This window comes from Kitasatospora sp. NPDC058170, assembly GCF_042883905.1.
Lineage (GTDB): Bacteria > Actinomycetota > Actinomycetes > Streptomycetales > Streptomycetaceae > Kitasatospora.
In genome coordinates, this window is sequence record NZ_JBHVUV010000013.1 from 114,728 (window position 1) to 171,186 (window position 56,459).

The window sequence follows — 56,459 nt, forward strand, 5'->3', positions numbered from 1 at the left end:
GGCGGGCGCCCCCCCGGGCCGCCCCGCCGCCGGCACGCCCCCACCAGGTCCGCGGGGGTATGCCGCCCCGCCCCCCTCCCCGCTCCTCACGTCAACCCGCTCTACCGCCCCGCGACCGCGTGGACGAAGCGCGCGCCGTCGATGGTGCCGAGGCCGCTGGCGAGGTCGTAGCCCTTGCCGGCCTGGTAGCCGGTGACGGTGTCCCAGGAGTTGTCGCCGGTGGTCACGTCGACCAGGCCGCTCCACTGCGAGGGCAGCAGGTTCAGGCCGTAGAGGCGCCAGTTGAGCTGGCCCAGGCGGTGGCCGGCGAGCTGGTCGGCGAGCGCGACGACGCCGGAGAAGATCGGGGTCGCCTCACTGGTGCCGCCGGTGAGGTGCCACCCGGCGGAGGCCGGGTCGTACGACTCGTACGTCCAGGCGCCGCCGTCGACCGCCGCGCTCATGCTGATGTCCGGCGTGCCGCGGTGGTTGCCCGTGGCGGAGGCGACGCCCGCCTGGTACCAGGGGCGCTCGAAGACGCCGGAGACCCCGCCGCCGCCCGCGCCGTACTTGTCGTGCCAGACCTTGTCGGGCGCGGTCCGCCTGCCCGCGTCGTCCAGGCTGAGCTGGGTGCCGCCGATGGAGGTGACCAGCGGGTCGGAGGAGGGCCAGGAGTTGACCTTGTACGGGTAGAGGTCCTCGCCGTTGGCCTGGGAGTCGGTGGCACCCGCGTCGCCGGAGGCGGCCAGCACGGTGACGTCGTGGGCGGCGGCCTCCTTGAAGGCGTAGCGCAGGTCGGTGAGCGACTTGAAGTCGCCCTTGTCGAACCCGGGGAAGGTGTTCTCGGTGGCCCCGAAGCTCTGCGAGATGACGTCGGCGCGCCCGGCCTTGATCAGGGCCTGCTCGGCGTCCATCATCTCGGGCAGGCCGGTGGTGCCCTCGGTCTCGGCGACGCCCGTCTCGACCAGGATGATGTGGGCGTCGGGGGCGATGGCGTGGGCGTACTCGACGTCGAGGGTGGTCTCGCCGGCCCAGCCCGTGTGGTCGGGGTTGGCGGGGTCGAAGACGGGGACGTTGCCCCACTTGACCACCTCGACCTGGGTGTCCGGGATGCCCCACTGCTTGTCGAAGGTCTCCAGGTCGTGCTGGATGGTCGGCGAGCCGAAGGAGTCGACGATGACGATCGTGCGGCCCTTGCCGGTGATGCCCTCCTTGTAGAGCGGGTCCAGGTTGTAGGCGGTCCGGTACTGGAGCGGCGAGTAGCAGTGGATGCCGATCTCGCTGACGCACTGCGAGGTGGGCAGTGGGGCGGTCCGCCCGACGGCGCTGACGTGGCCGCTGGACGCGGGGCGGACGTGGACGGCGGCCGCCGGCTGCGCGGTGGCGGAGGCGGTGCCGACGACGGGCACGGCGACGGTGCCGGCCGTCAGGGCGGTGGCCCCGACGGCGAGCAGGGCCAGGGCGCGGGAGGGCGCGGAGCTGCCCATGGGACTCCTTGGGACGCAGGGCCCGACCTGGTCAGGTCGGGTGGTCCGGCCATCCCATCGAGTGCCGCATGATCATGCCATAGTCATTTGGTACCGTCGGCATGGTCATGCCTGGCCACGGGAAAAGGTAAAGGCCGGCCCAGGTGAAAGTAACCCTCCACCTGGGCCGATATTCTGACGAATCGTCAGCCTGGTTTCAGCGTGCCCCACCGTTGACGTACAGGGTCTGCCCGCTGACGTACGAGGCGTCCTCGCTGGCCAGGAAGACCACGACGGAGGCGATCTCCTCCGGCTGCCCCACCCGCCGCAGCGGCGTCCGGGCGGCGACCTCCGTCTGGTGGTCCTCCGCCGTGGCGCCGACCCGCTCGGCCGTGGCGGCCGTCATGGGGGTGGCGATGTACCCGGGGGCGACGGCGTTGACGTTGATGTTGAACGGGCCCAGCTCGATCGCCAGAGTGGCGGTCAGCCCCTGGATGCCGGCCTTCGCGGCGGCGTAGTTGGCCTGGCCCCGGTTCCCGAGGGCCGAGCGCGAGCTGAGCGAGACGATCTTGCCGTACTTCTGCGCCACCATGTACTTCTGTGCGACGTGGCTGCAGTTGTAGGCGCTGGTCAGGTTGACCGTCAGCACCGTGTCCCAGTCGGACTTCGGCATCTTGAAGAAGAGGTTGTCCCGGGTGATCCCGGCGTTGTTCACCAGGATGTGCACCCCGCCGAAGTCCCCTGCGACCTCGGCGAATACCGCCTCCACGGCGTCGTAGTCGGCCACGTCGCAGCCGTACGCGCGGGCGGTCCCGCCCTTGGCGGTGATCTCCTCGACCGTCCCGGCGGCCCGCTCGGCGGTCAGGTCGACCACCGCGACGGCCGCGCCCTCCTGTGCCAGCAGCCGCGCGGTGGCCGCGCCGATGCCCTGCGCCGCACCGGTGACGACGGCGACCTTGCCTGAAAAACGAGTCACAGCAGCTCCTTGGAGGGGGTCAGACGTTCTCGACGAGGACGGCGGTGCCCTGCCCGACGCCCACGCACATGGTGGCCAGCCCGCGCCGGCCGCCGGTACGGCGCATCCGGTGCAGCAGGGTGGTGAGGATCCGGGCGCCGGAGCCGCCCAGCGGGTGGCCCAGGGCGATCGCCCCGCCGGTCGGGTTGACCAGGGCGGGGTCGATCCCCAGCTGGTCGACGCTGGCGAGGGCCTGGGCGGCGAAGGCCTCGTTGAGCTCGGCCTCGTCCAGGTCGGCGAGCGACCAGCCGGCCCGCCCGAGCGCCTTGCGGGTGGCCGGGACGGGGCCGATGCCCATCACGTCCGGGTGCACCCCGGCCGAGGCGCCCGCGACGTACCGGCCGAGCGGCTGGAGCCCGAGGTCGCCCAGCGCCTCCTCGCTGACCAGCACCAGACCGGCCGCGCCGTCGTTCATCGGTGAGGCGTTGCCCGCCGTCACCGTGCCGCCGGCCCGGAACGCCGGCTTCAGCCGGGCCAGCTTCTCCAGGCTGGAGTCCTCGCGGATGCCCTCGTCCTGGCGGACCGTCACGCCGTCGGGCCGCTCGACCGGGATCAGCTCGGCGTCGAAGAGCCCGTCCTTGCGGGCGGCCGCGGCCAGCTGGTGGCTGCGCAGGGCGAAGGCGTCCTGGCGCTCGCGGCCGATGCCGTACCGGGTGGCGACCTCCTCGGCGGTCTCGCCCATGGCGAGGACACCGTGCAGTTCCTCCATCCGGGGGTTGGTGAGCCGCCAGCCGAGCCGGGTGTCGTACGTCTCGATGCGGTGCGGCAGCGCCTCGTCGGGGCGGGGCAGGATGAAGGGCGCGCGGGTCATCGACTCGCAGCCGCCGGCCAGGACGACGTCGGCCTCGCCGGAGCCGATCGCCCGGGCGGCCATGGTGACGGCCTCCAGGCCGGAGGCGCAGAGGCGGTTGACGGTGGCGCCGGGCACGGTGTCGGGCAGGCCGGCGAGCAGCACGGCCATCCGGGCGGCGTTGCGGTTGTCCTCACCTGCCTGGTTGGCGGCGCCCCAGTAGACGTCGTCGATCCGGGCGGGGTCGAGGGCGGGCAGGTCGGCGACCAGGGCGCGCAGCACGGTGGCCGAGAGGTCGTCGGGGCGGACCGTGGCGAGCGCTCCGCGCAGCCGGCCGATGGGTGTGCGGCGGGCTGCGGCGAAGTAGACAGGACGCACGTCGTCGGGCTCCTTATCAACGGGGTTCGAGGCTCAGCGGGGTTCGAGGCTCATTGGGATTAGAGGCTCAGCGGGGTTCGGGACGCGAGGGGTTCCGGGACTCACTCGACGGGTCCGGGATGTGACAGGGCCGAGGCCCGGCAGGGGCTGGGGCGGCGTGTTTGCAAAGTCCCGCCGGGTCCGCCTGGCCCGCCTGGCCCGCCGGGTCCGTCTGGCCCGCCGGGTCTGCCTGGCCCGACGCGACTTTGCAAAGTCGGTGTGACTTTGCAAACACCCCCTAGAAGGCGTTGACGCCGGTGAGCGAACGCCCGATGAGTAGTTTGTGGATCTGGCTGGTGCCCTCGTAGAGGGTCATCACCCGCGCGTCGCGCAGGTACTTGCCGACCGGGTACTCGTCGATGAAGCCGTAGCCGCCGAACACCTGGAGCGCGTTGTTGGCGGCCCGCACGGCGGCCTCGCTCGCGAAGAGCTTGGCGACGGAGGACTCGGTGGCGAACGGCAGTCCGCGCTCGATGTGGTCGGCGACCCGCCAGGTGAGCAGCCGGGCGGCCTCGACGTCGACCGCGATGTCGGAGAGCAGCTCCTGCACCAGCTGGTGCGAGGCGATCGGCCGGCCGAACTGCTCGCGCTCGCCCGCGTAGCGGACGGCGGCCTCCAGGCAGGCCCGGGCGATCCCGACGCAGCCGGCGGCGACCGACATCCGGCCCTTGGCGAGGGCGGCCATCGCGACGCCGAAGCCCTTGCCCTCCGGGCCGAGCCGGGCGGAGTCGGGCACCCGGACGCCGTCGAAGGCGAGTTCGGCGGTGGCCTGGCCGCGCAGGCCGAGCTTGCCGTGGATCTCCGTCCGGGTGAAGCCGGGCAGGTCGGTGGGGACGAGGAAGGCGGTGATGCCCCGGTGGCCGTCCTCCCCGGTCCGGGCGAAGACCAGGGCGACGTCGGCCCACGTCCCGTTGGTGATGAACATCTTGGCGCCGCTGATCAGCCAGTCCCCGCCGTCCCGGACCGCCCGGGTGGTGAGGTTGGCGGCGTCGGAGCCGGTGCCGGGCTCGGTGAGCGCGAAGCAGCCGAGCGCCTCGCCGGAGGTGAGCCGGGGCAGCCAGTGCTGCTTCTGCTCCTCGCTGCCGTAGGCGTTGACGGACTTGGCGACCAGGCCGAGCGAGACCGAGACGATGCCGCGCACGGCGGAGTCGCCCCGGCCCAGCTCCTCCAGGACCAGGCAGTACCCGAGGTGGTCGCCGCCGCTGCCGCCGTACTCCTCGGGGATGGTCAGGCCGAGGAAGCCCAGCTTGCCGAGCTTGCCGATGATCGCGCGGTCGACGGACTCGGCGCGGTCCCAGGCGGCGGCGTGGGGCACGATCTCGCGGTCGGTGAACCCCGCCGCGAGCTCGCGGACGGCGACCTGTTCTTCGGAGAGCTCCAGATCCATGGCGGCCTCGATTAAACTAGCGCTGCAAGTTTTACCGGGACTGTAGCGCCGACCGGGCCGCACTGGGAAGAGGCGCCTGCCAGAATCGGTCCACACCCCACTCGACCGGAGGAACCGCGACGATGGCCCGCCCGCGCACCCCCCTGCTCAGCCGCGAGCGCATCGTCACGGCCGCTCTGCGGCTCATCGACGCCGAGGGCCTGGACGCCCTCTCCACCCGCCGGCTCGCCACCGGGCTCTCGGTCAGCGGGCCGTCCCTCTACAACCACTTCGCCACCAAGGACGAGCTGCTGGACGCGGTGGTGGACAGCGTGATGGGCGAGGTTGACCTGTCGATGTTCGCGGACGCCGCCGCGCCGTGGCCGCAGGCCCTGCGGGACTGGGCCCGCTCCTACCGCGCCGCGCTGGCCGCCCACCCCAACATCGTCCCGGTGCTCGCCCAGGGCCCCGGGCGGCGGCCGAACGCGCTGCGCCTGGCCGACGCCGTCTTCGGCTGCCTCGTCGAGGCCGGCTGGCCGCGCGGACAGGCCACCCGGATCGGCGCGCTGATGCGGTACTTCGTCACCGGCTCGGCGCTCGCCTCCTTCGCCGCGGGCTTCCCCGAGGACGCCGGGCTCTACGACGCCGCCGACTACCCGCACCTCGGCGAGGCGCACCGGCTCGCCGAGCACCGCGGCGCGATCGACGAGGGCGCCTTCGAGACCGGCCTCGAAGCGCTCCTCGACGGCCTCGCCCTACGCTACGAACGCACCGTCCCCGGGGCTCACCAGGGCGAGCGGGCCGTGAAGGCCGGCCGCAGCGAGGGGTCCACCGGGTCGTAGTACCGGTGGTAGACGGGGGTGAGCCCGCCGGAGACCGGGGGCACGATCCAGCTCCAGTCGGCGGGGGTGTCCCGGCCGAGCCGCTTCTCCTGGGCGACGTGCCGCAGGAACCGCTCGGACTCGGTGTGGTGGTCGGCCATCGTCACCCCGGCCTCCTGGAAGGAGTGCAGCACCGCCACGTTGAGCTCCACCAGCGCCCGGTCCCGCCAGAGCGTGCGGTCGCTGGAGGTGTCCAGGCCGAGCCGCTCGGCGACCTCCGCCAGCATGTCGTAGCGGTCGGCGTCGGCGAGGTTGCGGGCGCCGATCTCGGTGCCCATGTACCAGCCGTTGAAGGGCGCGGTGGGGTAGCGCACCCCGCCGATCTCCAGCGTCATGTCGCTGATCGCCGGCACCGCGTACCAGCGCAGCCCGAGCCGGGCGAACCAGGCGTGGTCGGGGTGGGTCAGCTCGACCTCCAGCGTGGTGTCGTCCGGCAGTTCGTACCACTGCGGGCGGGCGCCCGGACGCTCCTGGACCAGCAGCGGCAGCACCTCGAACCGCTCCTCGCCGCACTTCCACCCGAGGTCCCGGGCGCGGGCCGTCAGGACGGCCCCGGCCGGGTCCCCGACGAAGCCGCCCCCGACGGGGTGGCCGGCGTAGCGGACGAGCTGCTGGTTGAGGATGCGGGCGGCCGGGCGGCCCGGCCGGTCGGGGGCGAACACCGACACCACCGGGCGGATCCGGCCGCCGTTGCCGGCCAGCCGCAGGTGCTCGAAGCACTCGGCGGCGATGTCGTCGGCGGCGCTCAGGTGCCGCAGGTCGCGCACCACCAGGCTGCGCCAGTACAGCCGGCCGATGCAGCGGGCCGCGTTGCGCCAGGCGAGCTTGGCGCCGTACCCGAGCTCGGCGGTGGTGTGCGCGTAGGTGCCGGTGCGGTCGATCTCGTCGAGCACCGCGCGCACCCGCTCGACCGGGTCCCCGGCGGCGGGCTGCTCGCGGTGGAACTGCCGGATGAAGCCGGCCGCCTCGTCGGGGTCGGTGAAGTGCTCGGCCCGGGGCGGCGGTTCGGGCAGCCGCGAGGCCTCGGGAACGGTGTGCGCGTGGGCGTAGGGGCAGCCGCCGGCCGGAGCCGCCGCTGGTCTGCGCGGGCCGCGGGTACGAAGCCGATTGAAGATCAAGGACACATCCCTCCTGGCGAACAGGAGTACCGGATGTACGCGCCCCGGCGCAGGGAGTGAACGAATCGGCCCCCGTGCCGCGTTCGTCACGCTAGGCTGCGGGGGCCGATCGGGCGGTCCGACTGTCGGATCAGCCCATGTCCTCCAGGCGGACGCCCTTGGTCTCCTTCATGAAGCGGGCCACGAAGACGATCGACAGGGCGGCGAAGGCGGCGTAGACCAGGTAGGTCGCCGACAGGTTCCAGCGCGACAGCGACGGGAACGAGACGGTGATCGCCCAGTTGGCGAGCCACTGCGCGGAGGCGGCGACGGACAGCGCGGCGGCCCGGATCCGGTTGGGGAACATCTCGCCGAGCATCACCCAGACCACCACGCCCCAGGACATCGCGAAGAACAGCACGAAGGCGTTGGCGGCGATCAGCGCGACGGTGCCCTGCAGGTCGGGCAGCACGACGTTGTCGCCGCTGCCGGTGGCCGAGGAGAACGCCCAGCCGCAGGCGCCGAGCGCGACGGCCATGCCGGCCGAGCCGATCAGGGCGAGCGGCTTGCGGCCGATCCGGTCGACCAGCAGGATCGCGACCACGGTGCCGAGGATGTTGATGACCGAGCCGATGAAGCTGATCAGCAGCGAGTCGCCCTGGTCGATGCCGACCGACTGCCAGAGGATCGACGAGTAGTAGAAGATCACGTTGATGCCGACCAGCTGCTGGAAGACCGACAGGCCGATACCGACCCAGACGATCGGCAGCAGGCCGAACCGGCCGCCCAGCAGGTCGCGGAAGCGCGGGCGGTGGTCGGAGTCGATCAGACCCTGGATCTCGGCGATCCGGGCGTCGGTGTCGGCGCCCGTGCCCTCGACCTCGGCGAGCACGGTGCGGGCCTCGTCCAGGCGGCCTGCCGCGATCAGGTAGCGCGGGGACTCGGGGATCATCGAGGACAGCACGAAGTAGACGGCGGCCGGCACGACGCAGATGCCGAGCATCCACTGCCAGGCCTCCAGGCCGAGCAGCCGGCCGCGGGTGTCGCCGCCGGCGGCGTCCGCCAGCACCCAGTTGACCAGTTGGGATATCGCGATGCCGAGCACGATCGCGGCCTGCTGGAAGGAGGCAAGTCGGCCGCGGTACCTGGTCGGGGCGACCTCGGCGATGTAGGTCGGGGCGATCACCGAGGCGATGCCGATGGCCGCTCCGCCGAGGACCCGCCAGAGGGCGAGGTCCCAGGCGGAGAACGGCAGCATCGAGCCGACGGCGCTCACCGCGAAGAGCAGCGCCCCCGCCTTCATCACCTTGATGCGGCCGTACCGGTCGGCGAACCGTCCGGCCAGCGCGGCGCCGACCGCCGAGCCCAGCAGGGCGGAGGACACGATCAGCCCGGTCACGCCGTCCCCGACGCCGAACCGCTCCTGGATGCCGGAGACCGCGCCGTTGATCACGGAGCTGTCGTAGCCGAACAGGAAGCCGCCGAGGGCCGCGGCGGCGGTGATGAAGACGACGAAGCCGAGGCGGTCGGAGGGCCGGGCCTCCGCCGCCGAGAGCTCCGAGAGCTGCTGGGTGACGCTCACGAGATTGACTCCTGGTACTCAACGCTGAGCTTGGTAGCCGCGATCGTAACCCGTCAATGTTCAAGTGTTGTACATGGGATGCCCGGCAAATCCCTTTGCCTATTAGTAAAGTGAACTATCAAATGGGCTGGGCCAGTGACAGTCCGAACCGTCCCTCGTCGTCCGTCCACCAGTGGGCGAGCCGCAGGCCGGCCGCGGCCAGCTCCTCGGCGACCCGCTCCCGGCGGAACTTCGCGGAGACCTCGGTGCGCAGCTCCTCGTCCTTCTCGAAGTGGACCGGCAGGTCCAGGGCCGGGATCTTGACGGTCTGGGTGCGCAGCGAGCGCAGCCGCATCTCGATCCACTCCTGCTCGGCGTCCCAGTGCGCGACGTGCGCGAACGCGTCCGGGTCGAAGTCGGCGGCCAGCTCCCGGTTGAGCACGTTGAGCACGTTGCGGTTGAACTCGGCCGTCACCCCGGAGGCGTCGTCGTAGGCCGCGACCAGGACGTCCGGGTCCTTCACCAGGTCGGTGCCGAGCAGCAGGGAGTCGCCCGGGTCGAGCGTGCCGCGCAGGCCGCGCAGGAAGGCCGCCCGCTCGGCGGGCAGCAGGTTGCCGAGGGTGCCGCCGAGGAAGGCGACCAGCCGCGGGCCGCCGCCCGGGGGCAGCGCGAGCCGGGCGGTGAAGTCGGCCAGCACGGCGTGCACGGCCAGCCCCGGGTAGTCGGCGGCCAGCGCCTCGCCGGCGGCGGCCAGCGCGCTCTCGCTGACGTCCACCGGGACGTAGCTGTCCAGCGTCCCGAGGCCGCGCAGCGCGCTCAGCAGCAGCCTGGTCTTCTCGGAGGAGCCCGAGCCCAGCTCCACCAGGGTGCGGGCCCGGGTGGCGGCGGCGATCTCGTCGGCCCGGGCGGTCAGGATGGCCCGCTCGGCGCGGGTCGGGTAGTACTCGGGCAGCCGGGTGATCTCCTCGAACAGCTCGCTGCCCCGCGCGTCGTAGAACCACTTCGGCGGCAGCCACTTGGGTTCGGAGGTCAGACCGTGCTGCACGTCGTGCCGAAGGGCGGTGCTGAAGTGGTCGTCGGGCAGCAGTCGGACGAGATCAAAGGTGCTCATGACAGGTGAGTCCTCTATTCACAAGGTGAAGGATGGTGGACGTGCGGACGGGGTCGCTCAGAGCGCCCGGACGGTGATCCCGTCCGGTCCGGCCAGCAGCAGCGAGCGGTCCGGGACGGCCGTCCAGGCCGGGTCGTCGTCGTACGGCTCGGAGGCGACCAGGACCCCGCCGCCGCCCGGCAGGGTCCGGTGGTGGAGGGTGTCGCCCCAGGCCGTGGCGGCGAGCGCGCGGCCGTCGGTGAGCAGCAGGTTGAGCCGGCCGGTGGTGTGCGCGGCCGTGTCCGCGACGGTGGCGGCCAGCGCCTCGCCGAGGTCGGCACCGGCCCGCAGCCGGTGCAGGGCCAGGCCCCAGAGCAGCGCCGAGTCGGTCCGGGCCTCCAGGGCGAGCAGTTCGGCGGGCGGCAGCAGCGCGGCGAGCGCGTCCAGTCCGGCCGGCCAGCCGTCGACCGCGCCGTTGTGGCTGAACAGCCAGCGCCCGGCGGCGAACGGCGCGGCCGCCGTCTCGCCGGCCGCGCAGCCCTCGGTGGCCGAGCGGACGGCCGCCAGCAGCGCCCGGGTGCGGATCACCCGGGCGAGGTCGGCGAAGGAGGCGTCCGCCCAGATCGGCCCGGCCCGCCGGTAGCGGGCGGGCACCTCGTCCCCGTCGGCGTACCAGCCGAGGCCGAAGCCGTCCGCGTTCACCGTGCCGTAGCGCTGGGTGCGCGGCGCCCAGGATTGCCGGTAGAGCCCGAACGGCGGCTCCACCAGCAGCTCCCGGGGCGTCAGCGGTCCGCCCAGGTAGGCGAGGTGGCGGCACATCAGCGGGGCTCCGGGTCGGCGGCGGTGCGGAACCCGGCGAAGATCTGCCGCCGGACCGGGTAGTCCCAGTTGCGGAAGGTGCCCCGGCAGGCGACCGGCGCCACCGCGAAGCAGCCGCCGCGCAGCACCTTGTACTCCGGCCCGAAGAACACCTCCGAGTACTCCCGGTACGGCCAGGCCCGGAAGCCCGGGTACGGGCGGAAGTCGCTGGCCGTCCACTCCCAGACGTCGCCCATCAACTGCCGCACGCCGTAGGCGGACTCGCCCGCCGGGTAGCTGCCGGCCGGGGCCGGGCGCAGGTGCCGCTGGCCCAGGTTGGCGTGTTCGGCCGCGGGTGGCTGGTCACCCCACGGGTAGCGGCGGGAGCGGTCGGCGGCAGGGTCGTGCCGGGCGGCCTTCTCCCACTCCGCCTCGGTCGGCAGCCGCCGCCCGGCCCACCGGGCGTAGGCGTCCGCCTCGTACCAGCTGACGTGCAGCACCGGCTCGTCCTCGGGTACCGGCTCCAGCAGGCCGAACCGGCGGCGCAGCCAGCCGCCGCCCTCGCGCTGCCAGAACAGCGGGGCGCTCAGCCCGGCCTGCCGGCGGTGCTGCCAGCCCTCGGGGGCCCACCAGCGCGGGTCGTCGTAGCCGCCGTCGGCGATGAACCGCTGGTAGGCGCCGTTGGTCACGGGCGTGGTGTCCAGCCGGAAGGCGGGCAGCTCCACCCGGTGCGCGGGCCGCTCGTTGTCCAGCGCCCAGGGCTCGGTGTCGGTGCCCATGGTGAACGGCCCGGCGGGGACGAGCACCTCGGCGGGCAGCGCGGCCGCGTCCGCCGGGGCGGGCGGCGGCGGGGGAGCGGCCAGTGCGGGCTCCCCCCGGCGCAGCTGGTGGGTGATCAGCATGGTCTCGTCGTGCTGCTGCTCGTGCTGGGCGATCATGCCGAAGGCGAACCCGGCGTCCAGCAGCGGCGCGCCCTCCAGCGGACTGGCGGCGAGCAGGTCGAGGACCCGGCCGCGGACGTCGTGGGCGTAGGCGCGGGCCTCGCCGGGCGGCAGCAGCGGCAGGCTGGGCCGCTCGGCGCGCGGGTGCTCGAAGGCGTCGTACAGCGGGTCGATCTCCGGGTGCATCGGGTCGCGGCCGCCGATGTTGCGTAGCAGCCAGAGCTCCTCCTGGTTGCCGATGTGCGCGAGGTCCCAGACCAGCGGCGACATCAGCGGGGAGTGCTGGGCGGTGAGGTCCGGGTCCTCGACGCAGTCGGTCAGCGCGGCGGTGCGGGCGCGGGCGGTGAGCAGCTCGGTGGCGATCGTCTCGCGCAGGGCCTCCCGCGAGAGGTTCTCCCACGGCACGGCGGCGGGCGGCGGGGTCTGCGGGAGCGCTGCGGCCGGGCTCGGGGCGCCGGCGGGGGCGCCGGTCGGGCGGGCGTCGTCGATCATGGTGCGGCCTCCTCCGGAGGAGTGCGTCGGGTGCCGGAGCGCAGGGCGTCCAGCTGGTCGTCGGCCGGGCAGCGGCCGCGCGCGGGGTAGCGCTCGGCGAACTCGCCGACGGCGGTGCGCAGGCCGTCGGCGCCGGGCAGACGGCCCAGCGCGGCGTCGGCGGCGGCGAAGCAGGCGAGGGCGGCGCGGCGCAGCGCGGGGTCGGCCACGGCCAGGGTGGCGGCCCGGCGCCAGACGTCGCTGCGCGGCGGGCGCGGCCCCTCGGGGCGCTCCAGCGGCTCCAGGGCGGCCAGCGCGGCGTCGGCCGCGACCGGGTCGTCCAGCAGCACGGTGGCCAGGGCGGCGGGGACGATCCAGCCGTCACCGGGCTGGGCGTCGATCATCCGCAGCTCCAGGTGGCCGCGCGGGCGCACCGGCGGGAACAGCGTGGTGCGGTGGTAGTCCAGGTCGGCCAGGGTGGGCGGGCGCTCGCCCGCGCCGCGCAGCCAGTCGCGGAAGGTCAGTCCGGCCGGCGCCGTCCAGGGCAGTCCCTCGGGGCGGCGGATGCAGAGCACCTCGGCGTCCAGCACGTACCGGGCCCAGGCCTCGCGCGGGTCGCCGTGGTCCGGGTCCGGGGCGAGGGTGCGGCTCGGGTCCATCCGGGACCAGACGGTCTGCCGGGTGGACCGGTGGCCGGTCGGCCGGCCGTCCAGCAGCGGGGAGTTGGCGAAGGCGGCGACCAGGACCGGCCCGAGCTGGTGGACCAGCCGCCAGCGGCGGTCCATCGCGTGCGGGCCGCCCGCGGCGCCCGCGTCCAGGCAGACCTGGACGGAGGCGGTGCCGGTCATCATGATCCGGCCCCAGGGCCCGGCCGAGTTGAAGAATCGTTCCATCGCCAGGTAGCGCGGGTGGTCCAGGACCATCTGACGGGGGCGGGCCAGCGGATCGGTGCCGGTGCCGGTGAGTCGCAGGCCCTGCGCCGCGAAGGCGGCCCGCAGGGCGGCGAGATCGCGCCGGGTGTCGTCGACGCAGGCGGTGAGGCTGGTGGCGGGCGGGGAGCTGAGCTCGACCTGGCCGCCGGGCTCCAGGGTCAGCAGCGACCCGGAGGGGAGCGATGCGCCGTCCGGGCCACCGAGTGGCAGCGAGTCCATCGCGGCGTGGAGCCGCTCCGGTAGGACGGGGCTGGTGGGACATCGGTCGTCGTGGACGAACCACTCGACCTCGACCCCGACCAGCCGGGGCGGTCCGATCTTGAAGCAGACGCCGGCCACATGGCTGCGGGCGGCGGACTCGGTCAGCGGCGTCACCCCGCCCGGGGGCGGTGCGGCGCTCGGTCGGTCGGTCGGGCTGGTCGGGCGAACGGGTATCACCGGACTCACCATCCTCGGGATCACGATTGCGGCCCGGTCTACCCTGCCCAGTCTGCTACGGACCATGCCGGGCCGCCCCGCAAACATCCTGTGAACGGGTATCGCCGCAGGTCAGATGTGGTGCGATCGGGTGAAAGGCTGGGCTGGGGCCGTCGGACCGGCGGGTCGGGCGGTGGACGGCGGGCCCGGTCGGAGCCGCCGCAGCCGCTCGGCCACCGTCTCCAGGACCGGGCCCGGCAGGGCGTAGTTCAGCCGCAGCGAGCCCTCCCCGCCGGGGCCGAAGTCGGCGCCGTCGGAGGCCTCCAGACCGCAGCGCGCCAGCAGCGCCGCACGGGCGCCGACGGCCGGCAGACCGAGCGCGGCGGCGTCCACCCAGAGCAGGTACGAGGCCTCCGGCCGGGAGCGGACGGCCGGGCCGAGCACCCCGGTCAGCCGGTCCCGGGCGGCGACGAGGTGGCACAGCAGGGCGTCCAGCCACGGCGCGCCCTCGCGCAGCGCCGCCTGCTGCACCACCTGCTCGACCAGGCCGCCCTCCCACAGGCCGTACCCGGCCATCAGTGCGGTGAGCCGCCCGCGCAGCGCCGGGTCGGGGACGAGCGCGAAGCAGCTGGGGATGCCGGAGCCGTTGAAGGTCTTGCCGACGGAGTTCAGCGTGACGGTGTGCGCCCGGAGCCCGTCCGCCACCGCCACCGCGACGGGGTGCCGGCGGCCGGGGTGGGTGAGGTCGCCGTGCACCTCGTCGGAGACCAGGACGGCCCCGGCCTGCGCCGCGGCCCCGGCCAGCGAGCGGATCTCCCCGGCGGTCCAGACCCGGCCGGAGGGGTTGTGCGGGTTGCTCAGCAGCACCGCCCCGGCCCGGCGGCGGGCGAACTCCTCCAACGGCAGCCGGTAGCCGCCCCCGGTCCCGTCGCCGCCCCCGGTCCCGTCCCCGTCCCGGAGCAGTGCCAGCTCCTCGTACGGCAGCCCGGCGGCCCGGCAGAGCTGACCAAACCCGCCCCACTCGGGGGTCGGGAACAGCACCGGCCCGGCCGGGCGCAGCGTCTCCAGCAGCAGCCGCACCGCGGTCCGCGGCCCGAACGGCAGCAGCAGCACCCACTCCGGATCCACCGTGGCGCCGTGCCGCTCGTGGTACCAGCGGGCCACCAGCTCCCGGCCCGCCGGGTCGCAGGCCGTGTACCCGTACGCCCGGTGCCCGGCCCGCCGCGCCAGCGCCTCGGCCACGGCCGGCGGCCCGGGCAGGTCCATGTCCGCCAGCCCCATCGCGATCACCCCGCCCGCCCCGTCGCCGGCCCGGGCCCACTTGCTGCTCCCGGTGCCGGAGCGGTCGAAGGGGGAGTCGAAGCCGAACCCGTCCGGCGGTCGCGTCATGGCAGGGGCCTCCCGGGCGGCGGGCGGGCAGCACGGGCTGCCACGGCGGGTCGTGCGGCCCACGGTAGCCCCGGCCGCACACGGCGGGGGGCGGAGCGCCACGGACGATCCGTCGAAACCGGCGGGCCGGCGGCGGGGGCGCGCTGGACGATGACCCGTTCCGCCTGCGCCGGGCGCATACGGGGGCGCGTGGGCCGCTCTGCACGCCGTACGCTGCGCTCTGCCACGACCGGCGGAGGCGGAACGGGACCACCGGAACGACAGGCACGACAGGAACGATAGGAGCGGCGGGGATGGCGGGGACGATCAGGACGACAGGCACGACGGGCACGGCCGGGCCGGGCAGCACGGCGGACGGCCGGGCCGCGCAGGACGAGGTCACCCTCTTCGTGGCCCGCCGGGTGGAGCCCGGACACGAGGAGGCGTTCGAGCACTGGGCCAAGGGCATCCTCGGCGCGGCCTCCGCCCACGAGGGCAACCTGGGCACCGGCCTGCTGCGCCCCGCCGGACCGGACGACCCCTGGCACCTGCTGCTGCACTTCCGGGACGGCGCCGCCTTCCGCTCCTGGCAGGACTCCCCGGCCCGGGCGGCCTGCTTCGCCAAGGCGGACGGCCACCACGTGGAGGTGCACCGGCACGAGATCCTCGGCATGGAGGGCTGGTTCGCCACCACCCCGGGCGCGGACCGCCGCCGTCCGCCGGTGCGCTGGCGGATGGCGGTCGCGTCGACCATCGCGATCGCCCCGCTCACCATCACCGCGGGCCTGTTCCTCAACCCGCACCTGGCCGGCCTCCCGGTGGCCGTCCGCTCGCTGGTCACGGCGCCGCTGATCAGCGCCCTGATGACGTACGCGGCGCTGCCGGTGGTCACCCGCCTGCTGCGCGGCTGGCTCTTCGGCCCCCGCGACTGACCCGACCGCGCCCCGGGACCGGCTGCGCCCCGCGACCGACCGCACCCCGGGACGGACTGCACCCCGGGACGGACCGGCCCCGGGATCGGCTGCGCCCCCGGGGCTCAGCCCGCCAGGTACGCCCGCAGGCCGCGCCGGCCGCGCAGCATCATCACGGCGTGGTTGGCCCGGAAGAGCGGGCGGCCGGGCCGCGCGAGGCGGCGCAGCAGCGGTTTGCCGGGGCGCGTCTCCTCCTCGAACAGGGCCCGGGTGCCGGCGCCGTCAGGGGTGATCGTCCAGCGCGACCAGCCGACCAGGTCGCCGCGCATGGCGACCTCCAGCACCCCGGCCGCCGGGTCGCGCCGCGCCGCCGTCAGCACCAGGACCAGCCGGTACGGCACCAGGGCCCGGATCACCACCTCCCCGGTGTCCGCGCCGGTCTGCCGCGCGGCGCGGATGTCCGGCCACCACAGCGGGTACCGCGGCACGTCCTCCAGGGCCGCGTACACGGCGTGCGGTGGCGCGTCGAGGAGCCAGGCGCCGCTGAACCGGTAGTGGTTGGGGTCCACGCCGGCAGCCTACGCGGGCTCGGCCAGGGTGAAGGCGGTGTTGACCAGTGCGACGTGGGTGAACGCCTGTGGGGTGTTGCCGAGTTGGCGGCGGGCGCGCGGATCCCACTCCTCGGAGAGCAGGCCCAGGTCGTTGGCGAGCCCCACCACCCGGGCGAACAGTTCGCGCGCCTCCTCCGGCCGCCCGGTGGCGGCCAGCGCGTCGGCGAGCCAGAACGAGCAGGCCAGGAAGGCGCCCTCGCCGCCGGGCAGGCCGTCGGTGCGCTGGTGCGCCTGGTAGCGGCGGACCAGCCCGCCGTGGTCGAGGCCCTCGCGCACCGCGTCCACCGTGCGCACCACCCGCGGGTCGTCGGGCGGCAGGAAGCCGCTCTTGACGACGAACAGGGTGGCCGCGTCCAGCCCGTGGCCGCCGTAGTGCTGGACGAACACGCCGAGCCGCGGGTCGTAGCCGTGCGCGCAGACGTCGGCGTGGACGGCGTCCCGCATCGCCCGCCACCGGGCGACCGGCGCCGGCAGGCCGGTGGCCTCGGCCATCCGGACCGCGCGGTCGGCGGCGACCCAGGCCATCACCTTGGAGTGGACGAAGTGCCGGCGCCCGCTGCGCACCTCCCACAGGCCCTCGTCGGGCTCCCGCCAGTGCTGTTCGAGGTAGGCCATCAGGGCCCGCAGCAGGCTCCAGACGTGCCGCTCCATCGGGATGCCGGCCAGCAGCGCGAGGTGCAGGGTGTCCACCACCTCGCCGTAGACGTCGAGTTGGAGCTGGTCGACGGCGGCGTTGCCGAACCGGACCGGCCGGGAGCCCTCGTAGCCGGGCAGCCAGTGCGCGACGGTCTCGCCGAGCACCCGCTCCCCGGCCACCCCGTACACGGTCTGCAGGTCGCGCGGGTCGCCCGCGATGGCGCGCAGCAGCCACTGGCGCCAGGCGGCGGCCTCCTCGCGGAACCCGCCGCGCAGCAGGGCGGAGAGGGTCATCGAGGAGTCGCGCAGCCAGCAGAACCGGTAGTCCCAGTTGCGCAGCCCGCCGATCCGCTCGGGCAGCGAGGCGGTGGGCGCGGCGACGATGCCGCCGGTGGGGGCGTAGGCGAGCGCCTTGAGGGTGATCAGCGAGCGCAGGACGGCGTCCCGCCACTCCCCGCGGTAGCGGCAGCCGGCCGCCCAGTGCTGCCAGTCGCGGACGGTGGCCAGCAGGGCCAGGTCGGGGTCGGTGCGCGGGGTGGTGGCCAGGTGGGAGGGCTGCCAGGTGAGGATGAACGGGACGCTGCACCCGGCGGTGGCGGTGAAGTCCGAGGCGGTGACCCCGTCGACCCCGTAGGTGTGGACGCCGTTGGGCACCCGCAGCCAGGCCGAGTCCGGCCCGGCGACGGCGACCCGGTGGTGGCCGGTGCGGCGCACCCAGGGGTCGATCCGGCCGTGGTTGAAGCGCAGCCGCAGTTCGCCGCGCATCGGGACGCTGCCGCTGAGCCCCTCGACGATCCGGATCAGCTGCGGGGCGCGCCGGCCGTCCCGGCCGCGCTGCGGCATGAAGTCGACGACCCGCACGGAGCCGGAGGCGGTGTGCCACTCGGTCTCCAGGACCAGGGTGTCGCCCCGGTAGCGGCGGGTCGCACAGCGGGTGGCGCCGACCGGGGCCAGCCGCCAGGCGCCGTGCCGCTGGTCGCCGAGCAGGCCGGCGAAGCAGCTGGGGGAGTCGAACCGGGGCAGGCACAGCCAGTCGACCGAACCGTCCCGTCCGACCAGGGCGGCGGTCTGCAGGTCACCGATGAGGGCGTAGTCCTCGATGCGTCCGGCCATCGGGTCCATTCTCCGGCCCGGCGGCCGCCCCGGCAGTGCGGGGAGCGCGGACGGAAGGAGTGGGCAACTCCGCTTGCACGCGTTCGGCGTGCAGAGGAGGATCTTTTGTGCTTGTAGTCTCATCTGTCTCAGCCGTCTCACGAGTCGGCTGTACCCCCATAACCGGAGCGAAGGAGTCCCGAGGATGCGGCGACCGAACTGGGTACCGGAGGGCACGGACCTGGACAAACCGAACGCCGCGCGGGTCTACGACTACTACCTCGGCGGGTCACACAACTTCGAGGTGGACCGGGAGATGGCCCGCAAGGCGATCGCCCTGTGGCCGGAGCTGCCCCAGATCATGCGCTCCAACCGGGCCTTCCTGCGCCGCGCCGTGCAGTTCGCCGCGGAACAGGGCATCACCCGCTTCCTGGACATCGGCTCGGGCATCCCGACCTTCGGCTCCGTGCACGAGATCGCCCGGGCGGTCCGCCCCGAGGCCGAGGTGGTCTACATCGACCGCGACCCGGTGGCCGTCGCGCACAGCCGGCTGCTGCTGGAGGACGACCCGCGCAGCTCCGCCGTCCAGGCCGACCTGCGGGACATCGACGACCTGATGGGCCGCCCGGAGGTGACGGCGCTGCTGGCGGCCGGCGAGCCGGTGGCGGTGCTGCTGGTCGCCGTCCTGCACTTCGTCAGCGACGCCGAGGACCCCTGGAAGCTGGTCGCGGTCCTGCGCGACGCCCTTCCGCCGGGCAGCGCGCTGGTCCTCTCGCACGCCTCCCTGGAGGGCCGCCCGGACCAGGCGGAGGACCACCAGAAGCTGTACAAGATGACGCCCACCCCGCTGACGATGCGCACCCACGAGCAGATCGGCGCGATGTTCGCCGGCTTCGAGCTGGTCGAGCCCGGGGTCGTCTACCTGCCGCAGTGGCGGCCCGACCAGCCGGAGGCCGTCGGGCAGCACCCGGAGCGGATGACCGGGGTGGCGGGCGTGGGGTTCCGTCCGTGACCGGAACACCGGTTCCCAGCAGCGCCGAACGGTTCCACGAGGACTGGGCGCGGCTGCTCTCCGGTGACCATGGCACGGCGGTCCACCCCGGCCTGCTCGGCCGGCTGGTGTCCCGGACCGCCGCGCTGCTCCACCGCGCCCAGCAGGACGAGCCCTTCCAGCCGCTGCTGGCCTCGCAGGCCGGCGCCGAGCTGGTCGAGGCGCACTTCACCGACCCGGTGGTACTGGCCCGGGCCGTCGAGCTGCTCCAGGAGCAGCCGGCCGTGGACGGCCGCGGGCCCGCCCTGTGCGGCGCGTTCGCGGCCGGCTGGGCGGCCGCCCTGCGCGAGCGCACGCTGCGCGAGCAGGAGGCGATCCGCACCGCCGCCGACTCCGCCCGGCTGGACGCCGAGCGGGCCCTGCGCGTCTCCGAGGCCCGGTTCCGCGCGCTGTTCGAGAGCGCCGCGATCGGCATCGGCATCGGCGACACCGAGGGCAACATCCTGGCCGTCAACCGCGCCCTGCAGGAGCTCTTCGGGGCCGGTCCGGAGGACATGCGGGGCCGGCGGGTCGGCGACCTCGTCCACCCCGAGGACACCCCGGGCGTCTGGGAGGCGTACGAGGAGCTGATCAGCGGCAAGCGGGACTACTTCCAGTTCGACAAGCCGTACTACCGGCACGACGGCGAGGTGGTCTGGACGCATCTGACGGTCTCGCTGATCCGCGACGACGACGGCCGCCCGCTGTACCAGGTGGCGATGCTGGAGGACATCACCGACCGCTACCGGCTCCAGGAGCGGCTGCGCCACCAGGCCACCCACGATCCGCTGACCGGCCTGCCCAACCGCGCGGCCTTCTTCGAACGGTTGGAGAAGCTCTTCGAGGAACCCGACCCGGGCGCCCGGTTCGGGCTCTGCTACGTGGACCTCGACGGCTTCAAGGTGGTCAACGACAGCCTCGGCCACGACACCGGCGACCAGCTGCTCTCCGCCGTCGCCGCCCGGCTGAAGGCGGCGCTCAGCCCGCTCGGCCACCTGGTGGCCCGGCTCGGCGGCGACGAGTTCGTGGTGCTGCTGGAGAACTGCCGGGGCGAGCAGGAGGCCGTCGCCGCCGCCAAGACCGTCCTCAAGGCGCTCGCCGGGCCGGTCCTGATCGGCGACCACAAGCTGGCCGTCGGCGCCAGCGTGGGCGTCCTGGAGCGCAGGGTCTCCACCACCACCCCCGGAGCGGCCGTCCGGGCCGCCGACCTGACGCTGTACCGGGCCAAGGAGGCCGGGCGCGGCCGCTGGACGCTGTTCGACCCCAAGGCGAACGCCCGCGCGGTCAGCCGCTACGCCGTCTCGGTGCGGATGCCCGCCGCCCTGGACCGGGGCGAGTTCTTCATCGACTACCAGCCGCTGTACGCGCTGGCCGACGGCCGGCTCGCCGCCGTCGAGGCGCTGGTGCGCTGGCGCCACCCGCAGCTCGGCGTGCTCGGCCCGGACGAGTTCGTCACCACCGCCGAGGAGACCGGCCTGATCATGCCGCTCGGCCGCTGGGTGCTGGAACAGGCCTGCGGCCAGGCCGCCGACTGGATCAAGCGGTTCGGCGCCGAAGCGCCGCAGCTCAACGTCAACCTGGCGGTCCGTCAGGCCCGCAGTGCCGCCCTGGTGACCGACCTCGGGCGGATCCTCGACGACACCGGCCTGGACCCGGCCCGGCTCCAGCTGGAGATCACCGAGTCCACCGTGGTCGGCCCCGAGGACGAGGCGCTGCGCACCCTGCACGGGCTGGTCGGCCTCGGCGTCTCGCTCGCCGTGGACGACTTCGGCACCGGCTGGTCCAACCTCGCCTACCTGCGCGACCTCCCGGTCTCCGGCCTGAAGATCGCCGGCTCCTTCGTCGGCGACCTGCACGACCCGGCCAAGGACGAGTCCACCGGCTGGCGGATCGTCAGCGGCCTGGTGTCGATGGCGCACGCGCTCAACCTGACCGTCACGGCCGAGGGCGTGGAGACCAGGCGGGACGCCGAGCGGCTGCGCACGATCGGCTGCGACTGGGCGCAGGGCTGGCACTTCGGCCGCCCGGTGCGGCCCGCCGAGATCGCCCGCCGGATCGCCGAGGAGCCGGAGGGCCGGCCGGTCCAGGGCTGAACCGCGCCGGCCCGGAGCCGACGTGGCACCGGTGTCGGCACCGGCACCGGCGCCGCGTCGGCTCCGCTCCGCAGTCGCGCCCCTCGGTTTTCGGTAAAAACGGAAATAGTGCGACAAACCCCCTTGACGTGACGCAGGTCACCTGGGCACGATGAGGCCCTGGCACACCCCGCACCCCGGTGCGGGAAGCACATTGGCCAGTTCGACACACCGGCGCCTCGGCGCCCGAGAGCCCGGCGGCCCCCGCATTGTCCGGCCGCCACGGTCGCTCTCCGTAGTCCAGGCAGTCCCCCTGGGGACTTCCCCCGGGGCCCCGCCCCGCGCTTCCCGTCGCGCCTCGGGCCCGCCCCGTCACCAGGGGCCGCGCCGCCTTCCGGCGCCGCCCGCCGCCTCCCCCCGAGAGGCCGCCCCCGATGAGTACCGCCCTGCCCCCCCACGTCCTCGCGTACGCGCCTGACGGCCATCCGCTGCGGCGGGCCGGCGACCAGGTCACCCTCCGGCGCCCGATGCGCCGGGCCGGGGACGGCGCCGCCAGCAGGCACAGCGTCAGCCTGGTCGTCCCCGCCCGGAACGAGGCCCGCAACATCCCCTGGGTGTTCGAACAGATCCCGCGCTGCGTCGACGAGGTCATCCTGGTCGACGGATCGTCCGTGGACGCCACCGTCCCGATGGCCCGGCACTGCCTGCCGACCGTCCGCAGCGTCGAGCAGAGCGGACCGGGCAAGGGCAACGCCCTGCGCACCGGCTTCGCCGCCGCCACCGGCGAGTACGTCGTCATGATGGACGCCGACGGCTCCATGTGGCCCGGCGAGATCCCGCACTTCCTGCACTTCCTCGACCACGGATTCGACTTCGTCAAAGGCTCCCGGTGCATCGCCGGCGGCGGCTCGCTGGACCTCACCAGGATCCGCTCGCTCGGCAACCGCGCCCTGCTCGCCGTCGTCAACCGCCTGTACGACGCGGGCCTCACCGACCTGTGCTACGGCTACTGCGCTTTCCGCCGCTCCTTCCTGGACGCACTCGACCTGCGCTCCACCGGCTTCGAGATCGAGGCCGAGATGATCGCGCACGCGCTGTGTTCGGGACTGCGGATCGCCGAGGTGCCGAGCCTCGAACTCCCCCGCCGCAGCGGTCGATCCCACCTGCACGCCGTCTCCGACGGGCGCCGGGTGCTGAGGACCCTGATCTCCGAGCGTCCCGGCGCCCGGTCCTCGGCGGCCGCCTCCACGGGGGAGCGATGATGAATGGCTCCGACCGGCGCACCGCAGCTGCCTGCCCGCGCCCTGCCGCCCGCGACTCGCTCTACACCCCCGTCCGCGTCGTCGAACTGGATCTGGACGAACCGAGCGGGCTGCGCCCGCCCGGCGGTCTCGGCACCGTCGACCCGGCCGGCCGCGTGTTGGCGTTGGTGCGACTGCACGGACACCCGCTCGGCTTGGTCAAGGCCACCGGAACAGCCGGCGACAGTGCCGCGCTGCGCCGGGCGCTGGTCGACGCCGCTCACCGGGAACTGCGCGTTCCCGCCCTGTCCACCGCGACACCCGCGGCGCGTCCCGGTCGGGTCGGCCGCGCCCGGGTGCCCGCGGGCCCGGTCACGGTCAGCGTGGTGATCTGCACCCGCAACCGGACCGATCAACTGCGGAGCTGCCTGGACTCCCTGCTGCGGAACGGCTATCCGCACACGGAGGTCCTGGTCGTCGACAACGCCCCGCAGAGCGACGCCACCGAACGCCTCGTCGCCACGCGGTACCGCGACCGCGTCCGGTACCTGCGCGAGCCGGTACCGGGCCTGTCCCGGGCCCGCAACCGCGGACTGTCCGCGGTGCGCGGCGAGGTGGTGGCGTTCGCCGACGACGACCTGATCATCGACGGCGCCTGGGTGGAGGCGCTGGCCGGCGCGTTCGACGCGGACGACCGGATCGGCTGCGTCACCGGGCTCGTCCTTCCGGCCGAGCTCGACACCCCCGCGCAGGCCGCCCTCGAACAGTACGGCGGCTACTCGCGCGGCTTCGCCGCCCGCGACTGGTCGCTGCGCGAGCGCCCCGACGACCCGCTGATGCGGTTCTCGGTCGGCCGCTTCGGCTCCGGCGCCAACATGGCCTTCCGGACCGCCGTCCTGCGCGGCCTCGGCGGCTTCGACCCGGCGACCGGCGCCGGCACCCCGGCCCGCGGCGGCGAGGAACTGCTGGCCTTCTTCCAGATCCTCGACGCCGGCCACACCGTCGCCTACCAGCCCGATGCCATCGTCTGGCACCGCCACCCGCGCACCTGCGACGCCCTCACCCGGCAGGTCTTCAACTTCGGCGTCGGCTTCGGCGCCTACCTGACCGCCGCCGTCTCGCACCGGCCCGGCATGCTCACCGCACTCGTCCGACGCGTCCCCGGCGGCCTGCGGAGGTGGCAGACCGTACGCCACCACCGCGCCCGCTCCGGCCCGGCCGACGGCGAGTCCGTGCTGCTGAGCCTCGGCCGCCGCGAGTTCCGCGGCCTCCTGGTCGGCCCGTTCGGCTACCTGCTCAGCCTCTGGCACGAGCACACCGTGCGGACCGGCGACCACCGCGCGCACACCGGGAGCGCGTCATGACCGGCGGCACGGCCACCGCCCTGCCCGTCCCCGCGCAGGTGGTCGAACTCGATCTCGACCGGCCCGGTGGGCCGTGGCGGCCCGGCTTCACGGCCCCGGTCCGCCCGCAGGGGTCCGTCGTGGCCCTGGTCCGCCGGGCCGGCCGACCCCTCGGCCTGGTCACCCTCGCCCCGGACACCGGGCCGGACGGCCCGCGCGACTGCGCCGAGCTGCGGCGCCGCCTCGTCGAGGCCGCCGAACGGGACCTCGGCACCGGACCGGCCACCGCCGCGCCGACACCCCCGCCCACCCCCGACCCGCTGGTCAGCGTCATCGTCTGCACCCGCGGACGCCCCACCCTGCTCGGCGACAGCCTCAGCGCGCTGCTGCGCACCGACTACCCCGCCGCCGAGTTCCTGGTCGTCGACAACGCCCCCGAGGACGACGCCACCGAGCGGCTCGTGCGCACCCTCGCCCCCGGCAGGCTGCGCTACCTGCGCGAGCCCGTCCCGGGCCTGTCCCGGGCCCGCAACCGCGGCCTGTCCGCCGCCCGCGGCGAGTTCGTGGCCTTCACCGACGACGACGCCCTGGCCGACCCCGGCTGGGTGAGCGCCCTCGCCACGGCCTTCCGCACCGACCGCCGGATCTCCTGCGTCACCGGCCTGGTCGTCCCCGCCGAACTCGACACCGAGGCCCAGGCGGTCTTCGAGCGGTACTGCGGCTTCGGCAAGGGCTTCACCGCCCGCGACTGGTCGCTGCGCGCGAACCGCCGCGACCCGCTCTTCCCGTTCGCCGCCGGCCGCTTCGGCACCGGCGCCAACATGGCCTTCCGCACCTCCGTCATCCGCGGCCTCGGCGGCTTCGACCCGGCGACCGGCGCCGGCACCCCGACCCGCGGCGGCGAGGACCTGCTCGCCTTCCTGCGCGTCCTCGTCGCCGGGCACACCCTCGGGTACCGGCCGGACGCCGTCGTCTGGCACCGCCACCGGCGCACCATGGCGGCACTGGACGCCCAGATCCAGGGCTTCGGCACCGGCCTCGGCGCCTACCTGACCGCCGCCGTCTCGCACCGGCCCGGCCTGCTCGCCGACCTGCTCCGCCGACTCCCCGCCGGCGCCCGGTACGCCCTGCGCCGGGCCGCGGCCGGACCGGCCGAGGCCCCCGACCCGGCCCTGGCCCGGCTCGGCCGGCTCGAACTGCGCGGCCTGTGCTACGGCCCGTTCAGCTACCTGGTCAGCCTCCGGCAGGACCGCAGATTCCAGGCCGAGGACTGGTCCTGATGCTCCTCACCACCCGGACGACCGCCCTCGCGCGGCCCTGCTCCTGCCCGCTGCCGCTGCCCTGCCAGTGCTCCTACCCGGCCCTGCTGGTCGCCAGGGTCCGGGCCACCCGGGTCCACCTGGCCGGCGAACCGCTGCTGCGCAACGGCCACATGCTGCTGGCCAGCTCGATCGTGGCGGCCGCCCTCGGCGCCGTCTTCTGGGTGTTCGCCACCCGCTGGTACAGCGCCGAGACGGTCGGCCTCAGCTACGCCGCCGTCTCCGCCGCCGGGCTGCTGTCCGCACTCGGCCGCTTCAACCTCAGCAGCGTCCTGGTGCGCTTCCTCCCCGGGGCCGGCCGGCACACCCGGCGGCTGGTGCTGCGCTGCTACCTCGCCAGCATCGTCGCCAGCGGGCTCGCCGCGATCCTCTTCCTGCTGCTGATCCCGTGGCTCTCCCCGAGCCTGGACTCGCTGCGCCAGCCGGTGATGGCCGTCGCGTTCGTCGTCGTCACCGCCGGCTACTCGCTGTTCGTCCTGCAGGACGGCGCGCTCACCGGCCTGCGGCGCACCGGCTGGGTCCTCGGCGAGAACGCGCTGTTCGCCGTCGCGAAGGCCGGCGCGCTCGCCGTCTGCACCGTGCTCGCCGTCGGCACCGGCATCCTCGTCTCCTGGGCGGCGGCCCTGCTGGTCACCGTCCTGCTCACCAACATCGTGCTCTTCCGCCGGGCGATCCCGGCCCACCAGCGGGCGGCCGCCGCGACCGCGCCGGCGCCCCCGCGGGTGGCCCGGTACGCGATGGCGGACTACCTGGGCAACATCTCCGGCATCGCCGCGTGCAGCGTCGTGCCGCTGATGGTCCTCGCCGTGCTCGGCGCCGCGCAGAACGCCTACTACTCGCTCGCCTGGGTGATCGCCGACAGCCTCTACATGGCCGCCTACAGCATGGGCAGCTCCCTGGTCGTGGAGGCCGCCGACCGCCCCGAGCGGCTCTCCGAGCACGCCCGCCGGATGCTGCGCCACACCGGACTGCTGGTCCTCTCGGCGGTCGTCGTGATCGTCGCCGGAGCGCCGTGGCTGCTCCAGCTGTTCGGCCCCGGGTACGCCGAGCACGGCACCACCGTGCTGCGGCTGATGGCCCTCTCCGCGCTGCCGAACGTCGTGCTCAGCATGGCCACCGACGTGGCGCGGGTGCGCCGCTCCCTCGGCTGGATGATCGGCCTGCAGCTCGTCTACGCGGTCCTCGTCATCGGCCTCACCGCCGGACTGCTGCCGGTGCTCGGCCTCACCGGGGTCGGCCTGGCCTGGCTGCTGGCCGGCACGGTCCTCGCCCTCCCGCTGCTGGTCGCCCTCCCGCGCTGGCTTCCGTCCCCCGATCGGAGATCGTGATGAACACCGTGCCGAAGCCCGGTCCGGGTACCGCGCAGGACCGCACGCCGACGCTGTCCGTCGTCGTCTGCAGCTACACCCTCGACCGCTGGGACGACCTGTGCGCGGCCCTCGACTCGCTCCAGGCCCAGCGGCTGCGGCCCGACGAGACCGTCGTCGTGGTGGACCACTGCCCCGAGCTCACCGCCCGGCTGGCCGACCGGCCGGGCCTGCGCCTGGTGGAGAGCCCCGAGGAGCCGGGCGTCTCGGGCGCCCGCAACACCGGGGTCCGCACCGCCCGCGGCGAGGTGGTCGCCTTCCTCGACGACGACGCCGTCGCCGAACCCGACTGGACCGAGCGGCTGCTGGCCGCCTACCGGGACCAGCGGGTGATCGGCGTCGGCGGCCCGGTCGAGTCCTGGTGGGAGACCGGCCGCCCCGGCTGGTTCCCGCCCGAGTACGACTGGGTGGTCGGCTGCTCCTACCCCGGCGCGCCCGAGGCCACCGGGACGGTGCGCAACTTCATCGGCGCCAACATGTCCTTCCGCCGCGCCGAGGTGGTCGCCGCCGGAGGCTTCCGCGGCGACCTCGGCCGGGTCGGCACCAGCCCGTTCGGCTGCGAGGAGACCGAGCTCTGCCTGCGGCTGACCGCCCGCCACCCGGGCCGCGAACTGCGCTACGAGCCCGCCGCGGTGGTCCGCCAGCACGTCCCGCCGGCCCGCGCCACCTGGCGCTACTTCAGCTCCCGCTGCTACGCCGAGGGCCGCTCCAAGGCCGTCGTCGCCCGGCACGCGGGCGCCCGGTCCGCCCTCTCCAGCGAGCGCCGCTACGTGCGCCACACCCTGCCCGCCGCCGTCGGCAGCGCCCTGCGCGGCGGCCGGCTGCGGGCCGCCGCGGCCCTGGGCACCGGCGCCTGCCTGGCCGCGGTCGGGTACACCACCGGCCGGCTGGCCCGCCCCGCCCGCCGCGCCGACGGCTCCGCCGCCCCCACGACCGGGCGCCCGGCCCCCGCCGGCCCATCCGTGACGAGGAGTCGGACATGAAAGCGGTACCGGTCTTCCTCTACCACTCGGTGTCCGACAACCCACCCCCGTGGATCGCCCCCTACACCGTGACCCCCGAGACGTTCCGCCGACAGCTCGACTGGATCGTCGACAGCGGCCTGCCGGTGGTCCCGCTGCGCCGCCTGGTCGCCGCGATCCTCGGCGGCCCGCCGCTGCCGCCCCGCGCCGCCGTGCTCACCTTCGACGACGGCTTCGCCGACTTCTACTGGACGGTGGCCCCGCTGCTCGCCGAACGGGGGCTGCCCGCCACCCTCTACGTCACCGTGGGCGCCGTCCACCCGCCGGGCGGCCGCCCCACCGGCAGCCTCTTCCCGCCGGCGGACATGCTGAACTGGCGCCAGATCGCCACCCTCGACGCGATGGGCGTCGAGATCGGCGGCCACTCCGTCACCCACGCCCAGCTGGACACCGTCTACGGCCAGCGCTGCACCGACGAGATCGTCGTGTGCAAGCAGCGCCTGGAGGACGCCCTGGGCCACGAGGTCGGCGCCTTCGCCTACCCGCACGGCTACTCCAGCCCCGCCGTGCGGCGCAAGGTCCGCGAGGCGGGCTGGACCTCGGCCACCGCGGTCGAGAACAAGTTCAGCTCCGCGTCCGACTCCGTCCTGCGGATCTGCCGCCTGATGGTCCGCAGCGACACCCCCGACCGGGTGTTCCGCGACTGGGCGGCCGGCCGGGGCGCCCGGACCGGACCCGTCCCCGAGAGCCTCTACACACGGCTCTGGCGCAACTACCGCCGACTGCGCACCGCGGTCGGCAGTCCGGTCGGAAGGCCCTCCGATGGTTGACCAGTTGACCCGGGCCCGGACCCCGGCGGGCGGGGACGCACCGTCCGACGGCCCGCGCGGAGCCTGGCGCGCGATCGGGCCGCTCGGCCTGTTCGCCCGGGGCGCGCTGCCCGCGGCCCTGCTGCTCTGGGTGCTCGCCCTGCCCCGGGTCAGGATCGACCGGATGGGCGACCTCGGCCTGCTCCAGGTCCTGCCGGTGCTCTACTGGGCCGGCCTCGCCCTGCTCGTCGCCGGATTCGTCGCCGTCCTGCTCGACCCCCGGATCCGCCAGCGCTGGGCGGCCGGCTACGTCCTCGCGCTCATCGCCTTCATCCACGCCACGCCCACCCTGCTGTACCCGACGCTGCGCTACGCCTGGGCCTGGAAGCACGTGATGGTCGTCGACGCGATGCTGCGCCACGACGGCTCGGTGCCGCACGCCGGCGAACTCGACATCTACAACCAGTGGCCCGGCTTCTTCCAGCTCAACGTCCTGCTGCTGCGCGCCACCGGACTGCACTCCTCGCTGGGCTACGCCGCCTGGTACCCGGTGCTCGCCAACGTCCTGCTGCTCGGCCCGCTGCTGCTGGTCTTCCGGTCCGTCACCCAGGACCGCCGCCTGGTCTGGGGCGGGATCTGGATCTACTTCAGCGCCTCCTGGGTCGGGCAGGACTACTTCTCCCCGCAGGCCTTCACCTACCTGCTGTTCCTCGCCGTCCTCGCGCTGGTGCTGCGCCGGCTGGCGGCCGCCCGCGCCGCGCAGCCGCCCGACGGGGCGCCGCCGGGGGAGGGCAGCGGGTCACGCGCGGTGACCTGGGTCGCCGACGTACCCGCCCGGGGAGGCTGGCGGCCGCTGCCGTTCGCCCTGCTGCTGGTGCTGATCGCGGCCATCGTCTGCTCGCACCAGCTCACCCCGCTGATGCTGATCAGCACCCTGCTGATGCTCGCCCTGCGGCGCCGCAACCGCCGCGTGGTGCTGCCGGCCCTGGCCGCCGCCGTCGCCATCACCTTCGCCTGGGACGCCACGGTCGCCCGCCCCTACCTGGCCAGGAACATCGACAACCTGGTCGCCGCCCTGGCCTCCCCCGACAACAACGCCCTCCCCGGCCTGCAGCGGCTCGCCCAGCCCGCCGCCGGGCAGGTGTTCGCCTCCTGGGTCGACCGCGGCCTGACCGCGGCCGTGCTGCTGCTGGCGGTGACGGCCGTCCTGCGGCACCGCTGGGTGCGCCGCACCAACCTGCCGCTGCTGCTGTGCGCGCCCGTCCCGCTGCTGCTCGCCAACAACTACGGCGGCGAGATGGTCTTCCGCGCCTACCTGTTCGCGCTGCCCGCCGCCGCCCTGCTCGCCGCCACCCTGGTGATCCCGTCCGGCACCCGGGCGCCCGTGCGGCCGCGCGGGGTGCGCCGGGCGCTGCCCGTGCTGCGCTGGGGGCTCACCACGGCCGTCCTGTTCGCCCTGCTGGGCGGACTGGTCTTCGGCTACTACAGCAAGGAGTCGATGAACAGCTTCACCCCCGGCGAGGTCGCCGCCCTGCGCTTCGTCGCGCACACGGCGCCGCCCGGGTCGCGGATCATCTCCGTCACCGCCGACCTGCCCGGCGGCGAGGAGCGGTACGACGAACACAGCAGGGCCGCGCTCGCCCTGGGCACCCCCGAGGACCGCCGGCACCTGCTGAACGACCCCGCCGCGGCCGTGGAGGCCGCGCTCGCCGACCCGGCCGTCACCGGCCCCTCCTACCTCGTGCTGACCAGGGCCCAGATCGCCGAGTGCGAACTGACCGGCATCCTGCCCGCCGACACCGTCGACCGGGTCAGGGCCGCGGCCTCGGCCTCGTCCACGCTGCGCGTGGTGTTCACCGACGGTGACGCGGTGGTCTACCGGCACACCACCCCGGTCGCCCCGGAGAGCCCGTTCAGCGAGAGTGGGAAGCCATGAGGACGTCGTCGCGGACCGTTCCCCGCCTCCTGCTGGCCCTCCTCGGCTGGGTGGCCCTGGCGGCCACCGCGCTGCCCCCCGGCAACCCGCTGCGGGTCGCGCTGGCCGCCGGGTTCCTGCTGGCCGGCCCCGGTACGGCCGCCCTGCTGGCCCGCCCGACCATCGCCCGGACGGCCGGGGGACCGGACCGGATCGCCGCGGCCTCGCTCGCGGTCGCGATCAGCGCCGCGCTCGCCGCGCTGGTCGCCGTCGCCCTGCTGGCCTACGGGGCCTTCACCGCGGGCCGCGCGATCGCGATCCTGGCCGTCCTCACCACGCTGCTCGCCGTGCTGCCGCACCGCCCGCGGCCGGGCCGCCGCCATGGTGCCGGCCCCGGGCGCTCCGGCCCCGGGCAGCGCGGCAAGCGGCAGCCCGGCCCCGAGCAGCCCGGCCCCGAGCAGCCCGGCCATGAGCAGCCCGGCCAGGAGCAGCCCGGCCCCGGGCAGGCGGGCCGGAGCCGGTGGCACCCGGACCGGCTGCGCCGCGGCGCCGGCGGGACGGCCGCGGCCGCCCTGCTGGTCCTCGCCGCGGCCTGCTCCGGATCCACCGAGGGCTCCGGGCCGAGGACGGCGGTGGTGCAGCCGGGGTCGGAATCGGCCGCCGCCCGGCCCGGCGGAGCCGTCCCGGATCAGCCGGCCGCCGCCGGCACCTGGCACCTGGCGTTCCAGGACGACTTCACCGGATCCACCCTCGACCGGTCGGCCTGGACCACCTGCTACGACTGGAACGACAACGGCTGCACCAACGCCGGCAACCACGAGGAGCAGTGGTACCAGCCGGGCCAGGTCCAGGTCGGCGGCGACCAGCTCACCCTCACCGCCCAGCGCAAGGCCGTGACCGGCAGCGACGGCAAGGCCTACCCCTGGGTCTCCGGCATGATCAGCACCGGCCGCGACAACTGGAACGCCAAGCCGCGGCACACGTTCACCTACGGCTACTTCGCCGCCTCGCTCAAGGTCCCGGCGAACCCGGACGGCTTCTTCCCCGCCTTCTGGCTGATCCCGGCCGACACCCGCGGCACCCCGCCGGAGGTGGACGTCGCCGAGTTCCCCAACACCAGCCAGTACGTCCACATGAACCTCCACTGGCGCGGCGCCGACGGCACCGACCAGCACGTCGGCGACAACTGGGGACCGGCCGACTTCTCCTCCGACTACCACGTCTTCGCCGTCGACTGGGAGCCGGACGCCGTGACCTGGTACATCGACGGCCGCCAGTGGTTCCAGGTCACCGACCCCTCGCGGATCCCCGCTGTGGCCATGGAGGTCGTCATCAACCTGGCCGTCGGGTACCTGCAGTCGCCGCCCGACGGCACCGACTCCGCCGCGCTGGGAGTGCGGTGGGTCCAGGTGTGGCAGCACTGAGGAGGTGGGACCGTCATGACGCACAGCCGTCCCGACGCGGACCGCACCGTTCCGGCCCTCCTGGTGAAGGTCGGCCGCTACCCGCAGTCGCACAGCGCCGTCGGCGCCGCGCGCACCCTCGGCCGGCTCGGCGTCCCGGTCCACGCGATGGTCGAGGACCGGTTCACCCCCACCGCGGTCTCCCGCTACCTCGCCGGGACGATCGTCAGCCCCACCACCGGCTGCGAACCGCCGGACCGGCTGGTCGCCGCCCTGCGGGAGGCGGCCGGCGAGGTCCGCCGGCGCACCGGGCGGCGCGCCGTGGCGGTGGCCACCGACGACGAGGCGGCGGTCCTGCTCGCCGAGCACGCCGCGGAGCTCTCCGCGGACCTGCTGCTGCCCCCGGTGGAGGCCGGCCTGCCCCGCCGGCTCGCCGACAAGGTCGGCCTGTACCGGCTCTGCGAGGCCACCGGCACGCCCACCCCGCGCGCCTGCGCGCCCACCGGCTGCGCCGAGCTGCTGGCCGCCGCCCGCCGGTTCGGCTACCCGCTGGTCCTGAAGAACCGCGAGCCGTTCACCCGGCTGGACCGCCCGGTGGTCGGCCACACCACCGTCGTCCGCGACGAGGCGCAGCTGCTGGAGCTCTGCCCGCCGGGCGGGCGGCCGCTCGCGGTGCTCGCCCAGGAGTACCTGCCCGCCGACCAGGCACAGGACTGGTTCACCCATCTGACCTGCGGACCCGGCGGGGAACCGCTGGTCCTGTTCACCGGCGTCAAACTGCGCTCCTGGCCCCCCGACGCCGGCGTCACCACGCGGGCCCGAGCCGTCGCCAACCCCGAACTGGCCGAACTGGCCGAGCGGTTCTGCCGGCGGATCGGCTACCAGGGGATCGCCGACCTCGACTGGCGCCTCGACCTGCGCGACGGCCGCTACAAGCTGGTCGACTTCAACCCGCGCACGGGCGCCCAGTTCCGGCTGTTCGAGACGGTGGACGGCGTCGACGTGGTGCGCGCCCTGCACCTGTCGCTCACCGGCCGCCCGGTGCCGCGCGGGCCGCAGCTGGCCCGCGGCTACACCGTCGGCCAGCTCGACCTGCTCTCGGCCGGATCCACCGCCTGGCGCCGGCGCCGGGTGCCGTGCGACGTGGCGCCGCGCCGCAACACCGAACGGGCCTGGCTCTGCCCGGACGACCCCGCGCCCGCCGCGGCCGAGGCCGCCCGGTTCGGCGGCCGCGCCGCCCTGTACACCGCCCGCCGGATCCGGGGCGCGGTATCGGCCCGGGCGTCAGCCGCGCGGACCGTCGGCCAGCGCGGCTGAGATCCGGCGCGCCGCGAAGCCGGTGCCGCAGACGAAACGCAGCAGCGGCCCGAAGGTGTTCGCCGCGGACAGCCCGGTGAAGTACAGCCCCGGGACGGAGGACTCGAAGCCGCCGGACAGCCGGGGCGCGCCCTGCGCCGTCCGCACCGCCCGCCGCAGGCCCGGGTCCAGCAGGTCGAGGCGCTCGACGTCCACCCGGTAGCCGGTGGCCGCCAGGACGTGGTCGACCTCCAGCTCCCCGGTGCGCCCGCGCATCCGCAGCCGCACCGATCCGCCGTGCTCCCGCGCGGACTCGACGGTGTGCCCGGTGAGCAGCAGCACGCCCGGGCCCTCCACCCGCTCCTGGAGCCACCAGGCGCCGGCCGGGCCCAGCACCGTCCGCACCCGCTGGGCCCGGACGGAGTCCGGGAGGTGGCGGAAGGCCCACGGCGCCCGGCTGTAGCCGAGCAGGTTCCACCCGGGGCCGAGGTCGGAGCCGGGGTGCCGGGCCCGGGTCGGGAGCGGGCGCTCGCCGGGCAGGCCCGTCTCCGGCGTGCTGCCGAACAGCAGCCGGTCCGTGCGCGCCAGCAGCGTCGTCTGCGCCCCCGCCTCGTGCAGCAGGGCCGCGCTCTCCAGCGCCGACTGCCCGGCCCCGATCACCGCCACCCGGCGGCCGGCGAAGACGCCCAGGTCCGCATGGTCGGCGGGGTGCGAGACCAGGCCGGCCTCCCGGACCGCCGCCAGCTCCACCGGCACGTGGGCGAAGGGCCGCAGGCCCGTCGCGACCACCGCGGCGCGGCTCGCGACCTCCTCGCCGGTGTCCAGCCGCAGCCGGAAGACACCGTGGTCGTAGCCGATGTGCTGCACGGCGGACCGCTCCACCTCGGGCACGCAGGACTGCTGGAACCAGTCGCCGTAGTCGATGAACTCGGCGATCGGGACGGGATAGCGGTCGTCGATCGGCGCGAGGCCGCGCCAGGTGCGGAAGTCGGCCAGCCGGTGGCGCGCGGCGGGTTCGGCGATGGTCGAGGCCCGCGGTGTGGACTTCAGGAACATCCCGGCCGGCATGTGGCTGCGCCAGCCGTCCATGGGCTCGCCGAACACCCGCTGGTCCGCCCCCCGGGCCTTCAGGTGGGCCGCGGTGGCGAGCCCGTACGGGCCGGCCCCCACCACCGCGACCGGCAGGTGCTTCGTCGGCATGGCCGCCTCCAGGAACGCTGCGAACTCCGGGAACGCTGCGACGTCCTTCTCAGGATGCGCTCCCGGGCGACCGACGGCATCAGCTGCGCGGCCGCCGCGGCGCCCGCCCCGGGGCAGCCACCGGGGCGGCTCAGCCGACCAGGCGGGACAGCTCGATCGAGTGGCCGGTGCGCTCCACCTTCGCCTGCAGGTAGCGGACGTTGCTCGCCGACAGGTGCACGCCGGTCGGCACCCGCCGCTCGACGGTGATGCCGAGGCCGGCCAGCTGGGCCGCCTTGTCCGGGTTGTTGCTCAGCAGGTCGATGCCGGTGGCGCCGAGGGCGGTCAGCATCTGGGCGGCGGCGGTGTAGTCCCGGCCGTCCTCGGGCAGCCCGAGCGCGGTGTTGGCGTCGTAGGTGTCCAGACCGGAGTCCTGCAGGGCGTACGCGTCGAGCTTGTTGTAGAGGCCGATGCCCCGGCCCTCCTGGCGCAGGTAGAGCAGGTAGCCGCCGGCCGCGGAGATCCGCTCCACCGACTCGCGCAGCTGCGGCCCGCAGTCGCACCGGTCGGAGCCGAACACGTCGCCGGTCAGGCACTCCGAGTGCAGTCGCACCAGCGGCGTCGCGCCCTCGCGGACGGTGCCGAAGGCGAGCGCCAGGTGCTCGGCGCCGTCCTCCAGACCGTGGAAGGTGGACACCTCGGCCTCGGCGCGGAAGCCGTCCGGGAAGGTCAGCGGGATGCGCACGCGCGAGCGCACCGTGGCGGTACCGGGCTGCGCCGTGGCGGACTGCGGCATGGGCGGGCCTCCGTTCACTGGGATGGTGGTCGGTTGTCGACCGTACTAGGTAGTTCCAATTTGAACAACAGGAGTCGGATGTGACCTTCCCCGGCCCCACCAGTCCCACCGGGCGCTTGGAACACCGCCGTCCCGTCCGGTGTTCCCGCCGGCCGCCCGGGCTCCGGGGAATCGCCCGACGAAGTTTCAGATGGTGGATGCCGCCGGAAATCTGTTGTTAACACTGAAAGACTTATCTGTGTCACAGCGCTCCTGTAGGTGCGATCACGCGACCACGAAAGGTCTTGATCAGATGCCGGCCACCCCCCGTTCCTCCGCGCCCAGTGCGACCGAGGGCCAGCTCGTCGAGTCGCTCTACGCCGAGGTGCTCCGCCGCAACCAGGGCGAGCAGGAGTTCCACCAGGCGGTGCGCGAGGTCCTGGAGACCCTCGGCCCGGTGCTGGCCCGCCGGCCCGAGCTCGTCGACGCCCGGATCGTCGAGCGGATCTGCGAGCCCGAGCGCCAGCTGATCTTCCGGGTGCCGTGGTCGGACGACCGCGGCGGCATCCACGTCAACCGCGGCTTCCGGGTGGAGTTCAGCAGCGTCCTCGGCCCCTACAAGGGCGGGCTGCGGTTCCACCCGTCCGTCAACCTCGGCATCGTGAAGTTCCTCGGCTTCGAGCAGATCTTCAAGAACGCCCTGACCGGCATGCCGATCGGCGGCGGCAAGGGCGGCGCCGACTTCGACCCGAAGGGCCGCTCGGACGCCGAGATCATGCGGTTCTGCCAGTCCTTCATGACCGAACTCCACCGCCACCTGGGCGAGTACACCGACGTCCCCGCCGGGGACATCGGCGTCGGCGGCCGCGAGATCGGCTACCTCTTCGGCCAGTACAAGCGGATCACCAACCGCTACGAGTCCGGGGTCCTCACCGGCAAGGGCCTCGGCTGGGGCGGGGCGCAGGCGCGGACCGAGGCGACGGGGTACGGCTGCGTGCTGTTCACCGCCGAGATGCTGCGCAGCCGCGGCGAGAGCCTGGACGGGCGGCGGGTGGTGGTGTCCGGCTCCGGCAACGTCGCCATCTACGCGATCGAGAAGGCGCAGCAGCTCGGCGCCACCGTGCTCACCTGCTCCGACTCCTCCGGCTACGTCGTGGACGAGAAGGGCATCGACCTCGCCCTGCTCAAGGAGGTCAAGGAGGTCCGCCGCGGCCGGGTCGCCGACTACGCGGAGCTGCGCGGCTCCCATGTGAAGTTCGTCGAGGGCCCCGGCGTCTGGGGCGTGCCCTGCGACGTCGCCCTGCCGTGCGCGACCCAGAACGAGCTGACCGAACCGGACGCGCTCGCCCTCGTGCGGGGCGGCGTGCTGGCGGTCGCCGAGGGGGCCAACATGCCCACCACCCCGGAGGCCGTCCGGATCTTCCAGGAGGCGGGGGTGGCCTTCGGCCCCGGCAAGGCGGCCAACGCGGGCGGGGTGGCCACCAGCGCCCTGGAGATGCAGCAGAACGCCTCGCGCGACTCGTGGACCTTCGCGCACACCGAGCAGCGGCTCGCCGAGATCATGCGGCACATCCACGACTCCTGCCACACCACGGCCGAGCGCTACGGCAGCCCGGGCAACTACGTCGTGGGCGCGAACATCGCCGGCTTCGAGCTGGTCGCGGACGCGATGCTGGCGCAGGGCCTGATCTGACGCTCCATCAGGTCGGTTGTGCGGCCGCGCCGGTCCGGCCGAAGCGGTACGCGCGGTGAACTCGGCCGGGCCGATGGGGTGTTGGCCACCCCGTCGGCCCGGCGGCCTGTTAGGGTCCGCGACATGACGAAGCGGGTGCCCTTCACGGGCGGGGAGAAGGAGAGCCTGTACGTGGCTCTCGACCGGCACCGGGACGCGGTGCTGTGGAAGCTCGAAGGCCTGGACGACGAGCAGCTGCGGCGGCCGATAACGCCGTCCGGGACGAACCTGCTGGGGGTCCTCAAGCACCTCGGCGGCGTCGAACTCGGCTGGTTCTGCGAGACGTTCGGCCGGGAGACCGGCCCGCTCCCGTTCGACCTGGACGAGGACGAGGAGTCGGACCTGCGGATCCGGCCGCATGAGTCCACCGCCGACATCCTGACCTTCTACGCCCGCGCGCGGGGCGCCGCCGACCAGGTGATCGAGGAGCTCGACCTGGAGGACCGGGGCCGGGCCTGGTTCGGCGACGAGGTGACACTGCGCTGGGTGCTGATCCACATGGTGGAGGAGACCGCCCGCCACGCCGGGCACCTGGACATCCTGCGCGAGCTGATCGACGGCCGGACCGGCGACCACGACCGGGGCTGAGCCCGGCCTCGGGGCGGCGGCGCGGCCCCTGGTCCGTTCGGCGCAGCGGCGGCGGGCCCGGGGCGGCGGGCGGCCGCATGCTGGGCGGGGGTGCAGGCCGCCTACCCGAGGAGTGCGATCAACGATGTCCAAGGCGTTCGGGTTCGTCGACTACGGCGGGCCGGAGACTCAGGAGTTCCTGGACCGCCCGGCCCCGGATCCGGGGCCGGGCCAGCTGCGGATCGCCGTCCGGGCGGCCGGGGTGAACCCGGTCGACTGGAAGATCCGCCGGGGGCTGCTCGGGCGCGACCGCGAGCTGCCCGCCGTGCTGGGCACGGAGGCGGCGGGCGTGGTGGAGCGGATCGGCCCCGGCGTCGAGGGGTTCACCCCGGGCGACGAGGTGTTCGGCGTCGCCGCGACGGGCGCCTACGCCGAGCAGGCCCTGCTGGTCGCCGCGCAGAGCGCGCGCAAGCCCGCCGGGGTCGGGTTCGACCAGGCGGCGGCGCTTCCGGTGGCCGCCGCGGCCGCCGACGACGGGGTGCGCGACGTCGGGCTCGGCTCCGGGCGGACCCTGCTGATCCTCGGCATCGCCGGCGGGGTCGGCAGCGCCGCGGCGCAGATCGCCCGCAGCCGCGGCCTGCGGGTGCTCGGAACGGCGGGCGACGCCAACCGGGGGTACGTGGAGTCGCTGGGCGCGGTGCAGGTGCGCTACGGCGCCGGGGTGGCGGAGCGGATCAGGGCGGCGGCCCCGGACGGCGTGGACGGCATCCTCGACCTGATCGGCGGCGAGGACCTGCGGGCCGCGGCCGAGGTGCTCGCCGACCGCTCGACGCTGGTCAGCACCGTGGACCCGGACACCGTCGCGGAGCTCGGCGGGCGCTACATCACCCGGAGCACCACCTCCGACAGCCTCGCCGCGCTGGCCGCCCTGGTGGCCGCCGGCGAGCTGGATCCGCACATCACCGGCCGCCATCCGCTGGCCCACGCCGCCCAGGCGCTGGCCCTGGTGGAGTCCGGGCACGTGCGCGGCAAGCTGGTCCTGGAAATCGGCTGAACGACCGAGGAGGGCACGAGGGATGAAGATCAACGAAGTGACCGTCGGCGGACCCTGCTGGGTCGAGCACGGCAGCGCCGACCCGCAGGGCGCCCAGCGGTTCTACGGCGAGCTGTTCGGCTGGCGGGCCGAGACCGACGAACGGCCGGAGGCCCGGGGCTACACCTTCATGCGGCTGGACGGGGCGGTCGCCGCGGCCGTCGCCCCGCTGATGGGGGAGGAGCAGCCGACGGCCTGGACGCTCTCCTTCGCCGTCGCCGACGCGGACGCCTCCGCCGCCCTGGTCCGCGGGGCGGGCGGGAGCGTCCTCGTCGAGCCGGCGGACGCGCTGGACCTCGGCCGGTTCGTGATCGCCGCCGACCCGTCCGGCGCGGTGTTCGGGCTCTGGCAGGGGCGCACCCTGGCCGGGGTCGAGGTGCTCAACGCGCCCGGTGCGCTCGGCTGGGTCGAGCTGCTCACCCGGGACCCCTCGGGCGCCACCGCCTTCTACCCGGCGGTCCTCGGCTGGACGGTCAACCCGTCCGAGGTCTACACCCAGTGGGGCCTGGCGGGCCTGGACTTCGGCGGGATGCTGGTGATGGACGACCGCTTCCCGCCGCAGGTGCCGCCGCACTGGCTGCCCTACTTCGCGGTGGCGGACGTGGACGTGTCGGCGTTCCGGGCCGGGAACCTCGGCGCCGACGTGCTGATGCCGCCGACGGCGATGCCGGACGGGCCGCGGGTCGCCGTCCTGCGCGACCCGCTGGGCGCGGCCTTCGCCGTCCACGCGGCCGGTGGCGGGGGCTGACACGCCCTAGCCGCGGCGCGGCCTGACGGACCCTAGCCGCGGCGCCGCCGGGCGGCGACCACCGCGGCGGCCGTGACCAGCAGCGCCGCCAGCGGCACCACGTCGCCGAGCCGGTCGTACCAGGTGAGCGCCCCCGGCTCGGTGAGCGTCAGCCGGACGGTCAGCGCGCCGGTCCGGTCGGTGCCGAGCCGGGCGAGCTCGCGGCCCTGGGCGTCGAAGGCCGCCGAGACACCGGTGAGCGAGGCCTGGACGGCCGGGCGGCCGGTCTCGGCGGCCCGGATCGCGGCGAGCGAGACGTGCTGCTCGGGCGCCCAGGTGTGCTGGAACGTCGACGTCGAGGACTGGTAGACCAGCACCCGGGCGCCGTCCCGCGCGGCCGTCCGGGACATGTCGGGGAAGGCCGACTCGAAGCAGATCAGCGCACCGACCGGCAGCGGGCCGCCGCCGTGGTCCGTGGCCGGCAGCGGGTGGAAGGAGGTGCCGGGGGCGCGGTTCTCGCCCGCGGCCCGGCTGACGCCCGCGATCCAGCCGAGCAGCGGGCGCAGCGGGATGTACTCGCCGAACGGCACCAGGCGGATCTTGCGGTAGCGGTCGAGGACGCCGGCCGGGGAGACGAGCACCGCGTCCTTGGAGATCCGCCCGTCGGCCTTGCGGGCGTCCTCGCCGGCCAGGATCATCGCGCCGGTGGTGGCGGACAGCCGGCTCAGCCGGGACAGCGCCGCCGGATCGCGGTCGAGGTCCGCGGTGGTGCTGCTCTCGCCCCAGACGACCAGGTCGACCGGCCGCCCGGCCAGCGCGGCGGTCACCCGGGTACTGGCGTCGAAGCGGGCCTGCGGGTCCTCCACGACGCCGGGCTGGACGAGGGCGACGACGGCCGTCCCGGCGGGTGCGGGGGCCGCCCGCAGGGCGAACAGCAGCGGCCCGGCGGCCAGCACCAGCGCGGTGGCCAGGGCGGCGAGCGCGCGCGGGCGCCGGCCGGCGGCGGTCAGCACGATCAGCACACCGGTGTTGACGGCCACGACGGCGGCGCTGACCAGCCAGATCCCGCCCGCCGAGGCCAGCGCGAGCACGGCCGGGTGCTGCCACTGGGTGGCGCCGAGCAGTGCCCACGGGCCGCCCAGGGCGTGCCAGGAGCGGGCGTACTCGGTGGTCAGCCAGACGGCGGGGACGACGACCAGCGCCGCCAGCGCCCGGCCGGTGGTCAGCGGCGGGTGCAGCAGCCGCCACACCGCCAGCCCGAGCCCCGCCTGCAGCCCGCCGACGAGCACCGCGAGCACCGGCAGGGCGGGCCCGATGGACGGGATCAGCCAGTACATCGCGGTCAGGATGAAGCCCGCGCCGAACCACCACCCGCGTACCGCCGCCTCCCGCGCGCCGGGCGCCCGCTGCATCAGGAGCAGCCCGGGGACGAGGGCGACCCAGGCCAGGGCGGCCAGAGCGGGGGCCGGGAAGGCGAGCACCGGTACCGCCCCGGCGGCGAGCGCCGCCACCCGGGCGGGGTAGCGGCGCGCGGCGGCCGGGGACGCGGGCCGGCTGGAGGTGCTGACGGGAGGCGCGGGGCGCAGCGGCATGCCCCGTATTGTCCGCTTGGGCGGGGAATGCCACCAGCTGCCGCGTCACCCGAACGGACGAGGCCCTGTCCGGCGTGAACAGCCGGACAGGGCCTCGGTGACGGGGGCGGGGCCCGGCCCGCGGCGGGGCCGGGCGTCAACCCGCGGGAGCGGGCATCAGCCCGGGGGGATCAGCCCTCGTCGCCCTCCAGGTCGCCCTCGGTCTCCAGGAAGGCGGCCTGGAGCTGCTCGATCAGGTCCGGGTCCGGCTGCTCCCACAGGCCGCGGCTCGCCGCCTCCAGCAGCCGCTCGCTGATGCCGTGCAGCGCCCACGGGTTGGCGCCGGCCAGGAACTCCCGGTTGACCGGGTCCAGGACGTACTCCTGGGTCAGCTTCTCGTACATCCAGTCGGCGACCACGCCGGTGGTGGCGTCGTAGCCGAACAGGTAGTCGACGGTCGCGGCCATCTCGAAGGCGCCCTTGTAGCCGTGGCGGCGCATCGCCTCGATCCAGCGCGGGTTGACCACCCGGGCGCGGAAGACCCGGGCGGCCTCCTCGGTCAGGGTCCGGGTGCGGACGGTCTCCGGGCGGGTCGAGTCGCCGATGTAGGCGGTCGGGGCCTTGCCGGTGAGCGCGCGGACGGTGGCGACCATGCCGCCGTGGTACTGGAAGTAGTCGTCCGAGTCCGCGATGTCGTGCTCGCGGGTGTCGGTGTTCTTCGCGGCCACGGTGATCCGCTTGTACGCGGTCTCCATCTCCTCGCGCGCCGGGCGCCCGTCCAGGCCGCGTCCGTACGCGTAGCCGCCCCAGACCGTGTACACCTCGGCGAGGTCGGCGTCGGTGCGCCAGTCGCGGCTGTCGATCAGCTGGAGCAGCCCGGCGCCGTAGGTGCCCGGGCGGGAGCCGAAGACCCGGACGGTGGCCTTGCGCTCGTCGCCGTGGACGGCGAGGTCCGCCTGGACGTGGGCGCGGACGTGGTTCTGCTCGGCGGGCTCCTCCTGGGCGGCGGCCAGGCGCACCGCGTCGTCCAGCAGGGCGACCACGTGCGGGAAGGCGTCCCGGAAGAAGCCGGAGATGCGCAGCGTGACGTCGATCCGAGGGCGGCCCAGCTCCTCCAGGCCGATCGCCTCCAGGCCGGTGACCCGGCGCGAGGCCTCGTCCCAGACCGGGCGCACGCCCAGCAGGGCGAAGGCCTCGGCGATGTCGTCGCCGGCGGTGCGCATCGCGCTGGTGCCCCAGAGCGAGAGGCCGACCGAGGGCGGGACGGCGCCGTCGTTGTCCGCCTGGTAGCGCTCGACCAGGGACGCGGCGAGGGCCTGCCCGGTCTCCCAGGCGAGCTTGCTCGGCACGGCCTTCGGGTCGACGGAGTAGAAGTTGCGGCCGGTCGGCAGCACGTTGACCAGCCCGCGCAGCGGCGAGCCCGAGGGGCCGGCCGGGACGAAGCCGCCGCCGAGCGCGTGCAGCACGGCGTCCAGCTCGTCGGTGGTGGCGGCCAGCCGCGGGACGACCTGCGCGGCGGCGAAGGCGAGCACCTCGGCGACGGCCGGGGCCAGCCCGGCGGCGACCTTCTCGACCGCCGACGGCGCCCAGTCCTCGGCCTCCATCGCCTCGACCAGGGCGCGGGCCTGCGCCTCGGCGGCGTCGGTGGCGCCCAGGGTCAGCGCGGCCTCGTCCAGGCCGAGCGCCTCGCGCAGGCCCGGCAGGGCGCTGACGCCGCCCCAGATCTGCCGGGCGCGCAGGATGGCCAGCACGATGTTGACCCGGTCGGTGCCGGCCGGCGCCTGGCCCAGGACGTGCAGGCCGTCGCGGATCTGGGCGTCCTTGATCTCGCAGAGCCAGCCGTCGACGTGCAGCAGGAAGTCGTCGAAGCCGTCGTCCTCGGGGCGCTCGTCCAGGCCGAGGTCGTGGTCGAGCTTGGCGGCCTGGATCAGCGTCCAGATCTGGGCGCGGATCGCGGGCAGCTTGGCCGGGTCCATCGCGGCGATGTTGGAGTGCTCGTCGAGCAGCTGCTCCAGCCGCGCGATGTCCCCGTAGGAGTCGGCGCGGGCCATCGGCGGGACGAGGTGGTCGACCAGGGTGGCGTGGGCGCGGCGCTTGGCCTGGGTGCCCTCGCCCGGGTCGTTGACCAGGAACGGGTAGATCAGCGGCAGGTCGCCGAGGACGGCGTCCGGGCCGCACTCGGCCGAGAGGGCGGCGGTCTTGCCGGGCAGCCACTCCAGGTTGCCGTGCTTGCCCAGGTGGATCACCGCGTCGGCGCCGAAGCCGCCGTCGGCCTGCTCGGCCGCGATCCAGCGGTAGGCGGCCAGATAGTGGTGGGAGGGCGGCAGGTCCGGGTCGTGGTAGATCGCGACCGGGTTCTCGCCGAAGCCGCGCGGGGGCTGGATCAGGACCAGCAGGTTCCCGGAGCGGATGGCGGCCAGCACGATGTCGCCGTCCGGGTTCTGCGAGCGGTCCACGTACAGCTCGCCCGGGGCCGGGCCCCAGTGCTCCTCGACGTGGGTGCGCAGCGCCTCGGGGAGGGTGGCGTACCAGCGGCGGTAGTCGGCGGCCGGGATGCGGACCGGGTTGCGGGCCAGCTGGTCCTCGGTGAGCCAGTCCTGGTCGTACCCGCCGGCCGCGATCAGCGCGTGGATCAGGGCGTCGCCCTCGTGCAGGTCCTGGTTGTCCGGCACGGAATCCAGCCCCGGCAGGTCCGAGCCGAGGTCCATGCCCTCCGCGCGCAGGCGCTCCAGCAGGCGCATCGCGCTGGCCGGGGTGTCCAGGCCCACCGCGTTGCCGACCCGGGCGTGCTTGGTCGGGTAGGCGGACAGCACCAGCGCGAGCCGGCGCTCGGCGGCCGGGATGTGCCGCAGCCGGGCGTGCCGCACGGCCGTGCCGGCGACCCGGGCGGCCCGCTCGGGGTCGGCGGCGTAGACCGTCAGGCCGTCCTCGTCCAGCTCCTTGAAGGAGAACGGGACGGTGATCAGGCGGCCGTCGAACTCGGGCACCGCGATCTGGGTGGCGGTGTCCAGCGGGGAGAGGCCGTCGTCGCTGGCCTCCCACTGGGCGCGCGACCAGGTGAGGCACAGCGCCTGGAGGATCGGCCGGTCCAGCGCGGCCAGCGCGCCCGCGTCCCAGGCCTCCTCGTCGCCGCCGGCCTGCGCGTCGGCCGGGCGGGTGCCGCCGGCCGCCAGCACGGTGGTGACCAGGGCGTCCGCCGCGCCGAGCTCGGCCAGCAGCTCGGGCTCGGCGCCGCGCAGCGAGGCGCAGTAGTAGGCCTTCGCCTGCGCGCCCTGGTCCTCGATCGCCCGGCAGAGGGTCTCGACGAAGGCGGTGTTGCCGCTCATGTGGTGGGCGCGGTAGTAGAGCACCGCGACGGTCGGGCCCTCGGCGGTGCGGGCCTCGCGGACCAGCGGGCCCCAGGCGGGGGCCGAGGCCGGCGGGGCGAAGCCGTGGCCGGTGAGCAGCACGGTGTCGGAGAGGAACGCCCCCAGCTCGGCCAGGTTGGCCGCGCCGCCGTGGGCGAGGTAGGCGTGCGCCTCGGCGGCGATGCCGGCCGGCACGGTGGACAGCTCCATCAGCTGGGCGTCGGGGGCCTGCTCGCCGGTCAGCACGATGACCGGGCGGGGGCCGGCCAGCAGCGCGTCCAGGCCCTCCTGCCAGGCGCGGCGGCCGCCGAGCAGCCGGACGACGACCAGCTCGGTGCCCTCCAGCAGCGCGGGCAGGTCCTCGGGGGTGAGCCGGGCCGGGTTGCCGAGGCGGTAGCGCACCGGCCCCTCGGCGGCGCGGGCACTGAGCAGGTCGGTGTCGGACGTCGACAGCAGCAGGATCATGCGAAGGCCCTCCCGGCCTCGATGGCGGGCATGGGCACGGGCGACGGCAGGGTCGCACGTGGGGGCACGTGCGACGGCAGGGTCGCGGGCATGCGGCGGCGCATGGCGTCAAGCCTTCCTCGGGGTCCGCGCCCCGGGCCGGTGGAGGACGGCAGGAGTTCCTGGCTCCCGCGACCCACCGGAGCTCCGGTGAACCGCGGTCACAGTGGCGGGACCGCACCGGGTTTGCACCGGCTTCCTCCCCTGCGCCGTCGCTGGCGTGCGGGCGGCCCGCGGGGGCCGCCCGGCAGCATCGTACGGGGTACGGCTGACCTGGGGGAGAGCGGTCGGGAGTGTGATCCGAGGTACGGCGGCAACCGATCGGATCATCTGTATGCTCGCGGCCATGCCACCGACACCCGACGCCACCGCGCCGGGCGCCGCCGTGCCCGACCGGGGGCGCGCCGACGCCTGCCCCGGCGCCCTGCGCCTGCACCCGGCCGACGACGGCGCGCTGGCCCGGGTCCGGCTGCCCGGCGGACTGCTGACGGCCCGTCAGGCCATGGCGCTGGCCGCGGCCGCCCAGGAGCTCGGCGACGGCCACCTGGAGATCACCTCACGCGGCAACGTCCAGCTGCGCGGCCTCGCTTCGCACTGCGGCGCCGAGCTCGGCGAGCGGCTGCGCACGGTCGGACTGCTGCCCTCGGACACCCACGAGCGGGTCCGCAACATCGTCGCCTCACCCGGCCCCGCCGACGGCCCCGCCGACGTCCGGGCCTGGGCGCGCGAGCTGGACGCCCGGCTGTGCGCGAGCCCGTGGGCGACCGGCCTCTCCGGCAAGTTCCTGTTCGCCCTGGACGACGGCAGCGGCGACGTGGCCGCGCTGAACGCCGATGTGACATTGATCGCAGGCCCGCACGGCACCGCCCTGCTGCGCCTCGGCCGGGCCGCCACCGCGCGGCCCGTCCCCGCCGGGCAGGCCGTGGACGCCGCGCTGGCGGCCGCCCGGGACTTCCTGGACGCGCTGCGCGCCGCCGGCCGCCAGGCGTGGCACCTGCGGGAGGCCCCCGACCTGCTGGCGCCGGGCCCGGTGGAGCTGCCGGCGTTCGCCGGGACGCCGCCACCGCTCGGCGCGGTGCCCGGCGGCCTGTCGGTCGCCCCGCGCTTCGGCACGGCCTCCTGCGCGCAGTGGCGGGTGCTGGCCGACGCCGCCGAGGGGGAGCTGCGGCTCACCCCGTGGCGCGGGGTGGTGCTGCCCGGCGCGCCCGCCGCGCGGCTCGCCGACCTGGCCGCGGCCGGTTTCCGGACCGCGCCCCGAGCCGCCTGGGAGCGCGCCACCGCCTGCACCGGGCTGCCCGGCTGCGGGTCCTCGCTGGCCGACGTCCGGGCCGACGCGGCCCGGGCACTGGAGGGGGCCGGGACCGGCGGCCTGCCGGTGCACTGGTCGGGCTGCGAGCGCCGCTGCGGGCACCCGGCCGGGCAGTGGGTCGACGTACTGGCGACCGGGCAGGGATACCGGGTGGCGGTGCAGTCCGCCCCACCGGGGCGGGGCACCGCCCTGGACGTGACGAACGAGGAGATGGCCGAGGCGGTCGCCGAGGCCAGGAGGACCACGAAGTGATCGAGTACGAGAGGGACGGCGCGTCCATCTACCGCCAGTCCTTTGCCACCATCCGCGCCGAGGCCGACCTGGCCGCGCTGCCCGCGGACGTCGCCCGGGTCGCGGTGCGCATGATCCACGCCTGCGGCATGACCGACCTGGTCGAGGACCTGGTGTACTCGCCGGGTGTGGTCGCCTCCGCCCGCGCGGCGCTGAACGCCGGGGCGCCGATCCTCTGCGACGTCAACATGGTCGCCAGCGGCGTCACCCGCAAGCGGCTGCCCGCCGACAACGAGGTGGTCTGCACCCTCACCGACCCGTCGGTGCCCGAGCTGGCCCGGAAGATGGGCAACACCCGCAGCGCCGCCGCGATGGAGCTGTGGCTGCCCCGGCTGGAGGGCGCGGTGGTCGCCGTCGGCAACGCGCCGACCTCGCTGTTCCGGCTGCTGGAGCTGATCGAGGCGGGCGCCCCGCGCCCGGCCGCGGTGATCGGCGTCCCGGTGGGCTTCATCGGCGCCGCGGAGTCCAAGGAGGCCCTGGCGGTGCACCCGTCCGGCCTGGAGCACCTGGTGGTGCGAGGCAGGCGCGGTGGCAGCGCGATGGCCGCCGCCGCCGTCAACGCGATTGCGAGCGAGGAAGAGTGACGGAGAACCAGGAACGCACGGGCCGGCTGTACGGGGTCGGGCTCGGCCCCGGCGACCCGTCGCTGGTCACCGTCCGCGCCGCCGAACTCATCGGCAAGGCCGACGTGGTGGCCTACCACAGCGCCCGGCACGGCCGCTCGATCGCCCGGTCCATCGCCGAACGGTACCTGGCGGGCGGCCAGATCGAGGAGAAGCTGGTCTACCCGATCACGGTCGAGACCACCGACCACCCCGGCGGCTACCGGGGCGCGCTGGACGACTTCTACGAGGAGGCCGCCGCCCGGCTGGCCGCCCACCTGGACGCCGGCCGCGACGTCGTCGTGCTGGCGGAGGGGGATCCGCTCTTCTACGGCTCCTACCAGCACATGCACAAGCGCCTCGCGCACCGGTACCCGACCGAGGTGGTCCCCGGCGTGACGTCCGTCAGCGCCGCCGCCGCCCGGCTCGGACAGCCGCTCACCGAGGCCGAGGAGACGCTCACCGTCATCCCGGGCACCCTGCCCGAGGAGGAGCTGACCGCGCGGATCGCCTCCGCCGACTCCGCCGTGATCATGAAGCTCGGCCGCACCTTCCCCGCCGTCCGCCGCGCCCTGGAGCGGGCCGGGCGGCTCGCCGACGCCCAGTACGTTGAGCGGGCCTTCATGGAGGGCGAGCGCGTCGTGCCGCTGGCCTCCGTCGAGGCCGGGACCGTCCCCTACTTCTCGGTCGTCGTGCTGCCCAGCAAGGTCGCGCCGCTGCACACCCCGGAGCCCGACCCGGACGGCCCCGGCAGCGTCACCGTCATCGGCACCGGCCCGGCCGGTCCGCTCTGGCTCACCCCCGAGGCGCGCGGCGCCCTCGCCGCCGCCACCGACCTGGTCGGCTACACCACGTACCTGGACCGGGTGCCGGTCCGACCGGGCCAGCAGCGGCACGGCTCGGACAACAAGGTCGAGTCCGAGCGCGCCGAGTTCGCGCTCGACCTGGCCCGGCGCGGCCACCGGGTCGCGGTGGTCTCCTCCGGCGACCCGGGCGTCTTCGCGATGGCCACCGCCGTCCTGGAGGTCGCCTGCGAGGACGGCTACCGGGACGTCCCGGTGCGGATCGTCCCCGGCATGACGGCCGCCCACGCGGCCGCCTCCCGGGCTGGCGCCCCGCTCGGCCACGACTACGCGGTGGTCTCGCTCTCCGACCGGCTCAAGCCCTGGGAGGTCGTCGCCAAGCGGCTGCGCGCCGCCGCCGAGGCCGACCTCGTGCTCGCGCTCTACAACCCCGGCTCGCAGTCCCGCACCACCCAGGTCGGCCGCGCCCGCGACCTCCTGCTGGAGTACCGGGACCCGGGCACCCCGGTGGTGATGGCCCGCGACGTCGGCGGCCCGACCGAGCGGGTCCGCACCGTCCGCCTCGGCGAGCTCGACCCCGCCGAGGTCGACATGCGCACCATCCTGCTGATCGGCTCCTCCCAGACGCAGGCCGTCGAACGCGGCAACGGCACCCAGGTCGTCTGGACCCCCCGCCGCTACCCGGAGGACTGACTCCGGGCGCCCCCTGCCCGGCGCCACCGGGCAGGGGACGGGCGGCCGGTCACCCGCGGTAGACCTCGGACCGGTGCCCGACGCGAATCACCAGCACCACGAGCCGTCCGCCGTCGACGGTGTAGACCACCCGGTGGTCGCCGACCCGCAGCCGCCGGTGCTCGGGGGAGCCGACCAGCGCCGTGGTGTGGAAACCGTAGGGGTCCTGTTCGAGCTCGGCCAGTTTGCGCAGGACGAGGACGGCCGTGGCCCTGGGCAGCTTGCGGAGTTCGCCGCGCGCGGACTCGGTGAAGCGGGTGCTGTACTTCACTCGGGCCTGGCCAGCGTCTCGCGCATGACCTCGTCCAGGGAGTACGTGGGCTCGTCGCGGCGCTCCTCGATGAGGCGCACCAGCTCGCGCTCCTCCCACTGGCGGTACTCGCGCAGCAGCTCTATCGGTACGACGGCGGCGACCTCGCGGCCACGCCGGGTGATGACCGTCGGCTCGTCCCGCTCGGCGCGGTCGACCACGTCGGCGAAGCGCTCGCGGGCCTCTCTGATCGACACGGACTCCACAGGCTGCTCACTCATGAGTCGAGTGTACGAAGTGGACCATGTGTACACAAGCGGCGAGGGTGCCCCGGCTCCGCCGCGGGCGGGGTCGCGGGGGAGCATGGGCGCGGGGCAGAGGGGTCGGGTGTGAGGTGTCAGGTGTCGGTGCGACGGGAAGCGGTGCGGTGATGGGCGAGGTCGGTGGGCGGGCCGGGCAGCTGAGGAGCAGCGGGCTGCGGCACGGCTGGACGACCGGGGCGTGTGCGACGGCCGCGACCAAGGCGGCGTACCAGGCGCTGCTGACGGGCGCCTTCCCCGATCCGGTGGTGATCACCCTGCCGAAGGGGCAGCGGCCCGGATTCGCCCTGGCGGCGGAGGAGCTGGCGGACGGCCGGGCGATGGCCGGGGTGGTCAAGGACGCCGGGGACGACCCGGACGTCACGCACGGCGCGCTGATCCGCGCCACCGTGCGGGCCGGGGAGCCCGGGGCCGGGGTGGTCTTCCGGGCCGGGCCCGGCGTCGGCACCGTCACCAAGGCCGGGCTGCCGCTGGCCGTCGGCGAGCCGGCCGTCAACCCGGTGCCCCGGCAGATGATCCGGGACGCCGTCGCCGAGGTGGCGGCCGAGTTCGGGGACGGCGGGGACGTGGTGGTGGAGGTCTCCGTGGACCACGGGGAGGAGATCGCCCGCTCCACCTGGAACCCGCGCCTGGGCATCCTCGGCGGGCTGTCCATCCTCGGCACGACCGGGATCGTCGTCCCCTACTCCTGCTCCGCCTGGATCGACTCCATCCGGCGCGGCATCGACGTGGCCCGCGCCGCCGGGCGCACCCACGTCGCCGGCTGCACCGGCTCGACCTCCGAGCGGACGGCCGTCGCCGTGCACGGCCTGCCCGAGGACGCGCTGCTCGACATGGGCGACTTCGCCGGGGCGGTGCTCAAGTACCTGAAGCGCCATCCGGTACCGCGCCTGACCGTCGCGGGCGGCTTCGCCAAGCTCTCCAAACTGGCCGCCGGACACCTGGACCTGCACTCGGCCCGCTCCCAGGTCGACCCGGGCCACCTGGCTGCGCTGGCCCGCACCGGGGGCGCCGGGCCGGACCTCGTCGCGGCGGTCGCGGCGGCCAACACCGCGCTGGAGGCGATCCAGCTCTGCCGCGCCGCCGGAGTCCCGCTCGGCGACCTCGTCGCTGAGGCCGCCCGCGCCACCGCCCTCGGGGTGCTGGTCGGTTCGCCGGTCACGGTGGACGTCATCTGCATCGACCGGGCGGGCACGATCGTCGGCCGGGCCGAGCCGCTGGGGCCGTAGGGCGTGGCGCCGACCGGGCGGGTCCTGTTCGACACCCGGACCGTGACGGGAGTGTGGCGGTGATGTGCCGATGGCTCGTCAATCGAGTGCAGAAACGGACAAATGCCCTGCATTGCCAGCCCCCGGTTCTGGCGCTATCTCAAGCATGAGATATGGTCTGCCGGGTGACAGGCGACTACCTCACCCGAATCGGCACCCTCATCCGCACCGCGCGTCAGCACCGCGGCTGGTCCCAGGCCCAGCTCGGCGAGGCCCTCGGCACCAGCCAGAGCGCGGTCAACCGGATCGAGCAGGGCAAGCAGAATGTCAGCCTTGAGATGATCGCAAGGATCGGCGAGGCCCTCGACAGCGAGATCGTCTCCCTCGGCTACGCCGGACCGATGCACCTGCGGGTTGCCGGCGGCACCCGACTCTCCGGCGCCATCGACGTGCGCAGCAGCAAGAACGCCTGCGTCGCCATCCTCTGCGCCTCGCTGCTCACCACCGGCCGCACCACGATCCGCCAGGTCGCCCGGATCGAGGAGGTCTACCGGATCCTCGAGGTGCTCACCAGCATCGGCGTGAAGAGCCGCTGGACCAACGACGGCCGCGACCTCGAACTCACCCCGCCCGCCGAGCTCGACCTCGCCGCCATGGACGTCGAGGCCGCCCGCCGCACCCGCAGCGTGCTGATGTTCCTCGGCCCGCTCATGCACCGCGCCGAGCGCTTCGCCATCCCGTACGCCGGCGGCTGCGACCTCGGCACCCGCACCGTCCAGCCGCACCTGACCGCGCTGCGCCGCTTCGGCCTGGAGGTCGCCACCACCGCCGGCGCCTACCACGCCTCCGTCCAGCCCGGCGCGCCGATGGACCGGCCGATCGTGCTGACCGAGCGCGGCGACACCGTGACCGAGAACGCCCTGCTCGCCGCCGCCCGGCACGACGGCGTCAGCGTGATCCGCAACGCCTCCCCGAACTACATGGTCCAGGACCTCTGCTTCTTCCTGGAGCGGCTGGGCGTGCGGATCGAGGGCATCGGCACCACCACCCTCACCGTGCACGGCGTACCCCGGATCACCTGCGACGTCGACTACACCCCCGCCGAGGACCCGGTGGAGGCGATGAGCCTGCTCGCCGCCGCCGTCGTCACCTCCTCCGAGCTGACGATCCGCCGGGTGCCGATCGAGTTCCTGGAGATCGAACTCGCGGTACTGGAGGGGATGGGCCTCGACTACGACCGCACCCCCGAGTACCGCGCCCACAACGGCTACACCCGGCTGGTCGACCTCACCGTGCGGCCCTCCAAGCTGACCGCCCCGGTCGACACCATCCACCCGATGCCCTTCCCCGGCATCAACATCGACAACGTGCCGTTCTTCGCCGCGATCGCCGCGGCCGCGCACGGTACCACGATGATCCATGACTGGGTGTACGACAACCGCGCCATCTACCTGACCGAACTCACCCGGCTCGGCGCGGACATCAAGCTGCTCGACCCGCACCGGGTGCTCGTCCAGGGCCCCACCCGCTGGCGCGCCGCCGAGATGGTCTGCCCGCCCGCGCTGCGCCCGGCCGTGGTGATCCTGCTCGCGATGCTCGCCGCCAAGGGCACCTCGGTGCTGCGCAACGTGTATGTCATCAACCGCGGTTACGAGGACCTCGCCGAGCGCCTCAACTCGATCGGCGCCCAGATCGAGACCTTCCGCGACATCTGACAGCCGCCCCGCCGGCCGGCCTCAACCGTCGAGGCCGGCCGGCAGCGCGGCCACGCCCGGCCCGGCCGTCAGGTAGTCCACCGGGGTGCCGGATCCATCCGGCGGTCTGCATCGGTTCTCCGTCGCTGCTTCCGGGCCCGGCTACTCGCCGGTCACGCCGTCGAGGTGCTCGCGGAGCAGGTCGGCGTGGCCGTTGTGGCGGGCGTACTCCTCGATCATGTGGGTGAGGATCCAGCGGAGCGAGAAGGCCTCCCCCTTGTGGTGCCCGAGGACGTCCAACGACTCGGCGGCGGCGACGAGTTCCCGGGCGTGGTCGCACTCGCCGCGCCAGACGGTGAAGGCCTCGTCGGGGTCGGCGGTGTCGACGTCGAACTCGGCGAAGGAGCCGTCCGGGTGCTTCCAGAAACCGGGCTGGTCCTGGCCGTCGAAGACGTTGCGGAACCAGCCGCGCTCGACCTCGGCGAGGTGGCGGACGATGCCGAGCAGGGAGAGCGCGGACGGGTGGAGGACCCGCTCGCGGAGCTGTTCGGTGGTCAGTCCGGTGCACTTCATGGCGAGCGTGTCGCGCTGGAAGTCCAGGAAGCTGACCAGGGTGGCGCGTTCGTCGGCGGTCTGCTGGGTGCGGGTGCGCTGATCGTCTTTCATCGCGCCATGATGCCACCGCCGCGACGGGCCGTCGTCCGGTTTACCGGAGGGCGAGACCGCGTGCGGTGAGCCAGTCCAGCGCGGCCGGCACGTCCTCGGCGACCGGGATGCCGGACGGGACGGGCGGGCGCTCCACGACCACCACCGGCAGGCCGAGTTCGCGGGCGGCGGCCAGTTTGGGGGCGGTGGCGGCGCCGCCGCTGTCCTTGGTCACCACCACGTCGATCCGGTGCGCGCGCAACACGGCCCGCTCGCCGTCCAGGGTGAACGGCCCCCGGTCCAGCAGGACTTCGGTCGAGGCGGGCATCGGCGGTTCGGGTGCGTCCACCGAGCGGGCCAGGAAGTGCAGGCCGTCGAGGTGGGCGAAGGCCCTGATGCCCTGGCGGCCGCTGGTCAGGAACACCCGCCGGCCGAGGGCGGGCAGCAGCGCGGCCGCCGCGTCGAGCGAGTCCACCCGGTGCCAGCGGTCGCCGTCCACCGCCGTCCAGCCGGGTCGGCGCAGCGCCAGCAGCGGGACGCCGGTCGCCGCGGCGGCCAGGGCGGCGTTGTGCGACATGGCGGCGGCGAAGGGGTGGGTGGCGTCCACCACCGCGTCCACCGCCTCGGCGCGCAGCCAGGCGGCGAGCCCGTCCGGACCGCCGAAACCGCCGATCCGGACCTCGCCGGCGGGCAGCCGCGGCTCGGCGACGCGCCCTGCGAGCGAGCTGGTGACCCGCAGCCGTGCTGCGGCCGGCGCGGCAGCCCGCGCGGCGGCCGGCGCGACATCCGGCCCGGAAGCCAGCGCGGCGGCCAGCGCCCGCGCCTCCGTCGTGCCGCCGAGGATCAGCAGGTGGTGCGCCATCACGCCCCGCAGGGCTCGTGCGGGCGCTCGCGGTCGGCCGAGTAGAGGTGACTGTCGCGGAACTGCTCGGCGGCCAGCGTCCGGCCCACCAGGATCACCGCGGTGCGGACCACGCCCGCCGCCTTGACCTGCCCGGCGATGTCGCCGACGGTGCCGCGCAGCACCAGCTCGTCCGGCCGGCTGGCCATCGCGACCACGGCGGCCGGGCAGTCGGCGCCGTAGTGCGGCAGCAGCTGCTTGACCACGTCGTCCACGTACCCGGCGGCCAGGTGCAGCACCAGCAGGGCGCCGCTGCGGCCGAGGGTGGCCAGGTCCTCGCCCTCGGGCATCGGGGTGGCCCGCTTGGCGATCCGGGTCAGGATGACGGTCTGGCCGACGGTGGGCACGGTCAGTTCGCGCTTGAGCGCGGCCGCGGCGGCGGCGAAGGCGGGCACGCCGGGGACCACCTCGTAGGGGACGCCGGCCGCGTCGAGGCGGCGCATCTGCTCGGCGACGGCGCTGAACACGGAGGGGTCGCCGGAGTGCAACCGGGCCACGTCCTGCCCGGCCTCGTGGGCGGCGACCAGCTCGGCGACGATCTGGTCCAGATTGAGCTGCGCGGTGTCGACCAGCCGGGCGCCGGGCGGGCACTCGGCCAGCAGCTCGCGCGGCACCAGGCTGCCCGCGTACAGGCAGACCTCGGCGCGGGCGAGGATCCGCTGGCCGCGCAGGGTGATCAGGTCGGCGGCGCCCGGGCCGGCTCCGATGAAGTGGACGGTCACGAGCTCGCTCCTGGATCGGTCGAAGGTTTGACGGCGGACCACTGGGTGACCGGCATCGCCTGGCGCCAGCCGGTGAAGCCGCCGACCGGGACGGCGTGGGCGACGGCGAGCCGCAGCAGCTCGCCGCCGTGCCGCCGGTACCACGCGGTGAGCAGGGCCTCGGACTCCAGGGTCACGGTGTTGGCGACCAGTCGGCCGCCCGGCGGCAGCGCCGCCCAACAGGCGTCCAGCAGGCCGGGGGCGGTGAGCCCGCCGCCGATGAACACCGCGTCGGGGGTGGGCAGGCCGGCCAGCGCGGCCGGTGCGGCACCGGTGACCACCTGCAGCCGGGGCACGCCGAGCGCGGCCGCGTTGCGGGTGATCCGCCCGGCGCGGACGGCGTCCCGCTCGACGGTGACAGCCCGGCAGTCGCGGTGGGCGCGCAGCCACTCGACGGCGATCGAGCCGGAGCCGCCGCCGACGTCCCAGAGCAGCTCACCGGGGGCGGGGGCGAGGGTGGCGAGGGTGGCGGCGCGGACGTGCCGCTTGGTCAGCTGGCCGTCGCTCTCGTAGGCGGTGTCGGGCAGGCCGGGGACGAGGGAGGTCCGCGGGCCCTCGCCGAGCTCGACGGCGATGACGCTCAGCGGGTCGCCCGCCGGGTGCGGCCAGCCGTCCGCGGGGCCGTCCAGCCGCCGCTCGGCGGGGCCGCCGAGCTGTTCCAGGACGTGCAGCCGGGCGGTGCCGTAGCCGCGCGCCGTGAGCAGCGCCGCGACGGCGGCGGGGGACTGCGCGTCGGCGCCGAGGACGAGCAGCCGGCGGCCGGGGTGCAGGGCGAGCGCCAGGGTGTCCAGCGGTCGTCCGACCAGGCTGACCACCTCGGCGGCCTCCAGCGGCCAGCCGAGCCGGGCGCAGGCGTAGGAGACGGAGGAGGGGTGCGGCAGGACCCGCAGCCGGTCGGGGCCGACGGTCTCGGCGAGGGTGCGGCCGATGCCGTAGAACATCGGGTCGCCGCTGGCCAGCACCGCCACCCGGCGGTCGGCGTGCCCGGCGAGCAGCCCGGGGACGGCCGGGCGCAGCGGGGACGGCCAGGGCACCCGCTCGGCGGCGACCTCGTCGGCGGGGAGCAGGGCCAGCTGGCGCGGGCCGCCGATCACCACCTCGGCCGCCTGCAGTGCCGCCCGGGCGGTGCCGGCGAGGCCGGGCCAGCCGTCGGCGCCGATCCCGACGACGGTGATCGGCGGTGGCAGCTCGGGCACCGGGGGCTCCTCGTTCGTTCGGTGTCTGGTCGGCGGTCGGTCGGTCGGTGATCAGGCGGTGTCAGGCGGTGTCAGGCGGTGTTCGGCCGGGCCTCGGCCGGTGTGCCAGCCGGTGTGCCGGTGGGTTTCCCGTCCGGCGAAGGCGTGGCCGGGGCAGCCTACCTGGCGGTATCCGGAAGCCCCCTGGCCAGGGGGCTTGCCGTGGGCGTCCGTGGCTCAGCGCCGGGTCCAGTCCCCGGAGGGGATGAGCGCCGGGTGTGCGCGCAGCCGGGCGGCGGCGGCCGGGCCGGCCAGGTAGACCCAGGCCTCCACCGGGTCTCCGCCGGCCGGGCCCCCGCCGCCCGGACCCAGCTCCGGCGGTGCGCCGAGGTGGACGGTCATCCGCCGCCGGACGTACAGACCGGTGCCGTCCGACCGGCACTCCTCCAGCAGGTCGAGCGCGGCCAGCGCGGGCGCGTAGGCGACGGGGCGCACGGTGATCAGCTCGCCCGTGATCCGGCGGCCGGGGTCCGGCACCGCGTACGGGAAGCCCGGACCCTCGTGCAGCGCCGCCCCCTCCAGCACCGCGGGACGGACCGCCGTACAGCGTCCGGCCAGGTGCGCGGCGTGGTTGCGCCCGCCGGTGCGCAGCGTCCCGTAGACGAAGAACGGCAGGGTCCCGGGCGGCTCGGCAGGCATCCGCCCACGGTACGTCCGACATACCGCCTGGTGATACCCGCTGGCGCGGAGGCCGCTGATGCGCTGTCATGGCCTGTGAAATGCCAGTACCGTTCAAGGGGGACACCCATGACAGCGCCTGCCTCGCCCCGCCCCGGGGTGGCTCCCAGTGATGCCGTTCCGGCGTCCGCCCGGCTGGGTGGGGCGGTGTGGCTGGCGCTGGCGCTGGTGTACGTGGTGTGGGGGTCGACCTATCTGGCGATCCGGATCGCACTGGAGACGATGCCCTCGTTCCTGTCCGCCGGGGCGCGGTTCCTCTGCGCCGGACTGGTGCTGGCCGGCTTCGTCGCCGCCCGCCGGGGGCCGGCGGAACTGCGGGTGAGCCTGCCGCAGTTGGGGTCCTCGGCGCTGGTCGGCGGGCTGCTGCTGACCGGCGGAAACGGGCTGGTGGTGCTCGGCGAGAACTCCATCCCGTCCGGGCTGGCCGCGCTGCTGGTGGCCGCGGTGCCGCTGTGGATGGTGCTGCTGACGGCCGCCGCCGGCGACCGCCCGAAGCCCGTCGAGCTGGCCGGCGTGCTGCTCGGGCTGGCCGGGCTGGTGGTGCTCTCCGCGCCCGCGATCGGCGGGGACATCGCCCCGGTCGGGGTGGTCGCGGTGATCTGCGCCACGCTCACCTGGGCGGCCGGGTCGTTCGCCGCCAAGCGGATCCCGATGCCGGGCAGCGTGCTCGCCGCCAGTGCCTACCAGATGCTCGCGGGCGGGCTGGGCAATGTGCTGGTCGGCCTGGCGCGCGGCGAGGAGCACGGACTGGACCTGGCCGAGGTGTCCGGCCGGTCCTGGCTGGCGCTCGGCTACCTGGTGGTGGCCGGCTCGCTGGTCGCGTACACCGCGTACGCCTGGCTGCTGCGGTCCGCGCCGCTGACCCTGGTCGCGACCTACGCGTACGTCAACCCGGTGGTCGCGGTGCTGCTCGGGTGGCTGGTCCTGGCCGAGCCGCTG

The 56,459-nt window shown here is 74.9% G+C and carries 47 protein-coding genes and 1 riboswitch (1 of these 48 cut by a window edge); of the genes, 23 read left to right on the forward strand and 24 right to left on the reverse strand.

The features are described from left to right. Positions 1–101: 101 nt before the first annotated feature. From ACFVVX_RS16705 to ACFVVX_RS16720, 4 genes are all read right to left on the reverse strand, one after another. A complete protein-coding gene (locus tag ACFVVX_RS16705) occupies positions 102–1,466 on the reverse strand; it encodes a S8 family serine peptidase (protein ID WP_387946035.1) in 1,365 nt (454 codons plus the stop codon). A 196-nt stretch (positions 1,467–1,662) separates the two neighbouring features. Further along, positions 1,663–2,421, reverse strand: coding sequence for a beta-ketoacyl-ACP reductase (locus ACFVVX_RS16710; protein ID WP_387946037.1), 759 nt, complete (start codon positions 2,419–2,421; stop codon positions 1,663–1,665). Between the two features lie 19 nt (positions 2,422–2,440). Continuing rightward, positions 2,441–3,628 carry a thiolase family protein gene (locus ACFVVX_RS16715; RefSeq protein ID WP_387946039.1) on the reverse strand — a complete coding sequence of 396 codons (1,188 nt, stop codon included), beginning with the start codon at positions 3,626–3,628 and terminating at the stop codon, positions 2,441–2,443. Positions 3,629–3,905: 277 nt separating this feature from the next. Further along, a complete protein-coding gene (locus ACFVVX_RS16720; protein ID WP_387946040.1) occupies positions 3,906–5,054 on the reverse strand; it encodes an acyl-CoA dehydrogenase family protein in 1,149 nt (382 codons plus the stop codon). 122 nt (positions 5,055–5,176) lie between these two features. Here ACFVVX_RS16720 and ACFVVX_RS16725 point away from each other — a divergent pair, with 122 nt between their 5' ends. Then, the gene (locus tag ACFVVX_RS16725) at positions 5,177–5,875 is read left to right on the forward strand and encodes a TetR/AcrR family transcriptional regulator C-terminal domain-containing protein (protein WP_387946042.1); all 699 of its coding nucleotides are present in this window, start codon (positions 5,177–5,179) and stop codon (positions 5,873–5,875) included. On the opposite strand, the gene ACFVVX_RS16730 is transcribed toward ACFVVX_RS16725, so the two are convergent. From ACFVVX_RS16730 to ACFVVX_RS16760, 7 genes are all read right to left on the reverse strand, one after another. Then, entirely contained in the window at positions 5,818–7,032 is a 1,215-nt protein-coding gene (locus ACFVVX_RS16730; protein ID WP_387946044.1) for a nitric oxide synthase oxygenase, read from the reverse strand. The genes ACFVVX_RS16725 and ACFVVX_RS16730 overlap by 58 nt on opposite strands. A 130-nt stretch (positions 7,033–7,162) precedes the next feature. Further along, positions 7,163–8,593 carry a sugar porter family MFS transporter gene (locus ACFVVX_RS16735; RefSeq protein ID WP_387946046.1) on the reverse strand — a complete coding sequence of 477 codons (1,431 nt, stop codon included), beginning with the start codon at positions 8,591–8,593 and terminating at the stop codon, positions 7,163–7,165. A 118-nt stretch (positions 8,594–8,711) separates the two neighbouring features. Next, positions 8,712–9,683: an L-histidine N(alpha)-methyltransferase gene (gene egtD / locus ACFVVX_RS16740; RefSeq protein ID WP_387946048.1), complete on the reverse strand. Its 972-nt coding sequence runs from the start codon at positions 9,681–9,683 to the stop codon at positions 8,712–8,714. 57 nt (positions 9,684–9,740) lie between these two features. Next, positions 9,741–10,481: an ergothioneine biosynthesis protein EgtC gene (egtC, locus tag ACFVVX_RS16745; RefSeq protein ID WP_387946050.1), complete on the reverse strand. Its 741-nt coding sequence runs from the start codon at positions 10,479–10,481 to the stop codon at positions 9,741–9,743. Then, the gene (gene egtB, locus ACFVVX_RS16750) at positions 10,481–11,893 is read right to left on the reverse strand and encodes an ergothioneine biosynthesis protein EgtB (protein WP_387946052.1); all 1,413 of its coding nucleotides are present in this window, start codon (positions 11,891–11,893) and stop codon (positions 10,481–10,483) included. The genes egtC and egtB overlap by 1 nt, the downstream gene beginning before the upstream one ends. Then, positions 11,890–13,242: an ergothioneine biosynthesis glutamate--cysteine ligase EgtA gene (egtA, locus tag ACFVVX_RS16755; protein ID WP_387946054.1), complete on the reverse strand. Its 1,353-nt coding sequence runs from the start codon at positions 13,240–13,242 to the stop codon at positions 11,890–11,892. Before egtA ends, egtB begins: the two co-directional genes overlap by 4 nt. Before the next feature lie 111 nt (positions 13,243–13,353). After that, positions 13,354–14,610 carry an aminotransferase class I/II-fold pyridoxal phosphate-dependent enzyme gene (locus ACFVVX_RS16760; RefSeq protein WP_387946056.1) on the reverse strand — a complete coding sequence of 419 codons (1,257 nt, stop codon included), beginning with the start codon at positions 14,608–14,610 and terminating at the stop codon, positions 13,354–13,356. A gap of 293 nt (positions 14,611–14,903) precedes the next feature. Here ACFVVX_RS16760 and ACFVVX_RS16765 point away from each other — a divergent pair, with 293 nt between their 5' ends. Continuing rightward, on the forward strand, positions 14,904–15,521 hold the full coding sequence (locus ACFVVX_RS16765) for an antibiotic biosynthesis monooxygenase (RefSeq protein ID WP_387946058.1): 618 nt from the start codon (positions 14,904–14,906) through the stop codon (positions 15,519–15,521). A 104-nt stretch (positions 15,522–15,625) separates the two neighbouring features. On the opposite strand, the gene ACFVVX_RS16770 is transcribed toward ACFVVX_RS16765, so the two are convergent. Then, positions 15,626–16,069: an SRPBCC family protein gene (locus ACFVVX_RS16770; RefSeq protein WP_387946060.1), complete on the reverse strand. Its 444-nt coding sequence runs from the start codon at positions 16,067–16,069 to the stop codon at positions 15,626–15,628. A 9-nt stretch (positions 16,070–16,078) separates the two neighbouring features. Then, entirely contained in the window at positions 16,079–17,860 is a 1,782-nt protein-coding gene (locus tag ACFVVX_RS16775; RefSeq protein WP_387946062.1) for a glycoside hydrolase family 15 protein, read from the reverse strand. 184 nt (positions 17,861–18,044) lie between these two features. Here ACFVVX_RS16775 and ACFVVX_RS16780 point away from each other — a divergent pair, with 184 nt between their 5' ends. The 11 genes from ACFVVX_RS16780 (at position 18,045) to ACFVVX_RS16830 (ending at position 32,617) form a co-directional block, all read left to right on the forward strand. Next, a complete protein-coding gene (locus ACFVVX_RS16780) occupies positions 18,045–18,851 on the forward strand; it encodes an SAM-dependent methyltransferase (RefSeq protein ID WP_387946064.1) in 807 nt (268 codons plus the stop codon). Next, a complete protein-coding gene (locus tag ACFVVX_RS16785; protein WP_387946066.1) occupies positions 18,848–20,962 on the forward strand; it encodes a putative bifunctional diguanylate cyclase/phosphodiesterase in 2,115 nt (704 codons plus the stop codon). Before ACFVVX_RS16780 ends, ACFVVX_RS16785 begins: the two co-directional genes overlap by 4 nt. Before the next feature lie 413 nt (positions 20,963–21,375). Continuing rightward, positions 21,376–22,203, forward strand: coding sequence for a glycosyltransferase family 2 protein (locus tag ACFVVX_RS16790; RefSeq protein WP_387946068.1), 828 nt, complete (start codon positions 21,376–21,378; stop codon positions 22,201–22,203). Next, a complete protein-coding gene (locus ACFVVX_RS16795; protein ID WP_387946070.1) occupies positions 22,200–23,546 on the forward strand; it encodes a glycosyltransferase family 2 protein in 1,347 nt (448 codons plus the stop codon). The genes ACFVVX_RS16790 and ACFVVX_RS16795 overlap by 4 nt, the downstream gene beginning before the upstream one ends. Beyond that, positions 23,543–24,805: a glycosyltransferase family 2 protein gene (locus ACFVVX_RS16800; RefSeq protein ID WP_387946072.1), complete on the forward strand. Its 1,263-nt coding sequence runs from the start codon at positions 23,543–23,545 to the stop codon at positions 24,803–24,805. The genes ACFVVX_RS16795 and ACFVVX_RS16800 overlap by 4 nt, the downstream gene beginning before the upstream one ends. Beyond that, positions 24,805–26,172 carry a lipopolysaccharide biosynthesis protein gene (locus ACFVVX_RS16805; protein ID WP_387946074.1) on the forward strand — a complete coding sequence of 456 codons (1,368 nt, stop codon included), beginning with the start codon at positions 24,805–24,807 and terminating at the stop codon, positions 26,170–26,172. Before ACFVVX_RS16800 ends, ACFVVX_RS16805 begins: the two co-directional genes overlap by 1 nt. Next, positions 26,172–27,194 carry a glycosyltransferase family 2 protein gene (locus tag ACFVVX_RS16810; protein ID WP_387946076.1) on the forward strand — a complete coding sequence of 341 codons (1,023 nt, stop codon included), beginning with the start codon at positions 26,172–26,174 and terminating at the stop codon, positions 27,192–27,194. The genes ACFVVX_RS16805 and ACFVVX_RS16810 overlap by 1 nt, the downstream gene beginning before the upstream one ends. Further along, complete coding sequence (locus ACFVVX_RS16815) at positions 27,191–28,003, forward strand: polysaccharide deacetylase family protein (protein ID WP_387946078.1); 813 nt, start codon at positions 27,191–27,193, stop codon at positions 28,001–28,003. Before ACFVVX_RS16810 ends, ACFVVX_RS16815 begins: the two co-directional genes overlap by 4 nt. Next, on the forward strand, positions 27,996–29,918 hold the full coding sequence (locus ACFVVX_RS16820) for a glycosyltransferase (RefSeq protein ID WP_387946080.1): 1,923 nt from the start codon (positions 27,996–27,998) through the stop codon (positions 29,916–29,918). The genes ACFVVX_RS16815 and ACFVVX_RS16820 overlap by 8 nt, the downstream gene beginning before the upstream one ends. Further along, positions 29,915–31,321, forward strand: a complete 1,407-nt coding sequence (locus ACFVVX_RS16825; protein WP_387946082.1) for a family 16 glycosylhydrolase — start codon at positions 29,915–29,917, stop codon at positions 31,319–31,321. The genes ACFVVX_RS16820 and ACFVVX_RS16825 overlap by 4 nt, the downstream gene beginning before the upstream one ends. 15 nt (positions 31,322–31,336) lie before the next feature. Beyond that, complete coding sequence (locus ACFVVX_RS16830) at positions 31,337–32,617, forward strand: ATP-grasp domain-containing protein (RefSeq protein WP_387946083.1); 1,281 nt, start codon at positions 31,337–31,339, stop codon at positions 32,615–32,617. Here ACFVVX_RS16830 and ACFVVX_RS16835 read toward each other — a convergent pair. Next, on the reverse strand, positions 32,585–33,796 hold the full coding sequence (locus ACFVVX_RS16835) for an FAD-dependent oxidoreductase (RefSeq protein WP_387946084.1): 1,212 nt from the start codon (positions 33,794–33,796) through the stop codon (positions 32,585–32,587). The two genes, ACFVVX_RS16830 and ACFVVX_RS16835, sit on opposite strands and share 33 nt — an antisense overlap. 130 nt (positions 33,797–33,926) lie before the next feature. Beyond that, positions 33,927–34,571, reverse strand: a complete 645-nt coding sequence (gene ribA / locus ACFVVX_RS16840) for a GTP cyclohydrolase II (RefSeq protein ID WP_387946086.1) — start codon at positions 34,569–34,571, stop codon at positions 33,927–33,929. Positions 34,572–34,863: 292 nt separating this feature from the next. Here ribA and gdhA point away from each other — a divergent pair, with 292 nt between their 5' ends. The 4 genes from gdhA to ACFVVX_RS16860 all read left to right on the forward strand — a co-directional run bounded on the left by gdhA (position 34,864) and on the right by ACFVVX_RS16860 (position 38,690). Beyond that, positions 34,864–36,243: an NADP-specific glutamate dehydrogenase gene (gdhA, locus tag ACFVVX_RS16845; RefSeq protein ID WP_387946088.1), complete on the forward strand. Its 1,380-nt coding sequence runs from the start codon at positions 34,864–34,866 to the stop codon at positions 36,241–36,243. A 123-nt stretch (positions 36,244–36,366) separates the two neighbouring features. Continuing rightward, the gene (locus ACFVVX_RS16850) at positions 36,367–36,870 is read left to right on the forward strand and encodes a DinB family protein (protein WP_387946090.1); all 504 of its coding nucleotides are present in this window, start codon (positions 36,367–36,369) and stop codon (positions 36,868–36,870) included. 124 nt (positions 36,871–36,994) lie between these two features. Next, positions 36,995–37,903, forward strand: coding sequence for an NADP-dependent oxidoreductase (locus ACFVVX_RS16855; RefSeq protein WP_387946091.1), 909 nt, complete (start codon positions 36,995–36,997; stop codon positions 37,901–37,903). 22 nt (positions 37,904–37,925) lie between these two features. Continuing rightward, the gene (locus ACFVVX_RS16860; RefSeq protein ID WP_387946093.1) at positions 37,926–38,690 is read left to right on the forward strand and encodes a VOC family protein; all 765 of its coding nucleotides are present in this window, start codon (positions 37,926–37,928) and stop codon (positions 38,688–38,690) included. Positions 38,691–38,722: 32 nt separating this feature from the next. Here the strand turns inward: ACFVVX_RS16860 and lnt are convergent, their stop codons facing one another. Both lnt and cobN read right to left on the reverse strand, forming a co-directional pair. Then, complete coding sequence (gene lnt / locus ACFVVX_RS16865) at positions 38,723–40,261, reverse strand: apolipoprotein N-acyltransferase (RefSeq protein WP_387946095.1); 1,539 nt, start codon at positions 40,259–40,261, stop codon at positions 38,723–38,725. Between the two features lie 170 nt (positions 40,262–40,431). Next, entirely contained in the window at positions 40,432–44,052 is a 3,621-nt protein-coding gene (gene cobN, locus ACFVVX_RS16870; protein WP_387946097.1) for a cobaltochelatase subunit CobN, read from the reverse strand. A gap of 155 nt (positions 44,053–44,207) precedes the next feature. Next, positions 44,208–44,293, reverse strand: a riboswitch (cobalamin riboswitch). 132 nt (positions 44,294–44,425) lie between these two features. On the opposite strand from cobN, the gene ACFVVX_RS16875 reads away from it, so the two are divergent. The 3 genes from ACFVVX_RS16875 to ACFVVX_RS16885 are packed head-to-tail and all read left to right on the forward strand — an operon-like array spanning position 44,426 to position 47,789. Continuing rightward, on the forward strand, positions 44,426–45,652 hold the full coding sequence (locus tag ACFVVX_RS16875) for a cobalamin biosynthesis protein CobG (RefSeq protein ID WP_387946099.1): 1,227 nt from the start codon (positions 44,426–44,428) through the stop codon (positions 45,650–45,652). Beyond that, a complete protein-coding gene (locus ACFVVX_RS16880) occupies positions 45,649–46,275 on the forward strand; it encodes a precorrin-8X methylmutase (RefSeq protein WP_387946101.1) in 627 nt (208 codons plus the stop codon). The genes ACFVVX_RS16875 and ACFVVX_RS16880 overlap by 4 nt, the downstream gene beginning before the upstream one ends. Beyond that, positions 46,272–47,789 carry a precorrin-2 C(20)-methyltransferase gene (locus tag ACFVVX_RS16885; RefSeq protein ID WP_387946103.1) on the forward strand — a complete coding sequence of 506 codons (1,518 nt, stop codon included), beginning with the start codon at positions 46,272–46,274 and terminating at the stop codon, positions 47,787–47,789. Before ACFVVX_RS16880 ends, ACFVVX_RS16885 begins: the two co-directional genes overlap by 4 nt. A 49-nt stretch (positions 47,790–47,838) precedes the next feature. Here the strand turns inward: ACFVVX_RS16885 and ACFVVX_RS16890 are convergent, their stop codons facing one another. Beyond that, entirely contained in the window at positions 47,839–48,099 is a 261-nt protein-coding gene (locus ACFVVX_RS16890) for a type II toxin-antitoxin system RelE/ParE family toxin (protein ID WP_387946105.1), read from the reverse strand. After that, positions 48,096–48,359 carry a type II toxin-antitoxin system Phd/YefM family antitoxin gene (locus ACFVVX_RS16895; RefSeq protein ID WP_387946107.1) on the reverse strand — a complete coding sequence of 88 codons (264 nt, stop codon included), beginning with the start codon at positions 48,357–48,359 and terminating at the stop codon, positions 48,096–48,098. The genes ACFVVX_RS16890 and ACFVVX_RS16895 overlap by 4 nt, the downstream gene beginning before the upstream one ends. 149 nt (positions 48,360–48,508) lie before the next feature. On the opposite strand from ACFVVX_RS16895, the gene ACFVVX_RS16900 reads away from it, so the two are divergent. Continuing rightward, positions 48,509–49,627, forward strand: coding sequence for a cobalt-precorrin-5B (C(1))-methyltransferase (locus tag ACFVVX_RS16900; RefSeq protein ID WP_387946109.1), 1,119 nt, complete (start codon positions 48,509–48,511; stop codon positions 49,625–49,627). A gap of 164 nt (positions 49,628–49,791) precedes the next feature. Continuing rightward, positions 49,792–51,321 carry a UDP-N-acetylglucosamine 1-carboxyvinyltransferase gene (locus ACFVVX_RS16905; RefSeq protein WP_387946111.1) on the forward strand — a complete coding sequence of 510 codons (1,530 nt, stop codon included), beginning with the start codon at positions 49,792–49,794 and terminating at the stop codon, positions 51,319–51,321. Between the two features lie 141 nt (positions 51,322–51,462). On the opposite strand, the gene ACFVVX_RS16910 is transcribed toward ACFVVX_RS16905, so the two are convergent. The 5 genes from ACFVVX_RS16910 to ACFVVX_RS16930 form a co-directional block, all read right to left on the reverse strand. Then, on the reverse strand, positions 51,463–51,966 hold the full coding sequence (locus ACFVVX_RS16910; RefSeq protein WP_387946113.1) for a DinB family protein: 504 nt from the start codon (positions 51,964–51,966) through the stop codon (positions 51,463–51,465). A 40-nt stretch (positions 51,967–52,006) separates the two neighbouring features. Further along, positions 52,007–52,807, reverse strand: a complete 801-nt coding sequence (locus ACFVVX_RS16915) for a cobalt-precorrin-6A reductase (RefSeq protein WP_387946207.1) — start codon at positions 52,805–52,807, stop codon at positions 52,007–52,009. Continuing rightward, positions 52,807–53,568, reverse strand: coding sequence for a precorrin-4 C(11)-methyltransferase (cobM, locus tag ACFVVX_RS16920; protein WP_387946115.1), 762 nt, complete (start codon positions 53,566–53,568; stop codon positions 52,807–52,809). Before cobM ends, ACFVVX_RS16915 begins: the two co-directional genes overlap by 1 nt. Then, positions 53,565–54,803, reverse strand: coding sequence for a precorrin-6y C5,15-methyltransferase (decarboxylating) subunit CbiE (gene cbiE / locus ACFVVX_RS16925; protein ID WP_387946117.1), 1,239 nt, complete (start codon positions 54,801–54,803; stop codon positions 53,565–53,567). The genes cobM and cbiE overlap by 4 nt, the downstream gene beginning before the upstream one ends. A gap of 216 nt (positions 54,804–55,019) precedes the next feature. Continuing rightward, positions 55,020–55,481, reverse strand: a complete 462-nt coding sequence (locus ACFVVX_RS16930) for a gamma-glutamylcyclotransferase family protein (protein ID WP_387946119.1) — start codon at positions 55,479–55,481, stop codon at positions 55,020–55,022. A gap of 108 nt (positions 55,482–55,589) precedes the next feature. On the opposite strand from ACFVVX_RS16930, the gene ACFVVX_RS16935 reads away from it, so the two are divergent. Further along, a protein-coding gene (locus tag ACFVVX_RS16935; RefSeq protein WP_387946121.1) for an EamA family transporter crosses the window boundary here: on the forward strand, positions 55,590–56,459 show its 5' portion. 99 nt of this gene lie beyond the right edge of the window; only the first 870 of its 969 coding nucleotides appear in the window; the start codon lies at positions 55,590–55,592; its stop codon lies off the right edge, out of view.

Coding starts and splice junctions, on each gene's coding strand:
- ACFVVX_RS16930 (WP_387946119.1), bottom strand. CDS start 55,481: ATGCCTGCCGAGCCGCCCGGGACCCTGCCGTTCTTCGTCTACGGGACG.
- egtC (WP_387946050.1), bottom strand. CDS start 10,481: ATGTGCCGCCACCTCGCCTACCTGGGCGGACCGCTGACGCCCCGGGAG.
- ACFVVX_RS16820 (WP_387946080.1), top strand. CDS start 27,996: ATGGTTGACCAGTTGACCCGGGCCCGGACCCCGGCGGGCGGGGACGCA.
- ribA (WP_387946086.1), bottom strand. CDS start 34,571: ATGCCGCAGTCCGCCACGGCGCAGCCCGGTACCGCCACGGTGCGCTCG.
- cobN (WP_387946097.1), bottom strand. CDS start 44,052: ATGATCCTGCTGCTGTCGACGTCCGACACCGACCTGCTCAGTGCCCGC.
- ACFVVX_RS16725 (WP_387946042.1), top strand. CDS start 5,177: ATGGCCCGCCCGCGCACCCCCCTGCTCAGCCGCGAGCGCATCGTCACG.
- ACFVVX_RS16830 (WP_387946083.1), top strand. CDS start 31,337: ATGACGCACAGCCGTCCCGACGCGGACCGCACCGTTCCGGCCCTCCTG.
- egtD (WP_387946048.1), bottom strand. CDS start 9,683: ATGAGCACCTTTGATCTCGTCCGACTGCTGCCCGACGACCACTTCAGC.
- ACFVVX_RS16805 (WP_387946074.1), top strand. CDS start 24,805: ATGCTCCTCACCACCCGGACGACCGCCCTCGCGCGGCCCTGCTCCTGC.
- ACFVVX_RS16775 (WP_387946062.1), bottom strand. CDS start 17,860: ATGGCCGGACGCATCGAGGACTACGCCCTCATCGGTGACCTGCAGACC.
- ACFVVX_RS16910 (WP_387946113.1), bottom strand. CDS start 51,966: ATGAAAGACGATCAGCGCACCCGCACCCAGCAGACCGCCGACGAACGC.
- ACFVVX_RS16760 (WP_387946056.1), bottom strand. CDS start 14,610: ATGACGCGACCGCCGGACGGGTTCGGCTTCGACTCCCCCTTCGACCGC.
- ACFVVX_RS16850 (WP_387946090.1), top strand. CDS start 36,367: ATGACGAAGCGGGTGCCCTTCACGGGCGGGGAGAAGGAGAGCCTGTAC.
- gdhA (WP_387946088.1), top strand. CDS start 34,864: ATGCCGGCCACCCCCCGTTCCTCCGCGCCCAGTGCGACCGAGGGCCAG.
- ACFVVX_RS16815 (WP_387946078.1), top strand. CDS start 27,191: ATGAAAGCGGTACCGGTCTTCCTCTACCACTCGGTGTCCGACAACCCA.
- ACFVVX_RS16765 (WP_387946058.1), top strand. CDS start 14,904: ATGGCGGGGACGATCAGGACGACAGGCACGACGGGCACGGCCGGGCCG.
- ACFVVX_RS16720 (WP_387946040.1), bottom strand. CDS start 5,054: ATGGATCTGGAGCTCTCCGAAGAACAGGTCGCCGTCCGCGAGCTCGCG.
- ACFVVX_RS16780 (WP_387946064.1), top strand. CDS start 18,045: ATGCGGCGACCGAACTGGGTACCGGAGGGCACGGACCTGGACAAACCG.
- ACFVVX_RS16900 (WP_387946109.1), top strand. CDS start 48,509: ATGGGCGAGGTCGGTGGGCGGGCCGGGCAGCTGAGGAGCAGCGGGCTG.
- ACFVVX_RS16895 (WP_387946107.1), bottom strand. CDS start 48,359: ATGAGTGAGCAGCCTGTGGAGTCCGTGTCGATCAGAGAGGCCCGCGAG.
- ACFVVX_RS16875 (WP_387946099.1), top strand. CDS start 44,426: ATGCTCGCGGCCATGCCACCGACACCCGACGCCACCGCGCCGGGCGCC.
- ACFVVX_RS16835 (WP_387946084.1), bottom strand. CDS start 33,796: ATGCCGACGAAGCACCTGCCGGTCGCGGTGGTGGGGGCCGGCCCGTAC.
- ACFVVX_RS16810 (WP_387946076.1), top strand. CDS start 26,172: ATGAACACCGTGCCGAAGCCCGGTCCGGGTACCGCGCAGGACCGCACG.
- ACFVVX_RS16795 (WP_387946070.1), top strand. CDS start 22,200: ATGATGAATGGCTCCGACCGGCGCACCGCAGCTGCCTGCCCGCGCCCT.
- ACFVVX_RS16915 (WP_387946207.1), bottom strand. CDS start 52,807: ATGGCGCACCACCTGCTGATCCTCGGCGGCACGACGGAGGCGCGGGCG.
- ACFVVX_RS16825 (WP_387946082.1), top strand. CDS start 29,915: ATGAGGACGTCGTCGCGGACCGTTCCCCGCCTCCTGCTGGCCCTCCTC.
- egtB (WP_387946052.1), bottom strand. CDS start 11,893: ATGATCGACGACGCCCGCCCGACCGGCGCCCCCGCCGGCGCCCCGAGC.
- ACFVVX_RS16800 (WP_387946072.1), top strand. CDS start 23,543: ATGACCGGCGGCACGGCCACCGCCCTGCCCGTCCCCGCGCAGGTGGTC.
- ACFVVX_RS16860 (WP_387946093.1), top strand. CDS start 37,926: ATGAAGATCAACGAAGTGACCGTCGGCGGACCCTGCTGGGTCGAGCAC.
- ACFVVX_RS16705 (WP_387946035.1), bottom strand. CDS start 1,466: ATGGGCAGCTCCGCGCCCTCCCGCGCCCTGGCCCTGCTCGCCGTCGGG.
- ACFVVX_RS16855 (WP_387946091.1), top strand. CDS start 36,995: ATGTCCAAGGCGTTCGGGTTCGTCGACTACGGCGGGCCGGAGACTCAG.
- lnt (WP_387946095.1), bottom strand. CDS start 40,261: ATGCCGCTGCGCCCCGCGCCTCCCGTCAGCACCTCCAGCCGGCCCGCG.
- ACFVVX_RS16790 (WP_387946068.1), top strand. CDS start 21,376: ATGAGTACCGCCCTGCCCCCCCACGTCCTCGCGTACGCGCCTGACGGC.